We start from the raw sequence: 55,096 nt of genomic DNA, 5'->3' as shown, positions 1-55,096 counted from the left end.
GCGGGGCGGCAAGGGTAAGCTGAAGTTCAAGCTGGACCACAGCTTCTCCAACCTGCCGGACGACGACGGCGATCCGGACGTGCTGGGTCCGGCGCGCGTGCGGCCTAAGGAGCCCGAGCTCGACGAGGAAGAACTGCCGTCGATGAGCGCCCGCGAGCTGAACCGCCGCCGTGGCGTCCACGTGGAACCGCGCCAGGGCGACCTGGAGCTGGGCCTGGACGACGATCCGCCGACCCTGCTGACTCCCGTCGAGGACGAGGAGGACGGCAAGAAGCGCGGCAAGGGCAAGAAGGACAAGGGCGACGGCGAGGAGAAGGGCAAGAAGTCGCTGCAGCCGGTCGAGGAAGTGCTGGTCATCAACGTGGTGTCGCGCAGCGAGGAAGGTTTCAGCGGCCCGGCGCTGCTGCAGAACATCCTGGAGAGCGGCCTGCGCTTCGGCGAGATGGACATCTTCCACCGCCACGAGAGCATGGCCGGCAACGGCGAGGTGCTGTTCTCCATGGCCAACGGCGTCAAGCCGGGCACTTTCGACCTGGACGACATCGACCATTTCCGGACTCGCGCGGTGAGCTTCTTCCTCGGTCTACCGGGGCCGCGCCACCCGAAACAGGCTTTCGACGTGATGGTCGCCGCCGCCCGCAAGCTCGCCCACGAGCTGAACGGCGAGCTGAAGGACGACCAGCGCAGCGTGCTGACCGCGCAGACCATCGAGCATTACCGCCAGCGCATCGTCGAGTTCGAGCGCAACCGCCTGCTCAACCAGAAGCGCTGACCTGCCGTCAGCCTGGCGAGCCCCAAGCTGCAAGCCACGCGCTTGGCCTGGGGCTTCGTTTTTTCTTGCCGCTCGCCGCTTGAAGCTTGAGGCCCGACCCGATGACCACCTCCGCCCGACAGGCCGCTGAACGCATCGCCGCCCTGCGCAGCGAGATCGACGCCCACAACTATCGCTACTACGTGCTCGACGAACCGACCATTCCGGATGCCGAGTACGACCGCCTGTTCAACGAGCTCAAGGCCCTGGAGGCCGAACACCCCGAACTGATCACCCCCGAGTCGCCCACCCAGCGGGTCGGCGGCGCGGCGCTCAGCGCCTTCGGCGAGGTGCGTCACGAGGTGCCCATGCTCAGCCTCGGCAACGCCTTCGCCGAGGAGGATCTGCGCGAGTTCGATCGCCGGGTCCGCGAGGGGCTGGCCGACCAGCTGCCGGCCGGCGATCTGTTCGGCGGCGGTGCCGAGGTGGAGTACAGCTGCGAGCCCAAGCTCGACGGCCTGGCGGTCAGCCTGCTTTACGAGAACGGCGTGCTGGTGCGTGGCGCCACCCGCGGCGACGGCAGCACGGGCGAAGACATCAGCGCCAACGTGCGCACCGTGCGCAACATCCCCCTGAAGCTGCAGGGCAGCGGCTGGCCGGCGCGTCTCGAGGTGCGCGGCGAGGTGTTCATGTCCAAGGCCGGCTTCGAGCAGATGAACGCCCGCCAGCTGGAAAGCGGCGGCAAGACCTTCGCCAATCCGCGCAACGCCGCGGCCGGAAGCCTGCGCCAGCTGGATCCCAGGGTCACCGCCAGCCGCCCGCTGGAGTTCTGCGCCTACGGCATCGGCCTGGTGGAGGGCGAGTTGCCCGGCACCCACTACGACATCCTCCAGGCCCTCAAGGGCTGGGGCCTGCCGATCAGCCGCGAGCTGAAGCTGGCCAGGGGGGTCGAGGAATGCCTGGCCTACTACCGGAACATCGGCGAGCGCCGCCAGTCCCTGGCCTACGAGATCGACGGGGTGGTATTCAAGGTCAACAGCCTGGCCTGGCAGCGCGAGCTGGGCTTCCGCGCCCGCGAGCCGCGCTGGGCGATCGCCCACAAGTTCCCGGCCAGCGAGGAGCTCACCGAGCTGCTGGACGTGGAATTCCAGGTCGGCCGCACCGGCGCGGTGACCCCGGTGGCACGCCTCCGGCCGGTGCAGGTGGCCGGCGTCACCGTGTCCAACGCCACCCTGCACAACATGGACGAGGTGGCCCGTCTCGGTCTGATGATCGGTGATACGGTGATCGTCCGTCGCGCCGGCGACGTAATCCCCCAGGTGATGGCGGTGGTCCTCGAGCGCCGTCCCGCTGACGCGCGACCGGTGCGGATTCCCGAGCACTGCCCGGTGTGCGGCTCGCAAGTGGAGCGCACCCAGCTGGTGCGGCGCAGCAAGAGCGGCCGCGCGAACGTCAGCGAGGGCGCGGTGTACCGTTGCGTCGGCCGGCTGTCCTGCGCCGCTCAGCTCAAGCAGTCGATCATCCACTTCGTTTCGCGGCGCGCCATGGACATCGAAGGTCTCGGCGACAAGATCGTCGAACAGCTGGTGGACAGTGGCCTGGTCAGCTCGCCGGCCGACCTCTACAGCCTGAGCTACGAGCAGGTGGTGGCCCTCGAGGGCTTCGCCGACCTGTCCACCCGCAACCTGCTGGCCTCCATCGAGGCCAGCCGCACGCCGAGTCTGGCGCGCTTCATCTACGCCCTGGGGATTCCCGACGTCGGCGAGGAGACCGCCAAGGTGCTGGCCCGCTCGCTGGGCTCCCTGGCGCGCATCCAGCAGGCGCTGCCGGAGGTGCTCACCTATCTGCCGGACATCGGCGCCGAGGTGGCCTACGAGATCCGTAACTTCTTCGACGATGGGCACAACCGCTCGGTGATCGCCCGCCTGCTCGAGCACATCCGCCTGCAGGACGAGGGCGAGGTACACGCCGAGTTCGCCGCCAGCGTCAGCCTTGGCGACTTCCTCGCCCGCCTGGAGATCCCCTTCATCGCCGCCACCGGTGCGCAGAAGCTGGCCGACAAGGCCGGCAGCCTGGAGGGGGTAATCGCCCTCAGCCAGGACTGGCTGGAACTCAGTCAGCTCAAGGGCCTCAACGAGAAGGCCCGGCAGTCGCTGCGCGAGTTCTTCGCCGCGCCGGCCAACGTCGCCCGCGCCCGGGCCATCGAGCGTCAGCTGCTGGACTTCGGCATGCACTGGAGTTGCGAGAAGCGGGTGGTGGAGGGGCTGCCGCTGGCCGGGCAGACCTGGGTACTGACCGGTACCCTGGAGGCCATGAGCCGCGACCAGGCCAAGGCCAGGCTGGAAGGCCTGGGCGCCAAGGTGGCCGGCTCGGTCTCGGCGAAGACCGCCTGCGTGGTTGCCGGGCCGGGGGCCGGCTCGAAGCTGGCCAAGGCTGGCGAGCTGGGCATCCGGATACTGGACGAAGAGCAATTCCTGGCGCTGCTGGCCGAGCACGGCCTGGGCGTTTGATGACCCTGGAGCGTCGGGCTGTCCGGCGTTCCCTCAACCTATCTGCAAGGGGAGTGGCCATATGGCTTTGAGCAAGGAACAACTGGTGCGCGACATCGCCGAATCCCTCGACCTGACCCAGACGGCGGTGCGCGGCGTGTTCGAACAGCTGGCGCAGATCGCCCAGGACTGCCTGGAGAACGACGGTGAACTGACCTTGCCGGGCATCGGCAAGCTGAAGGTGGTCGAGCGTGCCGCGCGCACCGGGCGCAACCCGCAGACCGGCCAGCCGATCCAGATCGCCGCGAAGAAGAGCGTGCGCCTGGTGCCGGCCAAGGCGCTGGTCGACGGCCTGAACTGAAGCCATGGAGCGCACGAGACGGCAGCGCCTGCTCGGCGTGCTGGCCCTGGTGTTGCTGTTCGCCGCCTACCTGGCGTGGAGCGAGCGGCCGCAGATCGTCCTGCACTATGCGCAGCAGGGCAGCGCCGTGGTGCGCTACAGCTTCCTGGAGAATGACGAGGAGCGCCTCGCCGGCGAGATCCAGCCCGGCGAGGTACTCCAGTTCCCTCTACGGCTGTGGCGCGGCGACGACTACCGGGTGGCCTTCCGCTTCAACCAGGGCAATGAGCGCTACACCAGCTTCAGCACCCGGCCCGGCTACGCCAGCCTGGACCTCTACCTGGCTCCGGATCTGAGCGTCAGCACCCAGCCGCTGCCGCCTGGGCTGGTCGAGGAGCGCTGACGGCCAAGGCCATTCGCTGCAGCTAAGTGCTTGAAGAGGTTGTAAGTTGCGGCGAGGCCGGTACAATGACGCGGCCCGTTACGACGGGTATCGTCATGGTGGCTCCATCGGTCCCCCCGCAACGATCAGCCGTGAACCCGGTCAGGCCCGGAAGGGAGCAGCCGTAGCGGTGACATCGTGTGCCGGGGTGTGGCTGGTGGGGCCACCTCCATTTTCGGGCCACGCTTTTTCCCTTTCCTCCTGCGCCCCATCTCCTGGGCGGCCCGGTCGGTCGCGGCCGATTGACCTTGCGCCAAAACCTCGTCAGCCCCTAGGATTAGCCCACTTCAGCTTCCCATCCGCGACGGTTTTTCAATGAGTTATCAGGTTCTTGCCCGCAAATGGCGCCCGCGCACCTTCCGCGAGATGGTTGGGCAGACCCACGTGCTCAAGGCCCTGATCAACGCCCTCGACAGCCAGCGCCTGCACCACGCCTACCTGTTCACCGGCACCCGCGGGGTGGGCAAGACCACCATCGCGCGGATCATCGCCAAGTGCCTGAACTGCGAGACCGGCATCAGCTCCACCCCGTGCGGGAAGTGCTCGGTGTGCCGGGAAATCGACGAGGGCCGTTTCGTCGACCTGATTGAGGTGGACGCCGCGAGTCGCACCAAGGTGGAGGACACCCGCGAACTGCTGGAGAACGTGCAGTACGCGCCGACCCGGGGCCGCTACAAGGTCTACCTGATCGACGAAGTGCACATGCTATCCACGCACTCGTTCAACGCCTTGCTGAAGACGCTGGAAGAGCCGCCGCCGCACGTCAAGTTCCTGCTCGCCACCACCGACCCGCAGAAGCTGCCGGTCACCATTCTTTCCCGCTGCCTGCAGTTCGCCCTGAAGAACATGCCACCGGAGCGGGTGGTGGAGCACCTCAGCCATGTGCTGACCGCCGAGAACATCCCCTTCGAGGAAGACGCCCTGTGGCTGCTCGGCCGCGCCGCTGATGGCTCGATGCGCGACGCCATGAGCCTCACCGACCAGGCCATCGCCTTCGGCGAGGGCAAGGTGCTGGCCGCCGACGTGCGCGCCATGCTCGGCACCCTCGACCATGGCCAGGTCTACGGCGTGCTGCATGCGCTGCTCGAAGGCGACGCCCGCGCCCTGCTGGACGCGGTGCGTCAGCTGGCCGAGCAGGGCCCAGACTGGAACGGCCTGCTCGCCGAACTGCTCAACGTGCTGCACCGCGTGGCGGTGGCCCAGGTGCTGCCCGAGGCGGTGGACAACGGCCAGGGCGACCGCGACAAGGTGCTGGCTCTGGCCCAGGCGCTGCCGGCCGAGGACGTGCAGTTCTACTACCAGATGGGCCTGATCGGCCGTCGCGACCTGCCGCTGGCGCCGGATCCGCGTAGCGGTTTCGAGATGGTCCTGCTGCGCATGCTGGCGTTCCGTCCCGGAGATGCTGGCAACGCGCCGCGATCGCCTTTAAAGGATCCGGGAATCGGCAGGGCCACGGCTGATTCCGACGCAACCCCAGTGGCCGGCGCCGCTCTGGCGGCGCCGGTCGTTGCTGCTTCCGGCGATGTCGCTCCTTCGGCCCCCGTGACCCCTCCCGCGCCGCCCGCCGCCGTTGCGTCGCTCGCCGAGTCGTCGGCGCAGCCGCCAGTCGGGGTGCCCGTGGCTGAACCAGTCGAGTCGCCAGCGGCCGTTGAAGCACCGTCAGTGGAAGCTCCGGCAGCTGTTGAAGCGACGGTGGACCTGCCCTGGGAAGAGCCCAGGGCCCCGCTCGCCGAGACCACGCCGCCGCCCGAGATGCCGGCCGCTCCCGTCGAGTCGGCGCCGGTCTCCGCGCCGCCGCCCGTGGCCGCGGCGCCTGTCGAACCGGCCGTCGAGCCTGCGGCGTCCGCCAGCGCTGCCGCTGTCCCGGCCGCCGACGAGGACGACGATGAGCCGCCGCCCGGCGATTACGATTACTACGAGGTCGACCCCGAGGCCTACGACTACGACTTCGCCGCCGCCGAGCAGGCTCCGGCCGAGCCCGAGCCGCTGCCCGACGTGCCGCCGGCCACCGGCCTGGCCGCGGAGTGGCTGGACTTGTTCCCGCGCCTGGGCATCAGCGGCCTGACCGCCAGCATCGCCGCCAACTGCACCCTGGTGGCGGTGGACGGCGATACCTGGAAGATGCACCTGGACCCGGCCCAGGGCGCGCTGTTCAACGCCACCCAGCAGCGGCGGCTCAACGAGGCTCTCAACCAGTACCACGGACGTCCGCTGAAGCTGGAGATCGAGCTGCGCCGCCCCGAGCAGGAAACCCCGGCCCAGGCCGCCGCGCGCAAGCGGGCCGAACGCCAGAAGTGCGCCGAGGCGTCGATCCATAACGACCCCCTGGTGCAGCAGATGATCCAGCAGTTCTCCGCGGTGATCCGCGAGGGCAGCATCGAACCCGTCGACACTCCCGTCACTCCCTGACAATCCGAGGTGAATCCCATGATCAAAGGTGGCATGGCTGGTCTGATGAAACAGGCCCAGCAAATGCAGGAAAAGATGCAGAAGATGCAGGAAGAGCTGGCCAATGCCGAGGTCACCGGCCAGTCCGGCGCCGGTCTGGTGAGCGTGGTGATGAACGGCCGCCACGACGTCAAGCGCGTCAGCCTGGATGACAGCCTGATGCAGGAGGACAAGGAGATCCTCGAGGACCTGATCGCCGCCGCGGTCAACGACGCCGTGCGCAAGATCGAGCAGAACAACCAGGAGAAGATGGCCAGCATGACCGCCGGCCTGCAGCTGCCGCCCGGCTTCAAGCTGCCGTTCTGAGGTCCCGCCCGCTTCGCGAAAACCGCCGCAGGGGCGGGCCTGACCTGCCCCCATCGCTGCTAGCCGCTGCCCTGCGAGAAGTCCCCGATGAGCTTCAGTCCGCTGATCCGCCAACTGATCGACGCCCTGCGCATCCTGCCCGGCGTAGGGCAGAAGACCGCCCAACGCACCGCGTTGCACCTGCTCGAGCGCGACCGCAGCGGGGCGCTGCGTCTGGCCCAGGCGCTGACCCAGGCCATGGAGGGAGTCGGCTACTGTCAGCGCTGCCGGACCCTGAGCGAGGAGGAGGTCTGCGCGCTGTGCCGCGACGAGCGCCGCGACGACAGCCTGCTCTGCGTGGTGGAGGGGCCGATGGACGTCTACGCGGTGGAGCAGACCGGCTACCGCGGCCGCTACTTCGTGCTCAAGGGCCACCTCTCGCCGCTGGACGGCTTGGGCCCGGAGTCCATCGGCGTGCCGGAGTTGCTCAAGCGCATCGACGAGGGCCGCTTCAGCGAGGTGATCCTCGCCACCAATCCTACCGTCGAGGGCGAGGCCACCGCCCACTACATCGCCCAGTTGCTGGCCAACAAGGGCCTGGTCACCTCGCGCATCGCCCACGGCATGCCGCTGGGTGGCGAGCTGGAGCTGGTGGACGGTGGCACCCTGGCCCATGCCCTGGCCGGCCGCAGGCCGATCAGCCTGTAAGCGTCGGGAAATCCTTCCTCGATCCCGCCGCCGGCGCCTAGAGCTTGCCGAGCAGGACCAGGATCAGCACCACGATCAGCACCGTGCTGATCAGCCCCGAGGGGGCGAAGCCCCAGCCACGGGCGTGAGGGAAGATCGGCAGGACCCCGATCAGCAGGAGGATCAGGATGACGAGGACGATGGTGCCTAGACTCATGGCGGGAACTCCGGTGGGTGATTCGGGCGGGGCCCGTCTGCCGGGACTGCCTGGGGCAGGCTCGGTCGCGCCGGGCGGGGAGATGCCGTTTCCTTAAGTACAGCACCAAGCGCCCGGGCGTGCCGCCGGGAATGAAGCGCGGGGCGCTGCCCGGCGGCATCCGCCGGCTGCATGTCGCGCCGGCCTGCGGCACGGTGAGGGTCGTGGGAGGGCGGCCAGCGGTTTTTTCACGGTCATTCAGACGGCTGATAGTGGGCAGTGCGTCGCATGGGCTTGGCTACACTGCGTCCATCTTCCCGAATGACAACAAGGCAGTGCCATGCAGAACCGCATCATGATCACTGGGGCCGGTTCCGGCCTCGGCCGCGAAATCGCCCTGCGCTGGGCCCGCGAGGGCAGCCGCCTGGCCCTAGCCGACATCAACGAGGCCGGCCTTCGGGAAACCCTGGAGCTGGTCCGTGCGGTGGGCGGTGACGGCTTCACACAGCGTTGCGACGTGCGCGACTACAGCCAGCTGGTGGCCCTGGCGGAAAGCTGCGAGGCGCGTTTCGGCGGCATAGACATCATCGTCAACAACGCCGGGGTGGCTTCCGGCGGCTTCTTCGAGGACCTTTCCCTGGAGGACTGGGACTGGCAGTTGTCGATCAACCTGATGGGTGTGGTCAAGGGCTGCAAGGCCTTCCTGCCGCTGCTCGAACGCAGCAAGGGGCGGATCATCAACATCGCCTCCATGGCGGCACTGATGCAGGGCCCGGCGATGAGCAACTACAACGTCGCCAAGGCCGGCGTGTTGGCCCTCTCGGAAAGCCTGCTGGTCGAGCTCGGGCAGCGCGGGATTGCCGTGCACGTGGTCTGCCCGTCGTTCTTTCAGACCAACCTGCTGGACTCCTACCGCGGCCCCAACCCGGAGATGAAGGAGCAGATCGGCAAGCTGCTGGCCGGCTCGCCGATCAGCGCAGCGGACATCGCCGAATACATCTACCAGGCAGTGGCCAGAGGCGAATTCCTCATCCTGCCCCACGAGCTGGGCCGCGCGGCCTGGCAGCTCAAGCGCCAGAACCCCCAGGCGATCTACGCGGAGATGGCGCGCATGGCCGAGAAGATGCGCGCCAAGAGCGGGCGATAGGCGGCGTGAGGGGTTGCCCGGCGCGACGCCGGCGGGGTAGGGTGGGCCGGCTCCGACCGTACCGCGCTGGCAACTGACCTCAGGAGTCGCTGTGAAAGCCTTGCCCCGCCTTGCCTTGCTGGCCGCTCTGCTGCTGGCGGCCGTCAACCTGCGTCCCGGCATTACCTCCCTTGCCCCGCTGATCGAGCGGATCGCCGAGGAGCTGGCCCTGAGCCGCGGCCTGATCAGCCTGACCACCGCCCTACCGGTGCTCTGCATGGGGCTGCTGGCGCCCCTGGCGCCGCGCCTGGCGGTGCGCTTCGGTCTGGAGCGCACGGTGCTCGGCTGTCTGCTGCTGATCGCCCTGGCCCTGATGCTGCGCGCCTTCGGCCATTCCAGCGGTCTGCTGATCGGCAGCGCGGCGCTGGTCGGCATGGGCATCGCAGTGGCCGGGCCGCTGCTTTCCGGGTTCATCAAGCGCCACTTCGTCGGCCAGGTCGGCCAGATCATCGGCTGGTACTCCCTGGGGATGACCATCGGCGGCACCGTGGGAGCGGTGCTCACTCTGCCGGTCACCCAGTTGCTGGGGGGCGACTGGGCCTTCGGCCTGGCCTTTTGGACACTGCCGGCGCTGCTTGCCGCGCTGCTCTGGCTGCGCGTGCCCAACGTCCGCGAGAGCGCCCACGAGGCCGCCACCGGCGGGCTGCCCTGGCGGGTGACGCGGGCCTGGCTGGTCACCGGCTTCTTCGCCCTGCAGGCCGGGCTGTTCTACGCCCTGGCCACCTGGTTGGTGGCGCGCTACCACGAGGCGGGGCTCAGCGTGCTGCGCAGCAACACCTTGTTCAGCCTGTTCATGATGGTCGGTCTGGTCAGCGCCTTCGTGCTGCCCTGGCTGACTCAGCGCTTCGGCAACCGCTACCTGCTGCTGATGGGTTGCAGTCTGTCCTCGGCTCTCTGTCTGGGAATGATCACCTTCGCGCCGGGTTTCCTCCCCGAGCTCTGGGCGCTGCTGCTCGGCCTCAGCCTGACCGGGTCCTTCGCGCTGTCCATGTCGCTGCCGCTCTTCGAGACGGACACGCCCCTGGAGGTGAGCCGCTGGACGGCGATGATGCTGTTCGTCGGCTACTGCCTGAGCAGCCTCACCCCGGTGCTCGCCGGCCTCGGTCGCGACCTGGCCGGCAGCTACCGGCTGCCCTTCCTGGTACTGACCCTGCTGGCTCTGCTGATGAGTTTCCTGGCCTGGCGGCTGAAGGCGTCGCCGCGTTCCGCCGCACCGCAAGCGCCCGCCGGGGCGTGACATTTCGTCACCGTCGGCAGGAAGATCCGCCTGCGCAAATGTTGCGATTTATTGCCGAAAAGGCCCGGAATCCGGCTCCTTCCGGGCTTGGTGGCGCGGCGGGGGGGACGATCCATCTACAATTCGGGAAGATGAACCCCCGCCGAATCTGGCATAATCGCGCACCCTTTTGATTGCTGCGACAACCTCATGTTCGACCTCATCCTCGGGCTCGATGCCTGGGTGCTGGCGAGTCTCGTTCTGGCGCTCGCTTTCGTGCTCTTCTTCGAGTTCATCAACGGCTTCCATGACACTGCCAACGCGGTAGCCACGGTCATCTACACCAAGGCCATGTCCGCCTACACGGCGGTGATCCTGTCCGGGATCTTCAACTTCCTCGGTGTACTGCTCGGCGGTGTCGGGGTGGCCTACGCCATCGTCCATCTGCTGCCGGTCGAACTGCTGATCAACGTCAACACCGGGCATGGCCTGGCCATGGTGTTCTCGCTGCTGGCTGCGGCCATCGCCTGGAACCTGGGCACCTGGTACCTGGGCATTCCGGCCTCCAGTTCGCACACCTTGATCGGTTCGATCCTCGGCGTCGGCCTGGGTAACGCGCTGATCACCGACGTGCCGCTGGCCGACGGGGTCAACTGGCAGAAGGCCATCGACATCGCTATCTCCCTGGTGGTCTCGCCGCTGGCCGGCTTCCTGGTCGCCGCGCTGCTGCTGCTGGGCCTGAAGTGGTGGCTGCCGACCTCGAAGATGCACAACACTCCGGAGACCCGCAAGGAGATCAAGGGCAAGAAGCACCCGCCGTTCTGGAACCGCCTGGTGCTGGTGCTCTCGGCCATGGCGGTGAGCTTCGTGCACGGTTCCAACGACGGCCAGAAGGGCATCGGCATGATCATGCTGGTGCTGATCGGCATCGTTCCCGGACTCTTCGTGCTGGACCTGAACAGCACCACCTACCAGATCGAGCGGACCCGAGACGCCACGCTGCATCTCAGCCAGTTCTACCAGCGCAACAGCGCCACCCTCAGCGAGTACCTGGCCCTCGGCAAGGCCCACGAGGGGGAGATGCCGGCGCTGTTCCGCTGCGATCCCAAGCAGACCGAGGTCACCATCGAGGCCCTGCTTGAAGACCTCAAGGGCATCACCGACTACAACATGCTGGACCCCGAGAAGCGCATCGAAGTGCGGCGCTATCTGCTGTGCCTGGACGACACCGCGAAGAAGGTCGGCAAGCTGAGCGAACTGCCGTCCCGCGAGCGTGCTGACCTCGACAAGCTGCGCAAGGACCTCACCGGCACCACCGAGTACGCGCCCTTCTGGGTGATCTTAGCGGTCGCCCTGTCCCTCGGCATCGGCACCATGGTCGGCTGGAAGCGCGTGGTGCTCACCGTTGGCGAGAAGATCGGCAAGCAGGGCATGACCTATGCCCAGGGCATGTCTGCGCAGATCACCGCGACCTGCGCGATCGGCATGGCCAACCTGTTCAGCCTGCCGGTGTCCACCACCCACGTCCTTTCCTCGGGCGTCGCCGGTACCATGGTCGCCAACAAGAGCGGTCTGCAGGGTGGCACCATCCGCAACATCCTGATGGCCTGGCTGCTCACTCTGCCGGTGTCTATGGGCCTGGCCGCCGGGCTGTTCTGGATTGCCACGCGCTTCGTGGGCTGAGGCGCGACCCGGGGCACGGAGTTGTCGGGCAGTCCACGACCCGTGTCCCGTCCACGGAGTAAGCTTGCGGCTGGAAGTTGGCAGGGAGTGAATCCGTGGAATCCGAATCCTTCGTCTATGGCTGCATCCGCGACTGGCCTTCGGCCGATCCCGAGCAGCGCCGCCAGCGTCGCGACAGCAACCGCCGCGCGCTGGATGCGCTACCGCGCGGAGAGGCTTGGCCCTTCCTCGGTCGTGAGATGTTCTCTTTCTGCGAGGTGCCCGGCCAGGGCATGTACCAGACCCAGCTGATCCACTTCGGCGCCAGCTACCAGGCGGTGGAGTACGAGTGGAAGCTGTGGGTCGAGCAGTTCGAGGCGCTGCTGCGGCGCCTCTACTGGGCCAGCGCGGTGGTCCACCTGGAGACCGAGTTGAACGGCAACCACACTTTCCGCTGGGAGTCGGAGAAGGGCTTCCATTCCCCCCACGACAGCCTGCGCGTGCGCTGCGCCTGGGAGCGTGAAGGTAGCCTGCACGGATGACCCCGAGCCGATGATCAACTACCTGTGGTTCTTCCTCGCCGCGCTCTTCGAGATTGGCGGCTGCTATGCCTTCTGGATGTGGCTGCGCCTGGGCCGCAGCGTCTGGTGGCTGGCCCCCGCGCTGCTCAGTCTGGCGCTGTTCGCGGCGCTGCTGACCCGTGTCGAGGCCAGCTACGCGGGGCGCGCCTACGCGGCCTACGGCGGCATCTACATCGTTTCGTCGCTGCTCTGGCTGGCCTGCATCGAGCGAACCCGGCCGCTGGCCAGCGACTGGCTGGGCGCCGCGCTCTGCGTGCTGGGCGCGAGCATAGTGCTGTTCGGCCCGCGCTTCTCGCAGCCTTGAGCGTGGCAGCCGCGCGTTCCGCGGCGTGCAGCCTTCAGTCCTCCAGCCACTCCTTCGGCACCTCGCGCTTCAGGGCCAGTTGGCACTGGCTGCTGGCTGCGTCGTAGACGATCACCGCCTCGCCCTTTTCCAATGCCCGGCGGACCCGTTCGACGCGGGTGGCCAGCGGCGTCTCGTCGCCGTTGTCGGTGCCGTCGCGGGTGACGAAGTCTTCGATCAGGCGGGTCAGGGTATCGGGTTCCAGCAGGTGGTGGGGGATCAGCATGGCGATGGTCTCCGGGACGGCGCGCGGATACTAGCAGGTCCGCAGTGGTGCTGCGCCTCAGCTCTCCAGGGGCTGCCTGGCTAGGTGCTGGTCCAGGGTGGCGTAGAGCAGCTCGCCGTCCAGCGGCTTGCCGAGGAAGTCGTCCATGCCGGCCTCCATGCCCTGCTGGCGGTGCTCGTCGAAGATGTGCGCGGTCAGGGCGATGATCGGTACCGGCGATAGCTGACGTTCCCGCTCCAGCTGGCGGATCTGCCGGGTGGCCTCGAAGCCGTCCATCTCCGGCATTTCGCAGTCCATGAGGATCAGCCGGATGGCCTCAGGGGTGCGCCGGTACTCTTCCAGGGCGGCGCGGCCGTTGTTGACCAGGCGCACCTGGTAGCCGCGCTTCTTGAGGAAGCCCTGGACCACCATCTGGTTCACCAGGTTGTCCTCGGCGACCAGGATGCAGGGCGCTTCGACACCTTCGCCGAGGCTGTCCGGTTGGGCCGGACGCGGCGTCCGGCGGCGCTCTACGTAGAGCTCCATGAGGGTTTCCCGTAAGGGGCGTAGGCTGAGGGGCAGGGTCAGGCCCTGCGCGCGTAGGCTGCGCTGAGCGGGCAGGCTCATGCCCTGATCCGGCGGACACAATAGCAGAATCCGCTGGTCGAGCTGCAGGCGCGGCAGCAGGGTGTCCAGCCAGTGCTCGGCGCTGCCCGGCCAGGGCGCCATCAGCACCAGCAGCGGCGGGCTGGGGAAGTCGTCGAAGCACTCCAGCAGGCGCTCGGGATTCTGGCAGCGCGCGGTGCGCATCCCCCAGCGGGCCAGCAGGCGTTCCAGGGCATCGAGGCCGAGGCCGTCCAGGGAGCAGAGCAGGGCGCTCTGGCCGCGCAGCAGACGTACCAGCTCGTCCTCCTCGGCCTCCCGGGCATCCAGGGGGATGTCGAAGGTGAAGCGGGTACCCTGGCCCAGGGTGCTGTGTACCTCGATGCAGCCCTTCATCATTTCCACCAGCTCCTTGCTGATCGCCAGGCCGAGGCCGCTGCCGCCGTAGCGCCGGGTGGTGCTGGAGTCGCCCTGGGCGAAGGACTCGAAGAGGTGCAGCTGTGCCTCGCGGGGAATGCCGATGCCGCTGTCGCTGACGGAGAACACCAGGCGTTCTGAATCGTCCAGGCTGGAGCGGCGGCAGACGTTGATCGCCACGTAGCCTTCCTGGGTGAACTTCAGGGCGTTGCTGAGCAGATTCATCAGCACCTGCTTGAGGCGTGTCGGGTCGCCGCGCAGGTGGCGCGGCACACCGGCCTCCAGGCTCAGGTAGAGGCGCAGGTTCTTGGCCAGGGCCTGGGCCGTGAACAGGCTGAGGGTGTCGGAGAGCAGCTCTTCGAGGTCGAAGTCGATGTGTTCCAGGTGCAGCTTGCCGGACTCGATGCGCGCGTAGTCGAGGATGTCGTTGATCACCGTCATCAGCGAGCTGCCGGAGCTGGAGATGGTGTCCACGTAGAAGCGCTGGGTGCGGTCCAGTGGGGTTTCCTTCAGGAGGTGCAGCATGCCCAGCACGCCGTTCAGCGGGGTGCGGATCTCGTGGCTCATCTTGGCCAGGAAGCGGCTCTTGGCCTTGTTCTCGCTGTCCGCCTGGGCGGCTGCCTGACGCGAGCGGAAGCCTTCCTCCTTGAGCAGATTGATGCGGTCGGCGAGTCCGATGGACAGGGTCATCAGCTCGATGGTCACGCCGATCTTCACCACCGCCGCGCCGTAGATGCCGAGCAGGCCGAGGCCCAGGGAGTCGCCGGTGATCTGCACGAAGGCGAACAACAGGATGCCCCAGGCCAGGATGTAGTAGATGCCGTAGCGCAGCCCCTGGCGCCACACGTAGAGGCCGCACAGCAGCAGGTACAGGGAGGTCAGGAGGGCCGCCAGGCTGGACAGCACGCCCCAGGAGCGCAGATCGAGTAGCAGGCCGCCGATCAGGCAGGCCGCCACCAGCAGCATCAGCACGCGCAGGCTCTGGTCGAGGTGCGCGGAGACCTGCTGGGTGTGCAGGAAGTGTCGGCTGAACTGCAGGGCGGCCAGGCAGTGCAGGTAGACGAACAGGTAGATGCCGTGGGCCTGCAGGCTCACCCAGTCGGGCAGCAAACGGAACAGCAGGCCGTCGAAGCTGATGGACATCAGGCCGACATTGAGGATGTACACCAGGTACCAGAAGTAGCTGCGCTCGCGCAGCGAGACGAACAGGAACAGGTTGTAGACGAACATGGCGAACAGCACCCCGTAGAAGGCGCCATTGAGGCCCATCAGCGGTTCCTGGGCTGCCGCGCTGGCGTCGTAGGTGCTGAAGTAGACCGGCAGGAACAGGGTGCTGGTGCTGTGCACGCGGATCAGCAGGGTGCTGACCCCGGGAGGCACCTCCAGGGGGAACCAGAAGTGGCGCACCTGCACCGGGCGTTGGGTGAAGGGGTAGCGATCGCCGGCGGTGAACAGCTGGCTGCGCCCGTCGGGACGGATCAGCTCGATGCGCAAGTCGTCGAGCAGCGGATAGTCGATCTCCAGGTAGCCGTGCAGCGGGTGGCCGTTGAGGTTGTTCAGGCGGGTGCGCAGCCACCAGATGGAGTCGTTCTTGCCCAGATTGGCGTGGACCCCGCTGACCGGCGTGAAGGCGCTATCCGGCAGGGCCAGCACTGCATCGCGGGAGCGGCTGCCGTCGGGGTCTTCCAGATAGCTGAGGTGCGGCCCCAGCGACAGGCGGACGTCATGGCTGTCCAGCCGTGCCAGGGGAGAGGCCCAGGAGGGCAGAGCGCAGCAGAGCAGCAGCAACACCAGGCAAAGTCGAGGCATCCCTGATCCTCTAGTGTTTCTGGTGGCCGTTCAGGGCAACTGTCGACGGCCTCTGTGACCATTGATGGCACTTTGCTCTTCTGCGCGCTTCTCTTCAAGTCTCCGGATCGCGTTGCCCGACCACGGCTTCCACCGGTGGGACGCGGGTCTCGCTTTCCATCTGCGCGTCGTGCTCCAGCTGGTGGCTGAAACTCTCCAGGGAGTCCTGGGTGACCTGGGCGTCGCTGGCGAACACCGGCGGGCTGAGCAGGTAGCCGGCGAGCAGGCGAGCGAGGGCGGCCAGGCTGTCGATGTGGGTGCGTTCGTAGCCGTGGGTGGCGTCGCAGCCGAAGGCCAGCAGCGCGGTGCGGATGTCGTGGCCGGCGGTGATCGCCGACTGGGCGTCGCTGTGGTAGTAGCGGAACAGGTCGCGCCGCACCGGGATATCCTGCTCGCGGGCCAGCTTCAGCAGGTGCCGGGACAGGTGGTAGTCGTAGGGCCCGCCGGAGTCCTGCAGGGCCACGGTGACGCTGTGCTCGTTGGACTGCTGGCCGGCGGCCACCGGGGCGATGTCGATGCCGACGAACTCGCTGACGTCCCAGGGCAGGGTGGCCGCCGCGCCGGAGCCCACCTCCTCGGTGATGGTGAAGATCGGGTGGCAGTCGATCAGCGGCTCCTGGCCGGATTCCAGCAGGGCTTTGAGGGCGGTGAGCAGGGCGGCGACGCCGGCCTTGTCGTCCAGATGGCGGGCGCTGATGTGGCCGCTCTCGGTGAACTCCGGCAGCGGGTCGAAGGCCACGAAGTCGCCGACCGCGATGCCCAGTGCCTCGCAGTCGGCGTGGGTGGCGCAGTAGGCGTCGACGCGCAGCTCGACGTGGTCCCAACTCACCGGCAGGTCGTCCACCCGGGTGTTGAAGGCGTGCCCGGAGGCCAGCAGCGGCAGCACGCTACCCCGGAGAAGGCCGTTGTCGGTGAACAGGCTGACCCGGCTGCCCTCGGCGAAGCGGCTCGACCAGCAGCCCACCGGCGCCAGTCCGAGGCGGCCGTTGTCCTTCAGTTCGCGGACGATGGCGCCGATGGTGTCGAGGTGCGCCGACACCGCGCGGTCCGGGCTGGACTGGCGGCCGGCCAGGGTGGCGCGGATGTTGCCCCGGCGGGTCAGCTCGAATGGCACGCCCAGTTCCTCGAGCCGCTCGGCGACGTAGCGCACGATGGTGTCGGTGAAGCCGGTAGGGCTGGGGATGGCGAGCAGTTCGAGCAGCACGCGCTTGAGGTAGTCGAGGTCGGGTTCGGGGCTTTTGGGCATATGGGCTCCTCGGGGGGCGACGGCTCGTGCCCTCACCCCCGGCCCCTCGCCCGTGAGCGGGAGAGGGGAGACGGCACTCCCTCTGTCTCTGGGAAAGGTCCGGGGAGAGGGCGGCGCTCAGCCGACTCCCTTGCTCAGCGGGAACAGCAGATCGATGAAGCGCTCGGCGGTCGGCTGCGGCTCGTGATTGGCCAGGCCGGCGCGTTCGTTGGCCTCGATGAACACGTAGTCGGGCTGGTCGGCGGCCTTCACCAGCAGGTCGACGCCGACCACCGGGATGTCCAGGGCCCGCGCCGCGGTGATCGCCGCCTCGGCCAGGGCGGGATGGAGGAGGGCCGTGACGTCCTCCAGGCTGCCGCCGGTGTGCAGGTTGGCGGTACGCCGCACGGCCAGGCGCTCGCCGGCCGGCAGCACGCTGTCGTAGCCGTAGCCGGCGGCGTGCAGGGTGCGCCGGGTCTCGGCATCCAGCGGGATGCGGCTTTCCCCGCCGGTGGCGGCCTGCCGGCGGCGACTCAGGGCCTTGATCAGCTGGGCGACGCTGTGCCGGCCGTCGCCGACGATTTCCGGCGGGCGGCGCAGGGCCGCGGCCACCACCTCGAAGCCGATCACCAGGATGCGCAGGTCACTACCGTCGTGGCAGCTCTCCAGCAGTACCCGGCGGTCGAAGCGGCGGGCCTGCTCGATGGCGGCCTGCAGCTCCTCCTCGCCGCGCAGGTCGACGGCCACCCCCTGGCCCTGCTCGCCGTTTACCGGCTTGACCACCACCCGGCGGTGCTCGGCGAGGAACGCGGCGTTCTCCGCCGGGGTGCCGGCCAGGCGCTGGGCTGGCAGGCAGAGGCCGGCGCGCGCGAGGGTGCGGTGGGTGAGCTGCTTGTCCTGGCAGAGGGTCAGGCTTACCGCGCTGGTCAGGTCCGACAGCGACTCCCGGCAACGCAGCCGGCGGCCGCCGTGGCTGAGGGTGAAGATGCCGCCTTCGGCGTCGTCGACCTGCACCTCAATGCCGCGCCGGCGTGCCTCGTCGACGATGATCCGGGCGTAGGGATTGAGCTCCGTCGCCGGGTCCGGGCCGAGATATAGCGGTTCGTTGAACACATTCTTGCGCTTGACCGCGAAGGTCGGCAGCTCGCGGAAGCCGAGCTTGGCGTACAGCGCCTTGGCCTGGCGGTTGTCGTGCATCACCGAGAGGTCCAGGCAGGCCAGGCCGCGGCCCATGAAGTGCTCGATCAGGTGGCGCACCAGGCTCTCGCCCACCCCCGGGCGGGTGCACTGCGGGTCCACTGCCAGGCACCACAGGCTACTGCCTGCCTCCGGGTCGTTGAACGCCTTACGGTGGTCGATGCCCATGACGCTGCCGATCACCGCGTTGCTGTCCTCGTCCTCGGCCAGCCAGTAGACCGGTCCGCCCAGGTGGTGCGGGGTGAGCAGTGCGGGTTGGACCGGCAGCATGCCGCGGCTCTGGTACAGGCAGTTGATCGCCTCCCAGTCGCTGTCCTGATGCGTGCGGCGGATGCGGAAGCCACGGAAGGTGCGGGTCGCCGGGCGGTAGTCGCTGAACCACAGGCGCAGGGTGTCGGAGGGATCGAGGAACAGCTGCTGCGGCGCGTAGGACAGCACCTTTTGCGGCGCGGCCACGTAGAGGGCGATGTCGCGTTCGCCGGGCCGCTCCCTGAGTAGTTCGTCGGCCAGGCTGCGCGAGTCGGGGAAGGTGTGGCCGACCAGCAGGCGGCCCCAGCCGCAGTGTAGGGCCACCGGCTCCTCGGGGTGCGCGCGACCGTCCTCGGCGAAGCGCGCCAGCAGGCGATCGTAGGACGGCGTCTGAATGCGCTGCAGGCGCTGGCTGATCTGGGAATGGGTACGCATCAGTGGATTCCTTGTTCGCTGAGCCACAGGTTGAGGGCAGCGAGCTGCCAGAGCTTGGAACCGCGCAGTGGGGTGAGCTGGCTCTCGGGGTCGCTGAGCAGCCGGTCGAGCATGCGTGGCTCGAACAGGCCGCGGTCCTGGCTGGGGTCGAGGAGCAGGTCGCGCACCCAGTCGAGGGTGGCACCCTGCAGGTGCTTGAGTCCGGGCACCGGGAAGTAGCCCTTGGGGCGGTCGATCACCTCGTGGGGGATGACCTTGCGCGCTGCCTCCTTGAGCACGTACTTGCCGCCGTCGGGGAGCTTGAAGCGCGCCGGGATGCGCGCCGAAAGCTCCACCAGGCGGTAGTCGAGGAACGGAGTGCGGGCTTCCAGCCCCCAGGCCATGGTCATGTTGTCGACGCGCTTCACCGGGTCGTCGACCAGCATCACCGTGCTGTCCAGGCGCAGTGCCTTATCCACCGCGGCGCTGGCGCCGGGGCGGGCGAAGTGCTCGCGGACGAAGGCGCCGGCATGGTCGTCGGTGAGCCAGGCCGGCTGCACGCAGGCGGCGTACTCGTCGTGATCACGGTCGAAAAAGGCCGTGCGGTAGGCGGCGACAGGGTCCTCGGCGCCGTCCACCTGCGGGTACCAGTGGTAGCCGGCGAACAGCTCGTCGGCGCCCTGGCCGCTCTGCACCACCTTGCAGTGCTTCGAGACTTCCCGCGAGAGCAGGTAGAAGGCGATGCAGTCGTGGCTGACCATCGGCTCGCTCATGGCCCGGAAGGCCGCCGGCAACTGCTTGATGATCTCGCTCTCGGCGATGCGCAACTGGTGGTGGCGGGTGGCGTAGTGGTTGGCGATCAGGTCCGAGTAGACGAACTCGTCGCCGCGCTCGCCGCCGGCGTCCGCGAAGCCGATGGAGAAGGTGGACAGCTGCGCGACGCCCGCCTCGCGGAGCAGCCCGACCAGCAGGCTGGAATCCACCCCACCGGAGAGCAGTACGCCGACCTCCACCGCCGCGCGCTGGCGGATTGCTACTGCCGAGCGCAGGGTTTGCAGGGTCAGCTCGCGCCAGTCGGCCAGTTCGAATGCCCGCTCCTCCTCGCGCGGGCCGTAGGTCGGCGCCCACCAGCAGTGCTGCTCGCGGCGGCCCTGGGCGTCGACGCGCAGCCAGGTGGCCGGCGGCAGTTTCTCCACGCTGGCGAGGATGGTGCGCGGCGCCGGCACCACGGCGTGGAAGTTGAGATAGAAGTTCAGCGCCACGGGATCGAGGCGGGTATCTAGGTCGCCGCCGGCGAGCAGTGCCGGCAGACTCGAGGCGAAGCGCAGGCGGCGCTCGTCGGCGGCCAGGTACAGCGGCTTCACGCCCAGGCGGTCGCGGGCGACGAACAGGCTCTGGCGATCGCGCTCCCAGATGGCGAAGGCGAACATGCCGTTCAGGCGCGGCAGCAGGTCGGCGCCCCAGGCGTGGTAGCCCTTGAGCAGCACTTCGGTGTCGCCGTCGGAATGGAAGCGATAGCCGAGCCGTTCCAGCTCGAGGCGCAGTTCGGGGTAGTTGTAGAGGGCGCCGTTGAAGGTCAGGGCCAGGCCCAGATCGTTATCGGTCATCGGCTGAGCCGAGGCGTCGGACAGCTCCATGATCCTCAGGCGGCGATGGCCGAGGGCGATCGGGCCCTGGCTGTGGAAGCCCCAGGCGTTCGGACCGCGGGGGGCCATGTGGTGGGTGATTCTTTCAAGGGTGGCCAGGTCGGCCGGTCGTTGGTCGAAGCGTAGTTCTCCAGCTATTCCGCACATTGTTCCTTACCGGTTTTGCCGTTGGGGATACCGCTTGCTTATGCAGGCAGTAAGGGTCCGACCGGCATCTTCCTGAATCGTTTAGATCGATTCGTTATATGCGGAACTTTTCGTGACCGCGGTATCCGGCGCTTCAGACCTGGCCGCAGGCCCGGTTGGCCGGCACGGCGATGTCCATCAGCTCGGGGGGCAGCAGCTTCAGGCTGGCCATCAGCTCGACGTAGGCCTCGACGTCCGCCACCTGTAGGCGCGGGTTGTGGGCGGCTTCCTCGGCAATGCTGGAACGGGTCCAGCCCTTGTAGTCATGGCCCGGCCACACCTCGGTGTCGCCGGGCAGCGCCAACAGGCGCTGCAGGCTGGCCCACTGGGCGCGGGCGTCGCCGTTCTGGAAGTCGGTGCGGCCGGTGCCACGGATCAGCAGGGTGTCGCCGGAGAACAGCTTCGCCGGCTCCCGGGCGTCGCCTGGCAGCAGGAAGCAGTAGGAGTCGTCGGTGTGTCCCGGTGTGTGCCAGGCGACCAGTTCCCGCCCGCCGAAGGCCAGGCGCTGGCCTTCGACGAAGGTGAAGCTGGCGCAGGCGCTGCCGCTCTGCGCGCCGATGCCGGTTCGGCAGCCGGTGGCGTCGCGCAGGTCGCCGAGGGCGGTGATGTGGTCGGCGTGGGTATGGGTATCCAGCGCCAGCAGCAGGCGCAGGTCCAGTTCGCGGAGCAGGCGCAGGTAATCGTCCTGCTTGTCCTTGACCGGGTCGATCAGCAGCGCCTCGCCCCGGTCGGCGAGCAGGTAGGTGTAGGTCGAGCTGGTGCTATCGAAGAGTTGGCGGAACAGCATTTCGAATCCCTCCTAGAACAGTTTTTGTCCGGCCAGCGTTAGGCTGGCGGCCACCAGCAGCAGGGCGAAGATGCGTTGCAGCAGCGGGCCGCCGAGGCGTAGCGCCAACTGGTTGCCGAGCAGTACGCCGAGCGCGCCGCCGGCCGCCAGGCTGCCGAGCAGCAGCGGTGACGGGTGGGCATGGGTCAGGTAGAGCAGGAAGCCGCCGCCGGAGACCAGGGCGATCACCGCCATCGAGGTGGCCGCCGCCGCGAGTATCGACAGCGGGGTGAACCACAGCAGCGCCGGCACGATCAGGAAACCGCCGCCGACACCCATCAGTCCCGACAGTACGCCGACCCCCAGGCCGATGGCGAGCAGTGGCAGGCTGCGCAGCGGTCCGTTGCCGGAGCGCGGCAGCTCGGCGCTGCGCCACAGGCGCCATGCCGACCACAGCACCAGGACGCAGAACGCCACCAGCAGCGCGGCTTCGGGGACGAAGCGCCCCAGCCACTGGCCGAAGGCGTTGCCGGGCAGGCCGGCGAGGCTGAGCAACAGCACCGGCAGCCAGGCCACTTGACCCTGGCGGGCACGCGGCATGGCGCCGATCAGGGCGGTGAGGGCCACCGCGCCGAGGCTGACGCCGATGGCATCGCGCAGCGGCAGATGCAGGCTGAGCAGCAGCGGCAGGGCGACCAGCGAACCGCCGGCGCCGGTGAGGCCGAGCAGTAGGCCGAGCAGTGCGCCGATGCCGAGGGATTCGAGGAACATCAGCGGTTCCAGGGCATGCGCGCCAGCAACAGAGCCAGGCCGCAGGTGCCGCTGAGCCCGGCGAAGGTCAGCCCGGCGCCGACGAAGGCGGAGAGGCCGTACCAGCCCGGGTGCAGCCAGGTGCCGAGGATTACCCCGAGCAACACCAGGCTGCCGGCAGCGATCTGTACCTGGCGCTGCAATCCGATCACGCCGCCACCGCTGCCTTCGCCCGGCAAACCGCAAGCCAGGCAGGCTTCGGTGCCGCCTTCGATCACCTGCACTCCCGGCAACAGGCCGTGTAGGCGTTCGGCGGCCTGGCGGGCGCGCTGGCCCCGCTGACAGACCAGGTACAGCTCGTCGCCGGCTTGCAGGCCCTCGGCGCGGAGCTGGGCGACCAGGCGTGCCGGATCGAGGCGGTCCAGGGGCACGTTGCGGGCACCGGCGACATGCCCGGCACGGAATTCCGCCGGGCTGCGCACGTCGATCAGGAAGCGCACGCGGCCTTCCTGGCGGGCAGTGGCGAAACGCGAGGCGTCGATCAGGCGGATGTCGTCGCTCATCTTTAGGTACTCCCCAGGAGTATCAGGTGTATTTGGTGAAGATGGCGCGCACGCGGGCCAGGGTCTCGGCATCGTCGCGCGCGGGGTCGAGCACGGTTTCCTCGAGCAGGCACGCGAGCATCTCCTGGTAGGCCTTGTCCAGGGCCTTACGCGCGGCGGCGAACTGCTGGGCGATGGCCTCGCATTCCTCGCCGCGGCGGATCATCGCCTGGATGCCGCGGATCTGGCCCTCGACGCGGGCCAGGCGCTTGAGCATGGCGTCCTGCTGCTGGGTGTTGGGGGTAGTCATCTCAGGGCTCCAGGGGGCGGCGCAGGGTGAAGGCGCCGCGCAGTTCGCCGGCGGCGAAGCCGCGGGCCTGATCCTGCGGGTAGTGACGGTCGAGCAGCCTCACCAGCTCGGGTTTGATCGCGCTGCCGTGGCAGGCCAGGCAGGGCTCGCCGGTGGCGATGGCACGCATGTAGCGGAATTCGCCGTCCACCACTTCGGCACGGCTCAGGCTGGCGACAGACTCGCCGGCCTGGCTGCGGCGCTGAAAATCTTCCAGCACGGCCTGCTCCCAGGCATCCGGGCGGTTGTCCGGGTTGCGCAGGCGCAGGGCGGTTCGCCCCACTTTCCAGGGGGCGACGCTGTGCTGCTGGGCGATGCCGGGGGCCAGCTGGCGGCAGGCTTCGACGGCCTGTATCGGACCGCCTGCGGCGACCGCGGTCTGCACGCTGGCCAGCAGCTGTTGCTGGAACGGCGGGATCAGGGCTTCGGCCTCGCCGCGCAGCTGTGCCAGGTCGGCGGCCTGGGCGAGCAGCGGGGCACAGCAGAGCAGGGTGGTGAACAGGCGCATCGGCATACTCCCTATCAATATACTGGGTGGAGTATATGTTGGATGCCAAAAAAGGCAACCGTCGTTCGTCGCGTCAGCCTGCGGTCATTGGCCGCGGATCAGCTTGCGCAGCAGGAAACGGTTGGGGTGGCAGGCCTCGGCCACCTCGCGCGGCAGGGGCAGCGGTTCGTCGTCCAGCCAGGCGGCCAGCAGCTCGGCGGCCAGTGGCGCAGTGATCAGCCCGCGGGAGCCGTGGGCGGTATTGACGTACAGGCCGTCCAGCCAGGGGCAGGGGGTGTCCGGCACCTGGCGGGCGTCCCGGGCGAGCACCGCGTAGGCGGCGGCAAAGGCCTCGGCATCGGCGAGCGGGCCGACGATGGGCAGGTAGTCCGGACTGGTGCAGCGGAAGGCGGCGCGGCCCTCCAGGTGTTCGGGGACGAGCTGCTCGGCGCCCACGCGGCGAGCCAGGTCGGCGGAGATCTCCTCCAACAGGGTCAGGTTGCTGACGTGTTCGGCGACGGTGGGGATCGGTTCGCTGCCGACGAAGTCGAAGCTGGCGCCGAGGGTGTGCTCGTCGTTGCGCGGTGGCGCGACGTAGCCCTCGGCACAGACCACGGTGCGCAGGGCCCGGGACTCTGCGCTGGCCGGCAGGCGGGTGATCTGCCCGCGGATGCGCTTGAGCGGCAGGCCGGCGGCCTGCGGGAAGCGGCCGACCTCGGCGGCGCCGGCCAGGACCGCCACCGGCGCCTCGGCGAGCAGGCGCTCGCCGTCCAGGGCCTGCCAGCGGTCACCGTCGCGACGTAGTTCCACTGCTTCCTGATGGGGTAGCAGGCGGATGTTCGGGTGTGTCGCCAGCAGCCGGCACAGCGCCGGCGGATGCAGCCAGCCGGCTTCGGGGAAGAACAGCCCGCCGGCCGGCAGGCCGATGCCGGCCAGGGTCTCGGCCTCCTCGCGGCTCACCGCGCGCAGCAGATCGACGGGGAAGGCTGCGGCCAGCCGGGCCTGGCGTGCCGCCTCCTTGGCGTCGAAGGCCAGCTGCAGCACGCCGCAGGCGTCCCAGTCCTGGCCGCGCTGCAGGCGCTCGACGATCCGGCGGGTGTAGCCGAAGCCGCTGACCACCAGCCGCGACAGTTGGGTGCCGTGGGCGGACAGCTTGAGGTAGAGCACCCCCTGGGGGTTGCCGGAGCCTTCCTCGGCGAGCCCAGCGTGGCGTTCCAGCAGGCTCACCTGCCAGCCGCGGGCGGCCAGGCTGGCGGCGGTGGCGCAGCCGGCCAGCCCGCCACCAATCACCAGGGCCTCACGGCGCGCCGCAGGCCATGTCGGACGGGCGAACCAGGGCTTGCCGGCCGGCGCCGGGCTACCCGTGAAGCGCCCGCGCATCACCTCGCGCTTCCTGCCCGTGCCGGGAATGCGCTGCATGTCGAAGCCGGCGGCGATCAGCCCCCGGCGCACGAAGCCGGCGCTGGTGAAGGTGCCCAGGGTGGTGCCGGGGACCGAGAGACGAGCCAGCTCGGCGAACAGCTCGGCGTTCCACATCTGCGGGTTCTTGGCCGGGGCGAAGCCGTCGAGGAACCAGGCGTCGATGTGCCCGTCCAGCTGGCGCAGGCAGTCCCGGGCATCGCCGATCAGCAGGGTCAGCACCACCCGGCCGCCGTCCAGCAGCAGGCGCTGGAAGCCCGGATGGATGGCCCGGTACTGATCCAGCAGGCGCGCGGAGTAGGGGGCCAGGTGCGGCCAGAGGGCGAGGGCACGCTCGAGGTCGGCACGGGTCAGCGGGTACTTCTCGACGCTGACGAAGTGCAGACGGGCGCTGGCCGGCGCCGTGCGCTCGAACAGCTCCCAGGCGCAGAGGAAGTTCATCCCGGTACCGAAGCCGGTCTCGCCGATCACCAGGCGGCCGCCCTCGGGCAGTGCGGCGAAGCGTTCGGCCAGGTGGTTGCCGGCGAGGAACACGTGGCGGGTCTCCTCCAGACCGTCGGCGCGGGAGAAGTAGACGTCGTCGAACTGCCGGGAATGGGGTAGCCCCTGCTCGTCCCAGTCGATGCGGGCGTGGCTGAAGGTGTCGGGTGTCTCGGACATGGCGGGCCTCATGGACGGGAGGCGCATTCTAGCCGATCCGCCCCATGCCGGAGCCGAGCGGTTCAGAGACGACTTCGCTAGGCTAGGGGGATCCAGTCAGGGGGAGTTCCATGTTCGAGTCAGCAGAGATCGGCCATAGCGTCGACAAGGAAACCTACGAGCAGGCGGTCGCCACGCTGCGCGAGGCGCTGCTCGCCGCCCAGTTCGAACTCCGGGAACAGGCGCGCTTCCCGGTGATCCTGATGATCAACGGCATCGAGGGGGCCGGCAAGGGTGAGACGGTCAAACTGCTCAACGAGTGGATGGATCCGCGGCAGATCCAGGTGGAGGGCTTTCTGCTGCCCACCGACGAGGAGCTGGCGCGACCGCCGCAGTGGCGCTACTGGCGGCGCCTGCCGCCGAAGGGCAAGATCGGCATCTTCTTCGGCAACTGGTACAGCGAGCTGCTGGTCGCCCGGGCCCAGGGGCGGATCAAGAAGGACCGCCTGGAGCAGGCGATGGAGGAGATCGTCCGCGTCGAGCGGATGCTCAGCGACGAGGGCGCGCTGATCCTCAAGTTCTGGTTCCACCTGTCCAAGAAGCAGCTGAAGAGGCGCCTCCGAGAACTGGCCGACGACCCCCGGCAGAGCTGGCAGATCAGCGTGCTGGACTGGGCCCAGGCCAAGGTCTACGACAAGATCGTGGAGACCGCCGAGCTGGTCCTGCGGCGCACCAGCCAGGATTTCGCGCCCTGGTACGTGATCGCCGGGGCGGACCCGCGCTACCGCAGCCTGAGTGTCGGGCGCATCCTCCTCGACAGCCTGCAGGTGGCGCTCAAGAACCGTCGGCACCACAGGGTCAATCCGCATTGCGCGCCGCTGGTTTCCAGTATCGACCAGCGCGGCCTGCTGGACAGCCTGGACCTGTCCCTGAGCCTGGGCAAGGACGAGTACCGGGAGCAGCTGCTGGCCGAGCAGATCCGCCTGAACGGCCTGATTCGCGACAAGCGCTTCCGCCGCCACGCGCTGGTGCTGGTCTTCGAGGGCAACGACGCGGCCGGCAAGGGGGGCGCCATCCGTCGCGTCACCGAGGCCCTGGACCCGCGTCAGTACCGCATCGTGCCGATCGCCGCGCCCACCGAGGAGGAGCGCGCCCAGCCCTACCTGTGGCGCTTCTGGCGGCACGTGCCGGCCAGGCGCGGGATCACCATCTTCGACCGCTCCTGGTACGGCCGGGTGTTGGTGGAGCGGGTCGAGGGCTTTTGCTCGGAAGCCGACTGGATGCGCGCCTACGGCGAGATCAATGACTTCGAGGAACACCTGCAGCGGCACGGCGTGATCGTCGTGAAGTTCTGGCTGGCGATCGACAAGGACACCCAGTACCAGCGCTTCAAGGAGCGCGAGAGCATGCCCTTCAAACGCTACAAGATCACCGACGAGGACTGGCGCAACCGCGAGAAGTGGGACCTCTACGTGGATGCGGTGGAGGACATGGTGGACCGTACCAGCACCGCGCTGGCGCCCTGGACCCTGGTGGAGGCCAACGACAAGCGCCATGCGCGGGTCAAGGTGCTGCGCACCATCAATGAGGCCCTGGAGAAGGCCCTGGCGCGGGATTGAAGCGTTCCGCAAACGACGAAACCGCGCTGGGCGCGGTTTCTCATGCCCGCTCAGGGGCTCAGAAGTTGCGGCTTTCCAGCAGGCCCTGGGCCTGGCGCTGGCGGAGGATATAGCGCTGGATCTCCCGCTCCGCGTCCAAGCGGGTGAAATAGGGACCTTCCAGGGTGCCTTCACGGGTGGAGAAGAAATGCTGGCCGTTCACCGTGCTGATCCGGCCGCTACGGTAGTAGGTGCCGGGACCGAGGTCGGTCTCGCGCTGTACGTACATGGCAATACCTCGTCTACGAAACGGGCGATATTGGAATTGTGGCGGGACTCTAGCGGGCTGCCATGGGTGTCGACAAGTGGTCGCAGTTATCCGCGTGATCGGCACAATTGCCAGGGCATTCGCATAAATTTGGCGCCGACTTCGTGATGCGGCAGGACGAGCGATACAGTTGCGGTCGATCAGCCTTCCGAGCTGTTACTGTGCCGCTGGGAGCAGGCTGTCTAGAATGAGTCCTTTTCCGGCTCTGCCGGCCCTGCCTGTCTGGACGTCTGCCATGCACATCTCCTCCGGCCGTTGGCTCTACGGCCTGTTCCTCGCCCTGGTCACCGCCGTGCTCTGGGGCATCCTGCCCATCAAGCTCAAGGAGGTCCTGCGGGTCATGGACCCGGTGACCGTGACCTGGTATCGCCTGTTGGTTTCCGGCGCCCTGCTGTTCCTCTACCTGGCCGCCAGTCGTCGCCTGCCCAGCTTCGCCGCCCTCGGCCGCAACGGCCGTTGGCTGCTGGGACTGGCCATCGCCGGGTTGACCGGCAATTACGTGCTCTACCTGTTCGGCCTGGATATGCTCAGCCCGGGCACTACCCAACTGGTCATTCAGGTGGCGCCGGTGCTGTTCCTGATCAGCAGCCTGTTCGTGTTCCGCGAGCGTTTCAGCCTCGGCCAGGGCCTCGGCTTGCTGGTGATGTTGGGCGGCTTCGGACTGTTCTTCAACCAGCGCCTGGACGAGCTGTTCAGCTCCATGACCCGCTATACGACCGGGGTGCTGGTGGTGCTCGGAGCGGCCTTCGTCTGGACCTTCTACGGCCTGGCGCAGAAGCAACTGCTCACCGTCTGGCACTCGGTGCAGATCATGATGGTGATCTATCTGGGCTGCGCCCTGCTGCTCACCCCCTGGGCCCAGCCGCGCCAAGTGCTGGAGCTGAGCCCGCTGCAGGGCTGGCTACTGCTCGCCTGCTGCCTGAACACCCTGGTCGCCTACGGCGCCTTCGCCGAGGCCCTGGCTCACTGGGAGGCGTCGCGGGTCAGCGCGACCCTGGCCATCACCCCGCTGGTGACCTTCGTCGCGGTGGCCGGCGCCGCGGTGCTATGGCCCGAACACGTCGAACCGGAGACGCTCAACCTGCTTGCTTATCTGGGCGCGCTGCTGGTGGTGCTGGGCTCGGCGACCATCGCCCTGGCGCCCTCGCTGCTGCGCAGCTATCGGGCGCGTCGGGCGAGGCCGGGGTTGCAGAGCCTCTGACGGGGGGATTCAGACGCGGCTGCCGAGCTGCTCGGCGCGCCGCAGCCAGTCCTGGCGCTGGGCCTCGGAGGAGGGGCGCACCGGGGCGAACTCCGCCAGCCGGCGGGTCTTGATTCCGCAGAAGCCGAGGATGGTGCGCACCATCTGGCGGTGTGCCGGGGCGCCGTAGATCCAGCGGAAGTACCAGCGCGGCGTGTCCAGGGTGACCAGCAGGTCGGCGGTGCGCCCGCTGAGCAGCTTGTCCCACGACTGGCTGCGGCGCTGGTCGCGGTAGCGGAAGGCGAAGCCGGGCAGGAACACCCTCTCTAAGAAGCCCTTGAGCAGCGCCGGCAGGCCACCCCACCACACCGGGTAGACGAATACCAGGTGCTCGGCCCAGTGGATCTGCCGCTGTGCTTCGAGCAGGTCGGGTTCGAGGGTCTGGTTGTGGTCGTAGCCGCCGTGCAGCACCGGGTCGAAGCGCAGCTCGCCGAGCTTCAGCTGGCGCACCACGTGGCCTTCGCGGCGCGCACCCAGGGCATAGGCTTCGGCGAGGGCGTGGCAGAGGCTGTCGCTCTTCGGCGTGCCGAGCACCAGAAGGATGCGCTTGCCATCGCCTTCCAGGGGGGTGGCGCCATGCTTCGTCACCTCAGCCATGCTGTCCGCTCCCCAGCATGTTCTCCGGGCGCACCCAAGCGTCGAACTGCGCCTCGTCCAGGTAGCCCAGAGCCAGAGCGGCCTCGCGCAGAGTGATGCCCTCGGCGTAGGCCTTCTTGGCGATCTCCGCGGCCTTGTCGTAGCCGATATGCGGGTTCAGCGCGGTGACCAGCATCAGGCCGCGCTCCAAGTGTTCGGCCATCTTCCGTGCGTCCGGCTCCAGGCCGGCGACGCAGTGCTGCTGGAAGTTGCGGCAGCCGTCGGCGAGCAGGCGGATGGACTGCAGCAAGTTGTGGACGATCACCGGTTTGAAGACGTTCAGCTGCAGGTGGCCCTGGCTGGCGGCGAAGCCGATGCAGGCGTCGTTGCCGAGCACCTGGCAGGCGATCATCGATAGCGCCTCGCACTGGGTGGGGTTGACCTTGCCGGGCATGATCGAGCTACCCGGCTCGTTGGCCGGCAGCTTGACCTCGGCGAAGCCGGCGCGCGGTCCGGAACCGAGCAGGCGCAGGTCGTTGGCGAGCTTCATCAGCGCCACGGCGAGGGTCTTCAGCGCGCCGGACAGCGCCACCAGTGGCTCGTGCCCGGCCAGAGCGGCGAACTTGTTGGGCGCGCTGCTCAGCGGCAGGCCGGAAAGCGCGGCCAGCTCAGCGGCCATCGCCTCGGCGAAGCCCTTCGGAGCGTTCAGCCCGGTGCCCACCGCGGTGCCGCCCTGGGCTAGCTCGTACATGGCCGGCAGCGCTGCGCGGATGGCCCGCTCGGCATGGTCGAGCTGGGCGACGAAGGCCGACAGTTCCTGGCCGAAGGTGATCGGCGTGGCGTCCATCAGGTGGGTACGACCGGTCTTCACCAGCTGCGTGTGGCGAGCGGCCTGCTCGGCAAGACCGCCGGACAGCTCGGCGATGGCCGGCAGCAGGTCGTGCTGCACGGCGCGCACCGTGGCGATGTGCATGGCGGTGGGGAAGCTGTCGTTGGAGCTCTGCGAGCGGTTGACGTGGTCGTTGGGGTGTACCGGGCTTTTGCCTCCGCGCCCCTTGCCGGCCAGTTCGTTGGCGCGCCCGGCGATCACCTCGTTGACGTTCATGTTGGTCTGGGTGCCGCTACCGGTCTGCCAGACCCGCAGTGGGAACTGGTCGTCGTGTTGGCCGGCGATCACCTCGTCGGCGGCTTGTTCGATCAGCCGGGCGATGTCCGCCGGCAGGTCGCCGTTGCGGCTGTTGACCCGGGCGGCGGCCTTTTTGATCAGCGCCAGCGCGTGGATCACGGCGATCGGCATGCGTTCCTCGCCGATGGCGAAGTTGATCAGGGAACGCTGGGTTTGGGCCCCCCAGTACACCTCCTCGGCGACTTCGATGGGGCCAATGCTGTCGGTTTCGATACGGCTCATGATGATTTCTCCTGACGGTCTTCCGGCAGTTTAGGCTGCCTGACCCGGTCCGGGTTCCGCATGCCCGGGAGGGGGGATCACCAGAGCGCGTTGCTGCTGCCCAGCCAGCCGAGGGCGCTGCGCACCGGCACCCGCTCACCGGCGGGACTGCGCAGGAGTCCCTCGAAATGGCCGAACCACTGGCCGGTGGTGACGTGGAAGGGGCTGAAGGAGGGTTGGGTGTGGTGGTATTGGCGGGGGGTGAAGATCAGCTCGACGCGCTGGTCGTCGGTACTCAGCCGCCAGGGCGCCAGGGACTCGGAGCGCAGCGGATCGATGTGTACCGGGCAGTCCAGGGGCAGCAGGCTGCCGCCGAACCACAGAGCATTCTCGGAGAAGCCGGCGTCTTCCGCCCAGCCGGAGCCGAAGTTGCCGGCGATGCCTCCTGGTGCGGCGAAGGTGGCGCGCGTCCAGTGACTGCGCAGCGGCCAGACACCACGGCCGAAGTCCAGCGAGGCGAAACTCTGTCCGCCGTGGCACTGGTACTGGCGCTCGCCCAGCTGCAGACTGCCGCTGGCTGGCAGCCCCAACTGCCGCGAGGCGGCGTGGAAACCCTTGCGGCCGAAGGGGGCCACCAGGTTGGCCGACTCCAGGTGGGCCGGGCGCTGGATGTCCAAGGCCAGGGCCAGCGGCTGGCTGCCGAGGTCCGGAGCGATGGCGGTCAGGCGCAGGCGCCTGGGCTGGGCGTCGGCGCGCAGCTGCAGGTTAGGGTGGTCGAACGCGTGGCTTTCCTGGGGCGTGTCGGGCAGCGTGCAGCCCTGGCCGAAGGCGCGGAACTGGGAGCGGGAAAACACCTCGCCGCTGTCCATGTCCAGGAAGTGCACGGCGCCATAGCCGACGTAGTCCAGGTCGGCGATGGTCAGCGAGAGCATCCACTGGGGGCTGGTGACGCACCAGTGGTTCCAGCGTTTGCGGCGGCCGAGGTGACCGCGCAGGGCGCAGTGCACGCGCGGGCGCGTCGACCAGCCGACGGCTGCCGGCAGCAGGTTGCCGCGGGCGTCGCACAGCGGCTGGATGGGTGGGGGCAGACTGGTCATCGGACACATCCATGTGTTCGTGGGATTCGGGCGGCCCATGCAACTCGCCGCCCGCCCCATGGTCGATTCAGTGAGTGGGCAGGTCACGTCCCGCAAGCATGCCGACCCGATCGAAGGATGGGCAAGTGCTGGTCATTTGGCAATCCGTGTTTCATGGCGCCAAGCATCCGTCATCTGCGCGGCTTGAGTGCCGTCTGGGGCGGGCGCAGAATGGCCTCCCGCCGTTCATTTCCCCAACCGCAAGGATTTCTCCCATGACTCCCATTCGCGCCCTTTGCACTGCCGTTCTCCTCGTGGGAATGAGCGGCCAGGTTCTGGCTGACGCGGCCAGCCACGCCGCCAATGCCGAACGTTTCCTCAAGCTGGCCAATGCCGACCGGCTGACCGTGCCGGTCTACGCCCAGGTCCAGCAGATGTTCGCCCAGCGCTTCGCCCAGGCCCAGGCGCCGGAAAGCAAGCGGGCGGTGCTGGAGAGCTACCAGGCCAAGGCCAACGCGGCCCTCGACCGCGCAGTGGGCTGGGAGAAGATCAAGCCGGATCTGATCAAGCTGTACACTGTCAGCTTCACCGAGCAGGAGCTGCGGGACCTGGTGGCCTTCTACGAGTCGCCGTTGGGCAAGAAGGTGATCGCCAAGATGCCCGAGCTGACCGCCCGCTCCGCCCAACTGACCCAGGAAAAGCTGGAGAGCGCGGTGCCGGAGGTCAACAAGCTGCTCTCCGACATGAGCGCCGAGCTGGACCCGCAGGCGGCCAAGAAGAAGTAGTAGCGAGTGGAAGACTGCATGAGCATGCGTGACCGTATCCGGGCGGCGCTGGCCGCCCTCGAGCCCGAATACCTCGAAGTCCTCGACGAAAGCCATATGCACAGCCGCGGGCTGGAGACCCATTTCAAGGCGGTGGTGGTCAGCCCGGCGTTCGCCGGCCTGAACCTGGTCCGCCGCCACCAGAAGGTCTATGCCACCCTCGGCGAGCTGATGGGACAGTTCCATGCCCTGGCCCTGCACACCTACACTCCCGAGGAATGGGAGGAACAGGGCGCGGCGCCGGACTCGCCGACCTGCCGCGGCGGCAGCAAGCACGGCTAGCCCGTTTCCCTCGAGGAGTGAGGCGCGTCCCTCTCCCGGCTGCGGTTTTTCCGAGCGGTGAGGGCAGCCCGCCCGACGGGACAGACCGCTCCTGCCATCAACGATTGGCAGGAGCGGTCTCTGGGGGCGGGAGCTCTCAGCTCATCACCATTTCACTCTGATGCCGAAGGTCCCCTTGTAGGCGTAGCTGTCGCCGAAGTGGTCGAGGCTGGTGTTGGCGAGGGCTTCCGCGAACAGGGTGTACTTGCCGTCATTCCAGCTGTAGGAACCACCGAGACCTACGTCTGCTCGCCTTGGTAGCTGTGGTCGCCAAGCAGACTGAGGGTGTCGTTCGAAGCGCCGGCGACATCGATCGCCTTGGTGCATTTGTTCGTTGCTGGTGTAGTTGCCGGTAATGCTCAGGGGCCGGCGATCCAGTCATCGAGGGGCACGAAGCTCGAATCGTTTAGGGCTCCAGAGTTGAGTGGCTGCCGGTGCCGTTCCCGCCTACGCGGAAGATGTTGCCGCTATTGACTTCAGGTTGACGTCTTTGGCTAGTCCGCTGGCGGAGCTGGTCGAGTCAGTTCTGTTAAACTGCGTCCTTCGCAATGTGTCTCGCCCCGTCCCGGGCGAGCTTCGGAAGCCAGTCCCTCCATGACCCAGAACATAGTGGTGGCAGCGCTGTACAAGTTCGTCACCCTGACGGACCACGTCGCCCTGCGGGAACCCCTGCTGCAAACCATGCTCGCCAATGGCATCAAGGGCACCCTGCTGCTCGCCGAGGAGGGCATCAACGGCACCGTCTCCGGTACCCGCGAGGGCATCGACTCGCTGCTCGCCTGGCTGAAGAGCGACCCGCGCCTGGCCGACCTCGAGCACAAGGAGTCCTACTGCGACGCGCAGCCCTTCTACCGCACCAAGGTCAAGCTGAAAAAGGAGATCGTCACTCTGGGGGTGCCCGGCGTCGATCCCAACCGCCGCGTCGGCACCTACGTCGAGCCGAAGGACTGGAACGCGCTGATTGCCGATCCCGAGGTGCTGCTGATCGACACCCGCAACGACTATGAGGTGGCCATCGGCACCTTCGAGGGCGCCATCGATCCGGAGACCCGGTCGTTCCGTCAGTTTCCCGAGTTCGTCAGAGCCCGCTTCGACCCGGCCCGGCACAAGAAGGTGGCCATGTTCTGCACCGGCGGCATCCGTTGCGAGAAGGCTTCCAGTTTCATGCTCGAGGCCGGCTTCGAGCAGGTCTTCCACCTCAAGGGCGGCATCCTCAAGTACCTGGAGGAGGTGCCCGAAGAACAGAGTAAGTGGCACGGCGAGTGCTTCGTATTCGACAACCGTGTCACCGTGCGCCACGATCTTTCCAGGGGCGATTACGACCTGTGCCATGCCTGTCGCAATCCGATCTCGGCCGAGGATCGCCAGTCCGCGTCCTACGTGCCCGGCATCAGCTGCCCGCACTGCTGGGACTCCCTGCCGGAAAGGACACGAGAGAGCGCCCGCGAGCGGCAGAAGCAGATCGAACTGGCCAGGGCGCGCAATCTGCCCCTGCCCATCGGCCGTGATCCGCGCCAGCCGCTGGCCTGAGCCGCGGCCCCAGACCAGGAGTGAAGCCCGTGGCCCAAGCCCGCCTGCTGTACGTGATGGATCCAATGTGTTCCTGGTGCTGGGGCTTCGCGCCGGTGGTCGAGGCCCTCGCCGAGCAGGCGCGGGCCGCCGGGGTGGCGCTGCATCTGGTGGCCGGTGGCCTGCGTACCGGGGGCGGGGCGGCGCTGGATCCCGCCACTCGGCGCTACATCCTCGAGCACTGGCAGGAGGTGCAGCGCACCACCGGCCAGCCGTTCAGCTTCGAGGGGGCCATGCCGGGCGGCTTCGTCTACGACACCGAGCCGGCCTGCCGGGCCCTGGTCACCGCGCGCAGCTTGGCGGCGGAGTTGGCCTGGCCGCTGGTCAAGCGCATCCAGCACGCCTTCTACGCCGAGGGTCGTGATGTCGGCCAGCCGGGCGTACTGGCCGAACTGGCGGAGGCCGTCGGCCTGCCGCGGCGGACCTTCGTCGAGGTCTTCGACAGCCAGGAGATGCGTGCCTCCACCGCGGCCGACTTCATTTGGGTGCAGGACCTCGGCACCGCCGGCTTTCCCACCCTGCTGGCCGAGCGTAACGGCCAGCTGGCGCTGCTGACCAACGGCTACCAGCCGTTGGAGGAGCTGGCGCCGCTGCTGGCCCGCTGGCTGGAGCGCGGTGCCCATGCCTGACCGGCTGAGCTGGGCGGAAATCCACCGTCTGGCGCTGCGCCACCGCAAGGCCCTGGTGCTGGCCAACCTGATCGCGGTGCTGGCCACCCTGTGCAGCGTACCCATCCCTCTGCTGCTGCCGCTGCTGGTCGACGAGGTGCTGCTCGGCCAGGGCGACGCGGCCCTCAAGGTGATGGACCTGTTCCTGCCGACTGGCTGGCAGGGGCCGGTCGGCTACATCGGCCTGATGTTGCTGCTCACCCTGAGCCTGCGTGGCGCCGCGTTGGCTTTCAACGTGCTGCAGGCGCGGCTGTTCGCGCGGCTTTCCAAGGACGTGGTGTACCGTTTGCGGATCCGTCTGATCGAGCGCCTCAAACGTATCTCCCTGGGCGAGTACGAGAGTCTCGGTGGCGGCACGGTGACCACCCACCTGGTCACCGACCTGGACACCATCGACAGGTTCGTCGGCGAGACCCTCAGCAAATTCCTGGTCGCCGCGCTGACTCTGGCCGGCACCGCTGCCATCCTGCTGTGGATGCACTGGCAGCTGGCGCTGCTGATCTTGCTGTTCAACCCGCTGGTGATCTTCGCCACTGTTCAGCTGGGCAAGCGCGTCAAGCATCTGAAGAAGTTGGAGAACGACAGCACTGCGCGCTTCACCCAGGCGCTCACCGAGACCCTGGAGGCGATCCAGGAGGTGCGCGCCGGCAACCGCCAGGGCTACTTCCTCGGCCGCCTCGGCCTGCGCGCTCGCGAGGTGCGCGACTACGCGGTGGCCTCACAATGGAAAAGCGACGCCGCGGCGCGGGCCAGCGGCTTGCTGTTCCAGTTCGGCATCGACGTGTTCCGCGCTGCGGCCATGCTCACCGTGCTGTTCTCCGACCTGTCCATCGGCCAGATGCTGGCGGTGTTCAGCTACCTGTGGTTCATGATCGGCCCGGTGGAACAGTTGCTCGGTCTGCAGTACGCCTTCTACGCCGCCGGCGGCGCCCTGAAGCGCATCAACGAGCTCCTGGCGCGGGCCGACGAACAGCAGCACGAGGGGACCGTGGATCCGTTCCGCGGCCGCGAGACGGTGGGTATCGAGGTGCGCGGGCTGACCTTCGCCTACCGCGACGAGCCCGTGTTAAACGGTCTCGACCTGTCCATTGCGCCGGGCGAGAAGGTGGCCATCGTCGGCGCCAGCGGCGGCGGCAAGAGTACCCTGGTGCAACTGCTGCTCGGCCTCTACACGCCGCAGGCCGGGAGCATCCGCTTCGGCGGCAGCAGCCTGGAGGAGATCGGCCTGGAGCGGGTGCGCGACAACGTGGCGGTGGTCCTCCAGCATCCGGCGCTGTTCAACGACAGCGTGCGTGCCAACCTGACCCTCGGCCGCGAGCGCAGCGATGCGGACTGCTGGCGGGCCCTGGAGATCGCTCAGTTGGCGGATACCGTGCGTGCCCTGCCGCAGGGGCTGGACAGCGTGGTGGGGCGTTCCGGGGTGCGTCTGTCGGGTGGGCAGCGCCAGCGTCTGGCGATCGCCCGGATGATCCTCGCCGAGCCCAAGGTGGTGATCCTCGACGAGGCCACCTCGGCTCTCGACGCGGCTACCGAATATGCCCTGCACCAGGCTCTGAGGCGCTTCCTCAACGGCCGCACCACGCTGATCATCGCCCACCGCCTGAGCGCGGTGAAGCAGGCCGACCGGGTCCTGGTGTTCGATGGTGGGCACATCGCCGAGGACGGCGACCACCAGCAGTTGATCGCCGAAGGCGGCCTGTACGCCCAGTTGTACGGCCACCTGCAGCACTGACGGCGGTCAGTCGTAGTCGTCGATCCAGCCGCCCATTTCCTTCCAGCGGTTGACGATGCCGCAGAACAGTTCGGCGGTCTTCTCGGTGTCGTAACGCGCCGAGTGCGCCTCCTTGCCGTCGAAGTCGATGCCGGCCGCCTGGCAGGCCTTGGCCAGCACCGTCTGCCCGTAGGCAAGGCCCGCCAGGGTGGCGGTGTCGAAGCTGGAGAAGGGGTGGAAGGGGTTGCGCTTGATGCCGCAGCGAGCCACCGCGGCATTCAGGAAGCCGAGGTCGAAGCTGCTGTTGTGGCCGACCAGGATCGCGCGCTTGCAGCCGTTGGCTTTGATCGACTTGCGCACGCTGCGGAAGATCTCGTTCAGCGCATGCTCCTCGCTGACCGCCATGCGCAGCGGGTGGTCCAGCTTGATGCCGGTGAACTCCAGCGCCGCCTGCTCGATGTTGGCGCCCTCGAAGGGCTCGACCCGGAAGAAGGAGGTGTGCTCCGGGAAGAGGAAGCCGTTCTCGTCCATGCCGATGGTGGTCGCGGCGATCTCCAGCAGGGCGTCGGTGGCGCAGTTGAAGCCGCCGGTCTCGACGTCCACCACCACCGGCAGGTAGCCGCGGAAGCGCGCCGCCATGGGGTGGCGTGGGCCGGGCGGCAGGCTGCCGTCGAGTACCTCGTCGAAATCTTCGCTCACTGGGCGTCCTCCAGCAGCCGCCAGCGCAGCCGTTCGCCGGCGCGCAGGGGAATGACCTCGTGTTCGCCGAACGGCAGGCTGGCTGGGGCCTGCCATTCCTCGCGGACCAGGGTGATGGTTTCCCGGTTGCGCGGCAGGCCGTAGAAGTCCGGGCCGTGGTGGCTGGCGAAGGCCTCGAGGCGGTCCAGCGCGCCACGCTGCTCGAAGGCCTCGGCGTACAGCTCGATGGCCGCGTAGGCGGTGTAGCAGCCGGCGCAGCCGCAGGCGGCCTCCTTGGCGTGACGGGCGTGGGGGGCTGAGTCGGTGCCAAGGAAGAACTTCGGGCTGCCGCTGGTGGCGGCGTCCAGCAAGGCCTCCTGGTGGACGTTACGCTTGAGGATCGGCAGGCAGTAGAAGTGCGGGCGGATGCCGCCGACCAGCATGTGATTGCGGTTGTACAACAGGTGGTGGGCGGTGATGGTGGCGGCGACGTTGGCCGGCGCCTCGCGGACGAATTGCGCGGCATCGGCGGTGGTGATGTGCTCGAAGACCACCTTGAGGGTCGGGAAGCGCGTCACCAAGCGGCTCATGTGTTCGTCGATGAACGCCTTCTCGCGGTCGAACACGTCGATCTCGCTACGGGTCACCTCGCCATGCACCAAGAGCGGCAGGCCGACCTCGGCCATGGTCTCCAGTACCGGGAAGATGTTGTCGATGCTGGTCACTCCGGAGGCGGAGTTGGTGGTGGCCCCGGCGGGATAGAGCTTGGCGGCGTGGACGAAGCCGCTGTTCTTGGCGGCACGGATGTCCTCGGGGCTGGTGTTGTCGGTGAGGTAGAGCACCATCAGCGGCTCGAAGCGGCTGCCGGCCGGGCGGGCGGCGAGGATACGCTGGCGGTAGGCGTCGGCCTCCTCGGCGTTGCGCACCGGGGGCACCAGGTTGGGCATGACGATGGCGCGGCCGAAGGTGCGCGCAGCATCGGCGACGGTCTGCGTTAGGGTAGCGCCATCGCGGAGGTGGATGTGCCAGTCATCGGGGCGCAGCAGGGTCAGGCGATCGGACATGGGGGGCTTCCAGGCGGGCGAAACGTGGCGGAATGGTACCTGAAAAAGGCGCCGGTCGGCTTCAGGGCGCATCCGGGGACGGCCGTCAGCCCGTGGAACAGTGTGCCAGAAGATGTCGCGGCGGACGGTCTTCAAGTTTTCCCGGCGCCGACCGATACCTCGGAAGACGCCGTCCTTGCTTTGGAGTTTGCCGTGCGCCAGCGCTATCTCGCCCTGTTCAGCCTGTTGGCCTGCCTGCCGGCGCAGGCCATCACCTTCCAGACCCGTCTGGAGAAGGCGGAGTGGCAGGTGACGGGCGACCAGTTCGAGTGCCGGCTGGCGCAGCCCATCGCCAACTTCGGCAGCGGCGAGTTCGTGCGCCGCGCCGGCGAGCAGCCGACCTTCCGCCTGCGCGCCAGCGAGCGCTGGTTGGGCACCGGCTCGGCCACCCTGCTGGCCGCCGCGGCACCCTGGCAGCCCGGGCATGGCGACATCAACCTTGGCTCGGTGGCCGTGGTGGCCGGGGAGATTCCCTTCCACAGCTCCCAGGCGCAAGCGGTCCGGCTGCTCGGCGGCCTGCTGGAGGGACGCAGCCCGGTGGTTCGCCACCACACACCGCAGGGTGGCGAGCCGCTGGAGGTGCGCCTCTTGCCGGTGCACTTCGAGCAGGCCTACCAGGAATACCTGGCCTGCACCGCCAAGCTGCTGCCGGTGAACTTCGACCAGGTGAAGCAGGTGCAGATCGGCTTCCCCGGCGGCGGCACCGAACTGGACGAGCGTGCCCGCGCCAAGCTGGAGCTCATCCTCGACTACATGCGCGCCGATCCCAGCGTCAACCGCATCGAACTGGACGGGCATTCCGACAACAGCGGCAGTCGCCTGCTCAATCGCGAGCTGTCGCGCCGCCGCGCGCTGGCGGTGCAGGCCTACTTCGAGTCCAGGGGCTTCCCGGCGGAGCACATCCAGGTGCGCTTCCACGGCGAGCAGTACCCGCTGGTGAACAACAGCTCGGCGGCCAACCGGGCGAAGAACCGCCGGGTCACCGTGCAGCTGCTGCGCGTCCCGGAGAGCGAGGCGAACGAATCGGAGGCTGCCGGCAGACCGGAGGCCGCGGCGGACAAGACGGCCGCTCCGGCTTCCTGAGACCAGGTCGCGGTGCTGCAAGAAAGTGTCGCCTCGTCGTCACAAGCTGTCGCGCCCCTGTAAATAAGCTGTCCGCCCCGCTAGAATCAACGGTTTTCGTGATACCCCTCCTGGAGCTGATGGCATGTCGGACATTAAGAAGGTAGTTCTGGCCTATTCCGGTGGCCTGGACACCTCGGTCATTCTCAAGTGGCTGCAAGAAACCTATCAATGCGAGGTGGTGACCTTCACCGCTGACCTGGGCCAGGGCGAGGAGGTCGAGCCGGCCCGCGCCAAGGCGCAGGCCATGGGCGTCAAGGAAATCTACATCGACGACCTGCGCGAGGAGTTCGTTCGCGACTTCGTGTTCCCGATGTTCCGCGCCAACACTATCTACGAAGGCGAATACCTGCTGGGCACCTCCATCGCCCGTCCGCTGATCGCCAAGCGTCTGATCGAGATCGCCAACGAGACTGGCGCCGACGCCATCTCCCACGGCGCCACCGGCAAGGGCAACGACCAGGTGCGTTTCGAGCTGGGCGCCTATGCGCTGAAGCCCGGCGTCAAGGTGATCGCCCCCTGGCGCGAATGGGACCTGACCTCCCGCGAGACCCTGATGGCCTATGCCAAGAAGGCCAACATCCCGGTCGACTTCACCAAGGCCGGCAAGAAGTCCCCGTACTCCATGGACGCCAACCTGCTGCACATCTCCTACGAGGGCGGCGTGCTGGAGGACACCTGGACCGAGCACGAGGAAGACATGTGGCGCTGGACCGTCTCCCCGGAGAAGGCTCCCGACGTGCCCACCTACATCGAGCTGACCTACCGCCAGGGCGACATCGTCGCCATCGACGGCGTCGAGCTGACCCCGGCCCAGGTGCTGACCAAGCTCAACGAGATCGGCGGCGCCAACGGCATCGGTCGTCTGGACATCGTCGAGAACCGCTACGTCGGCATGAAGTCCCGCGGCTGCTACGAAACCCCCGGCGGCACCATCATGCTCAAGGCTCATCGCGCCATCGAGTCCATCACCCTGGACCGCGAAGTGGCCCACCTGAAGGACGAGCTGATGCCGCGCTACGCCAGCCTGATCTACAACGGCTACTGGTGGAGTCCGGAGCGCAAGATGTTGCAGACCATGATCGACGCCTCCCAGGAAAACGTGAACGGCGTGGTGCGCCTGAAGCTCTACAAGGGCAACGTCATCGTGGTCGGCCGCAAGTCCGACGACAGCCTGTTCGACAGCCGCATCTCCACCTTCGAGGACGATGCCGGCGCCTACAACCAGGCCGATGCCGCCGGCTTCATCAAGCTCAACGCCCTGCGCATGCGCATCGCCGCCAACAAGGGGCGCAAGCTGATCTGATAAGCTTGCCAGCCTGAGCCAGACGAACCCCGGCCGCGTGCCGGGGTTCGTGTTTTGAAGCCCGGAATAGGGCCTGAGAGAGGAGTACCAACCCCATGAGACTGCTGCACACCATGCTGCGTGTCGGAGACCTGGAAAAATCCATCGCCTTCTACACCGAAGTGCTCGGGATGACGCTGCTGCGTCGCAAGGACTACCCGGAAGGCCAGTTCACCCTGGCATTCGTCGGCTACGGCGACGAAGCGCACAACAGCGTGATCGAGCTGACCTACAACTGGGGCGTCGACAAATACGACCTGGGCAACGGTTACGGCCACATCGCTCTGGAAGTGGAGGACGTCTACAAGGCCTGCGAGGATATCCGTGCCCGTGGCGGCAAGATCACCCGCGAGCCCGGCCCGATGAAGCACGGCTCGAGCATCCTCGCCTTCGTCGAGGACCCGGACGGCTACAAGATCGAGCTGCTCTCCCCCGAGCGCAAGGACTGATGCCGGCGCGCCCGGAAGCTCCTTCCGGGCACCGCTGCCGCGACGAGGGACTAGGGAGGGCGTCGGCGGGCGGCGGGAGAAACGAAAAATCCGATGCCGGCATTGGCATCGGATTTTCGGCAAGGCCTCCCCGAGCCGCGTGGGGAAGCAGGGCCAGGCGGGCCTGGCGATGCGGAGCGCAGATCAGGCCTGTTCGGCGTTCATCTCCGCGTCATGGGCGATCAGAGCGAGCAGGGCGTTCTGCTGGCGGCGGGACAGCTGACGGAAGCGCTGCAGCAGTTCCCGTTCGTGCAGGGTTAGCTCGGGACGGTCATTGGCCAGGCTGAGATCGTCGTCCAGGGCGCCTTCCTGCAGCATGCTCTGTTCGAGGCGGGCGATGATCTCCGAGTTCATGCTGCGGTGATGGCTGCGCGCAATGTCGGCGATGCGCTCCCGCATGCCTTCAGGTAAGCGGACCACGAATTTGTCAGCCGTGCGGCTGGAGTAGGTTGCCTGTTTCATAGGGCGCATACATTACCAATGTGTTGAGAAATCGATGATGGCACCGAGCCGTCAGGGTTGCCATGTTCGACAAGCTTCCGTGCTGAACGGTTCCACCAATATCGCAATTTGTGTCGAGACCGTTCGGACTTTTGGCGCCAAACTCATGTCGCTGAATTGTGGGCAAGGAGGAGGCCTTTTGCCAGCATTAATTCTCCGAAATGAGTGGCGTTGGGCAAAAGTCAGGTCAAATCCGGCCAGAGGCGTATTGTGACCAATCTACCGCCAGCGATGCCTGGCCGCTAGATCTACCTCATGGGACCGTCTGGGGCCGGTAAGGATAGCCTGATTGGCGCTGCGCGGGAGATTTTATCTGCCCGCGGCTGCCGCATTGCCCGCCGGGTGATCACCCGCAGCAGCACGCGGGGCGAAGAGGGCGCTCAGTGCGTCAGCGCCACCCGCTTCGTGCAGCTGGAGCGCGCCGGGGCCTTCGCCATGAGCTGGCGGGCCCACGGCATGGCCTATGGCATTCCCACGCAGATCAACGACTGGCTGGCACGTGCTGGTCAACGGCTCGCACAGCTATTGGCCGGAGGCGCTGCGTCGCTATCCGCGGGCCCAGGGCGTGCTGCTCTCGGTCGACCGGGAGGAGCTGCGTCGGCGCTTGCTGGCACGGGGCCGCGAGACGCCGGCGGAGATCGAGGTGCGGCTGGCGCGCAACGATCTCTTCCCCGACGGCCTGGGCCATGTGGCGAGTCTGGACAACAGTGGCAGCCTCGCCCGGACGCTGGAGCATCTCTGCCAACTGATTGGCCCCCGGATGGCATGACAAATTCCTCCGCGCCCGTTAACATGCCGCCCCGTTGCCCAAGTATCCGGCGACGCCGAAAATGTCCCAGTAGCTCAATCGGATAGAGCATCCCCCTCCTAAGGGGAAGGTTGGAGGTTCGATTCCTCTCTGGGACGCCATCCTTCCCGGCCATCCCCCGGAATCCCCGTATCCGTTCCTCCTGTTCCTGCCGATCCGGCTTTGCCCGCCGGGGCCGTGTCTGTGCAGGTACAAAAAAGGTTCATCGCGCCTTTTCGGGGAAGGCACGATGAACCATAAAAAAATCCGATGCCCGGGAGGCATCGGATTTTTCGTTGGCTTCCGCGTTCGCGTGAAGCCGGATGGGGGACGCTACGCGGCCTTAGAGGTCGAAGTCGTATTCGGCCAACTGCTTGTTGAGACGGCGCTCTTCCAGCAAGTTGTCGATCAGGCGACGTTTGGTCAGATTGGTCTTGGCGACCTCCACGACCGGCGCTTCGGCGGCGTCCTCTGCGTCATCGGCGGTGAAGTCGTCTTCGAGATCGATATCGTCTTTACCACTCATGATTCGTACTCCAGACAGGCTACCAGGGCCATTTGCGCACCTTATATAGACAATTCCGGAGTGGGTAAAAAAGATTTTTTCAATCAGGAATTTAGAGAATCTTAAAGACAGTCAATCGTCGGAAGTCTTGTGCTTGTACTCGCAGAGGTCCTCGATCCGGCAGCTGCCGCAGCGCGGTTTGCGCGCCTGGCAAACGTAGCGACCGTGCAGGATCAGCCAGTGGTGGGCGTCCAGCAGATACTCCTTCGGCACGAACTTCAGCAGCTTCTTCTCCACTTCCAGGACGTTCTTCCCGGGAGCGATGCCGGTACGGTTGCTGACCCGGAAGATGTGGGTGTCCACCGCCATGGTCGGCTGGCGGAACGCGGTGTTGAGCACCACGTTGGCAGTCTTGCGGCCCACGCCGGGCAGTGCTTCCAGGTCCTCGCGGTTATCCGGCACCTGGCCGCCGTGCTTCTCGATGAGGATCCGGCAGGTCTCGATGATGTTCTTCGCCTTGCTGTTGTACAGGCCGATGGTCTTGATGTACTCGGACAGCCCTTCGACGCCCAGGGCGTAGATGGCCTCCGGCGTGTTGGCCACCGGGAAGAGCCTGGCGGTGGCCTTGTTGACGCCCACGTCGGTGGCTTGGGCGGAGAGGATGACCGCGATCAGCAGCTCGAAGGGCGTGGCATAGACCAGCTCGGTGGTCGGCTCGGGGTTGTCCTCTTTCAGGCGGCGGAAGATTTCCTGGCGTTTGGCGGCATTCATGCGGGAACTGTGGTCCTTGGGAAGCGAGTATCGGCTCGTCGGTGAGCGGCTTATTCGATCACCCCGGTGACCCGCACCCGGCGTTCGGCCACTGGCGTGGACACCGTCGGCTGGGCGCTGCGGGCGGCGAGCCGGGCGTCGATCTGGTTCTTCAGGGCGATCAGCAGGCCCAGGACCAGGAAGGCGCCCGGCGGCAGGATGGCCAGCAAGAGGCCATGGTCCTGGGGGAATAGCTCGAGCTGCCAGGCGGCTGCGGCGGGGCCGAACAGCAGCTGCATGTTGGCGAACAGCGTGCCGGTGCCGAGCAGTTCGCGCAGGGCGCCGAGGGCCACCAGCACCAGGGCGAAGCCGCTGCCCATCATCAGTCCGTCGAAGCTGGCGTGCAGCACGCCGTGCTTGGCGGCAAAGGCCTCGGCGCGGCCGAGGATCACGCAGTTGGTGGTGATCAGCGGGATGAAGATGCCGAGGATCTGGTATAGCTCGTAGGTCCAGGCGTGCATCAGCAGCTCGATGCAGGTGGTCAGTCCGGCGATCAGCATCACGAAGACCGGCAGGCGCACGCTGTCCGGCACGCTGCGGCGGATCAGCGACACCGCGGCGTTGGAGCAGGTCAGCACCAGTATGGTGGCCAGGCCCAGGCCTAAGGCGTTGACCACCGAGTTGCTGGTGCCGAGCAGCGGGCAGAGGCCGAGCAGTTGCACCAGGCCGGGGTTGTTCTTCCACAGCCCGTTGGTGGCGATCTCGCGGAAACTAGCCATCGGTGTCTTTCCTCGTTACCAGCAGCTCGTCGCGGTGCTTGTCGAAGTACTGCAGGGCGCGGTGCACCGCGTGGGTCACTGCGCGCGGGGTGATGGTGGCACCGGCGAACTGGTCGAACTGGCCGCCGTCCTTGCGCACCGTCCAACCGGCGTCGTCCGGGTCGCCTAGGGCGCGACCTTCGAAGCCTCGGATCCAGGGATCCCTGGCCAGTTCGATCTTGTCGCCGAGGCCCGGCGTCTCACTGTGCTTGACCACACGCACCCCGGCCAGACGGCCGTCGGCCTGTACGGCGACCAGCAGCTCGATGGCGCCGCTGTAGCCGTCCGGGGCGGTGGCCTGGAGGATTACCGCGCTGGGCTCGCCGTGCAGGGTGGCGACGTAGGCCGGCGCCGGCTTCGGCTTGCCGAGCAGTTCCGGATCGAAGGCCGGCACCGTGCTGTCGAGCAACTGGTTGTCGTAGCTGCCGGCCGGGAGTATCTCGCCGAGAGCGCGGGACTTGGCCTCGCGGCCGGCCTGCTCGATGCGCTCGGCGGTGGCCAGGTGGACAGCGGCGACCAGGCCCACGATGACCACGGCGAACAGCCCGAGGATCAGGCTGTTCTTCAGCATGGAACGGGTGATCTCGTTGCTCGGCACCTTCATTCCCCAATCCTGAAGCCGCGCTCGGCCTTGCGGTGGCCGTAGGTCCGCGGACGGGTGTAGTAGTCGATGGTCGGCGCGGCCAGGTTCATCAGCAGCACGGCGAAGGCCACGCCGTCCGGATAGCCGCCCCAGGTCCGGATGATGTAGACCAGGATGCCCACCCCGGCGCCGAAGATCAGCCGTCCGAGGCGGCTGGTGGCGCCGCTGACCGGGTCGGTGACGATGAAGAAGGCACCGAGCATGGTGGCGCCGCTGAACAGGTGGAACAGCGGCGAGCCATTGGAATCCGAGCCGCTGCCGCCCCAGAACAGCAGGCTCATCAGACCCAGGGCAGCGAGCATGCCGAGGGGCGCGTGCCAGGTGAACAGGCGCCGCTGGAGCAGGTAGCAGCCGCCAGCGAGGAAGGCCAGGTTGACCCACTCCTGGCCGTTGCCGCCGAAGCGGCCGAAGGCCGGGCTGCTGGCGCGCAGCTCGTCGAAGGTCAGGCTGTGGTTGTGCTGTAGCACGTCCAGGGCGGTGGCGTGGCTCCAGCCGTCGGGTAGCATGGCGATACCGAGGATGCGCTGCAGGGCTTCCCAGGGGCCGACGAACTCCGGCAGCGGCCAGCTAGTCATGGCTCCGGGGAAGGAAATCAGTACCACCACATAGCCGATCATCGCCGGGTTGAAGGGGTTCTGCCCGAGGCCGCCGTAGAGGTGCTTGCCGAACAGCATGGCGAAGCCGGTGGCGATCAGGGTCAGCCACCAAGGGGCGTAGGGTGGCAGGGCCAGAGCCAGTAGCACGGCGCTGACCAGGGCGCTGCCATCGCTCAGGAAGAAGCGCAGCGGGCGTTTGCGGGCGGCCAGCACCGCGGCCTCGCAGCTCAGGGCCACGATACTGGCCCAGAGCAGGTTGAGCAGGGGGCCGCAGCCGTACAGCCAGGTCAGGGTCAGCACCCCGGGCAGGGTGGCGAGCAGCACCTGCAGCATGACGCGCTGGGTGCGGTTGCTCCCGGTCGTGTGTGGCGAGGTGATGCGGGGCAGGGCCATGGGTTCTCCGGTATTCGTCCTTCCGGGCCCGGCGGCGGCCGGGCCATGCTTGCCGTGTGCGGCTGGGGTTCAGGGGCGTTCGGTCATTCGCGCTGGTGCTCTTCCAGACGGCGCTGCGCCTCGGTCAGCCGCGCGCGGGCGGCGTCCAGGGCCGCTGCGTCGGCCTGAGGGTCGCGCTCCAGCTTGCGCAGTTCGGCGCGGGCGAAGGCCAGCTCGGTCTTCAGGGCACGGGTGGGGGCGTCCACCGGACGCTTGTCGACCCGCACCAGCTGCGGCGCCGGCTTGTCAGAGGCGTCCTCGGCGGCATGCAGGGCCTGTTCGGCGGCGGCCAGGGCGGCGCGCAGGCGCTCCAGCTCCTCGGCCGGGGCGCCGGCCTGCTCGGCCTTCTTGAGTTCGGCGCGGCGGCTGGCCAGCTCGATCTTGGCGCGCTTCAGGGCGTTCAGCCCCTCGCTGGGCGGCGGCGCGCTCTCCAGCAGCGGCTGCAGGCTGGCCAGTTCGTCGTGCATGGCCTGCAGCTCGGTCTGTTGCTCGGCGCTGGGCGTCGTGCCGGCGGCCTCTTCCAGCTTCTTCAGCTGCGCGCGCAGCAGGGCGGCGCGGATCTTGGCCTTCTTGCGTTCTTCCTCGCCGGCCTGGGCAGGAGCCGGAGCGGGCGGTGCCTCGGTGCTCTGGGCGGCCTCGAAGGCGCGCTGGGCTTCCTCGGCGGCGGCGCGCAGCTCCGCCACCTGTGCCTCCAGCTCCGGCGTGGCGTGCAGGGCCAGCTGCTTCTCGGCCTTCTTCAGGGCCACCTGGGCCAGGCTGGCGGCGATCTTCAGGCGCTTCTGCTCTTCGCTGAGGCTGGGTTTCTGCGCCTGGACCCGGGCCAACGGCTCGGCCGCAGGGCTGGCGGAGGCCTGGGCGCGGGCCCGTTCGGCTCGCTCCAGGCGCGCCTTGCGTTCGGCCTCGCGGCGCTGCTCTTCGCGACGCAGGCGCTCCTGGCGTTGTTCGAAGCGTAGCCGGGCGTGTTCGGCCTTCAGCTGCTTCTGCTCCAGCTCGCGGATCTCCGCCTTGGCGGCGCGGTAGTACTGGACCAGCGGGATGTGCGACGGACAGACGTAGGCGCAGGCGCCGCACTCGATGCAGTCGAACAGATGGTGGGCGCGCAACTGCTCGTGCTCCTGGCCGAGGGCGAAGAAGTGCAACTGCTGCGGCAGCAGGCCGACCGGGCAGACCTCGGCACACTCGCCGCAGCGGATGCACGGCAGGGCCGGCGGCGGTGGCGGCAATTCCTCGGCGGTGGCGGCCAGCAGGCAGTTGCCGGTCTTGATCAGCGGCACTTCCAGGGAGGGTAGGGTGAAGCCCATCATCGGCCCGCCGAGGATCAGCCGGTGCAGGCGCTCGGGGTGCAGGCCGGCGAACGCCAGCAGCTCGCCTACCGGGGTGCCGATCCGTGCCTCGACGTTCATTGGTCGTTCCAGGGCCGCGCCGGTGAGGGTGACGATGCGCGTGATCAGCGGCTCGCCGTGGACGATGGCGCGGTACACCGCCACCACGGTGCCGACGTTCTGGCAGAGGATGCCGATGTCCGCCGGCAGTCCGCCGCTGGGCACCTCGCAGCCGGTGAGGATCTGGATCAGTTGCTTTTCGCCGCCAGAGGGGTACTTGGTGGGGATCGCGCAGAGCTGCCAGGGACGCTCGCCGAGGGCCGCGCGCACCGCGGCGATGGCCTCCGGCTTGTCGTCCTCGATGCCGATCAACACCCGCTCGGGCTCGAGCAGGTGGGTGAGGATCTCGATGCCGCCGACCAACTGGTCGGCGCGCTCGCGCATCAGCATGTCGTCGGCGCTGATGTAAGGCTCGCACTCGGCGCCGTTGATCACCAGGGTGTGGATCTTGTCCGCCGGCCGGGCGCTGAGCTTGACCTCGCAGGGAAAACCGGCGCCGCCCAGCCCGGCGATTCCCGCGGCGCGGATGCGCGCCAGCAGCTCGGCGGGTGGCAGGGCACGGAAGTCGGCGCAGGGTTCCAGCGGGCACCATTCGTCTCGGCCGTCGCTGTCGATCACGATGGCCGGTGCCGGCAGGCCGGAGACGTGCGGGTAGGGCGCCGGGCCGACCAGGCTGACTGTCCCCGAGGTGGGCGCGTGCACCGGGGCGCTGATGAAACTGGTGGCGGCGCCGATCCTCTGCCCCTTGAGGACTCGCTCGCCGACCTGCACCAGGGGATCGGCCGGCGCGCCGACGTGCTGTTCGAGGGGCACGATCAGCCGCCCGGGCAGCGGCGGATACTGGATCGGCAGGACGGTGGACTGGCGCTTGTTGGCCGGCGGATGGATGCCGCCGGGGATGTCCCAGAGCTTGAAGGTGGTCATGCGGCCTGCTCCCGGTCACTGGCGATCAGCCGCTCGGGTTGCTGCCATTTCCAGGTGCGCGGCGCTACGGGGAGCGGGCGCATCTCGATGCAGTCAACCGGGCAGGGCTCGACGCACAGGTCGCAGCCGGTGCATTCGCTGGCGATCACCGTGTGCATCAGCCGCGCGGCGCCGACGATGGCGTCCACCGGGCAGGCCTGGATGCACTTGGTGCAGCCGATGCATTCGGCCTCGCGAATGTAGGCGACCATCGGCGGCTTCTCGCCGCCCTCGGCGTCCAGCGGCTCCGGCTCCAGGTCGAGCAGGTCGGCCAGGGCCTGGATGGTCGCCTCGCCGCCGGGCGGGCACTTGTTGATCTTGTCGCCGGCGGCGATGGCCTCGGCGTAGGGCCTGCAGCCGGGATAGCCGCACTGCCCGCACTGGGTCTGCGGCAGCAGGGCGTTGATCTGTTCCGCGATGGGGTTGCCCTCGACCCGGAAGCGGATCGCCGCGTAGCCGAGCAGGGCGCCGCACGGCAGGCACAGGGCGAGCAGGGCGAGAACCGCGCAGAGCAGCAGGCTCATGGCTTGGCCAGCCCCGCGAAGCCCATGAACGCCAGGGACATCAGGCCGGCGGTGATCATCCCGATGGCTGCGCCCTGGAAGGGCTTGGGCACGTCGGCGATGGCGATGCGCTCGCGCAGCGCGGCGAACAGCACCAGCACCAGGGAGAAGCCGAGGCCGGCGGCGAAGCCCTGCAGGCTGGCGCCGAGGAAGCCCAGCTCGGCGTCGTTGGCGTTGAGCAGGGCGACGCCGAGGACGATGCAGTTGGTGGTGATCAGCGGCAGGAAGATGCCCAGTACCCGGTAGAGCAGAGGGCTGCTCTTGTGCACCACCATCTCGGTGAACTGCACCACCACGGCGATCACCAGGATGAAGGCGATGGTGCGCAGGAACTCCAGGCCCAGCGGGGCGAGCACGTAGTGCTGCACCAGGTAGCTGCAGATCGCCGCCAGGGTGAGCACGAAGGTGGTGGCCAGGGACAGGCCGATGGCGGTCTCGATCTTCCGCGACACACCCATGAACGGGCACAGGCCGAGGAACTGTACCAGGACGAAGTTGTTGACCAGGATCGAGCTGACCAGGATCAGGGCAAGTTCGGTCATGCTAGGCAGATTCCCCTCTGGAGAGCTGCACGAAGCGGCATGGGCGGATACCGGTGATCTGTGTTCGATAGCCGCGAGTGGGGCGGCGCGTCAATGCGTCCGGCAGCCGCAGGGCTGCCGGAGTCGCGGTCTGAACAGCTTAGGTCACGCGCTGGCCGGGCTTGGCGCCTTCGTCCGGGCTGAGCAGGTAGATCTCGCTGCCACCGGGGCCGGCGGCCAGCACCATGCCTTCGGAGATGCCGAACTTCATCTTGCGCGGCGCCAGGTTGGCCACGTAGAGGGTCAGGCGGCCCTCCAGCTGGCTGGGGTCCGGGTAGGCGCTCTTGATGCCGCTGAACACATTGCGCTTGGCGTCGCCGATGTCCAGGGTCAGGCGCAGCAGCTTGTCGGCACCCTCGACGAACTCGGCCTTCTCGATCCGCGCGATGCGTAGGTCCACCGCGGAGAAGGTGGCGAAGTCGATTTCCGGGGCCAGCGGGTCCTTGAGCAGTTCGCCATTGCCCTGCGGCGTGGCCGCTTCGCTGGCCAGGTCCTCCTTGGAAGCCTCGATCATGGCGTCGATCTTCGCCGGGTCGATGCGGGTCAGCAGCGGGGTGAAGGGATTCAGCTGGTGGTCGGCCAGCGGCGTGGCCAGGTCGGCCCAGGTCAGCGGGGCGACGTTGAGGAAGGACTCGGCGTCGCGGGCCAGGTTGGGCAGCACCGGCTTGAGGAGGATCACCAGCTGGCGGAACAGGTTGATGCCCAGGGCACAGATGGCCTGCACCTCGGCCTGCTTGCCATCCTGCTTGTTCAGCGCCCAGGGCGCCTTGTCGGCGATCCAGGCGTTGGCGCGGTCGGCCAGGGCCATGATCTCGCGCATGGCGCGAGAGAAGTCGCGGGCCTCGTAGGCTTCGGCGATGCTCGGCGCGGCGGCCTGGAAGGCCTGCCACAGTTCCGGCTCGGGGTCGGCGGCGACCAGTACGCCGTTGTTGCCCTTGTGGATGAAGCCGGCGCAGCGGCTGGCGATATTCACCACCTTGCCGACCAGGTCGGAGTTGACCTTCTGCACGAAGTCCTCGAGATTCAGGTCCAGGTCGTCGACGCCGCGGCCCAGCTTGGAGGCGTAGTAGTAGCGCAGGTATTCCGGGTTCAGGTGATCGAGATAGGTCCTGGCCTTGATAAAGGTGCCGCGGGACTTGGACATCTTCTGGCCGTTGACGGTCAGGTAACCGTGCACGTTGAGCGCGGTCGGCTTGCGGTAGCCGGCACCTTCCAGCATGGCCGGCCAGAACAGGGCGTGGAAGTTGACGATGTCTTTGCCAATGAAGTGGTAGAGCTCGGCCGTGGAGTCCTTGCCCCAGAAGGCGTCGAAGTCCAGCTCGGGACGCTTGCTGCAGAGGTTCTTGAAGCTGGCCATGTAGCCGATGGGCGCGTCCAGCCAGACGTAGAAGTACTTGCCCGGTTCGCCCGGGATCTCGAAGCCGAAGTAGGGCGCGTCACGGCTGATGTCCCACTCCTGCAGACCGCTGTCCAGCCATTCGGCGATCTTGTTGGCCACCGCCTCCTGCAGGCTGCCGCTGCGGGTCCATTGCTTGAGCATGACCTCGAAGTCCGGGAGCTTGAAGAAGAAGTGCTGGGATTCCTTGAGCACCGGGGTGGCACCGGAGATCGCCGACTTCGGGTTCTTCAGCTCGGTGGGGCTGTAGGTGGCGCCGCACTTCTCGCAGTTGTCGCCGTACTGGTCCTCGGCCGAGCATTTCGGACAGGTGCCCTTGATGAAGCGGTCGGCGAGGAACATGCCTTTCTCGGGGTCGAAGTACTGGGTCACCGCGCGGGTAGCGATGTGTCCCTTGTCGCGCAGGGCCAGGTAGATGGCGCTGGACAGCTCACGGTTCTCTTCCGAGTGGGTCGAATGGTAGTTGTCGAAGTCCACCAGGAAGTCGGCGAAGTCGGCCATGTGCTCGGCCCGCACGTTGTCGATCAGCTGTTCCGGGGTGATGCCTTCCTTTTCGGCGCGCAGCATGATCGCCGAGCCGTGGGCATCGTCGGCGCACACGTAGATGGCCTGGTTGCCGCGCAGCTTCTGGAAGCGCACCCACATATCGGTCTGGATGTACTCGAGCATGTGGCCGAGATGGATCGAACCGTTGGCGTAGGGTAGGGCGCTGGTGACGAGAATCTTGCGGGCTTCGGACATGATGGCTATGCAGTCGGAATTGCGGTGGGAAAGTGAGCAACTATAAGGGAAGCGGCGACCCCGCGGCTACCGGCGCGACGCGACCCGGCAGCGGTGGCGTGTCGCAGGGCCCGGGAAGGGGCCGGTGCTGCTATCATGCCCGCCTGTTTTGCTCGGTTTTCTGGAGTCCTCCCCATGAGCACCATCACCCGCGAAGCGGTGGAAGCCTGTCTGCGTCAGTTCACTGATCCTCATCTTGACCGGGACCCGGTGTCCGCCGGTTGCCTGCGCGAAGTCGACATCCAGGGCGGCAGGGTCCGTGTACGCCTGGAGCTGGGCTACGCCGCCGGGCTGTTCAAGAGCGGCTGGGCACAGATGCTGCAGATGGCCCTGGAGAACCTGGATGGGGTCGACGCGGCCAGCGTCGAAGTGGACTGCGTGATCGGCAGCCACAAGGCCCAGGCTCAGGTGCCGGCTCTGGCCAGCGTGAAGAACGTGATCGCCGTGGCTTCCGGCAAGGGCGGTGTGGGTAAGTCGACCACCGCGGCCAACCTGGCTCTGGCCCTGGCCCGCGAGGGCGCGCGGGTCGGCATCCTCGACGCGGACATCTACGGCCCTAGCCAGGGCATCATGTTCGGCCTGCCGGAAGGCACCCGGCCCCAGGTGCGCGAGCAGAAATGGTTCGTGCCGGTCGAGGCCCATGGCGTGCAGGTGATGTCCATGGCCTTCCTCACCGACGACAACACCCCGGTGGTGTGGCGTGGGCCCATGGTTTCCGGCGCCCTGCTGCAACTGATCACCCAGACCGCCTGGAACGACCTGGATTACCTGGTGGTGGACATGCCCCCGGGTACCGGCGACATCCAGCTGACCCTGGCGCAGAAGGTCCCGGTGGCCGGCGCGGTGATCGTCACCACGCCCCAGGACCTGGCCCTGCTGGACGCCAAGAAGGGGGTGGAGATGTTCCGCAAGGTGAACATCCCAGTGCTCGGCGTGGTGGAGAACATGGCGGTGCACGTCTGCTCCAACTGCGGCCATGTCGAGCACCTGTTCGGCGAGGGCGGCGGCGAGAAACTGGCGGCGCAGTACGGCGTCGACCTGCTGGCCTCGCTGCCGCTATCCATGGCCATCCGCATGCAGGCCGATGGTGGCAAGCCGACGGTGATCGCCGATCCGCAAAGCCAGATCGCCATGATTTACCAACAGATGGCTCGTACCGTGGGCGCGCGCATCGCTCTGAGCGAGCAGGCGGCCCCGGCGATGCCCAACATCATGGTCAGCGACGACTGAGCCGCCGCGCGTCCGGGGCGGGCCCGGACGCGCTCAGCCGAACAGCTTGCCTAACAGGCGCGAAGCGAAGCCGCGGTCCAGGTTCTTCTTCACCTGGGCGACGTAGTGCTTGTCTTCGTGCTTGATGTGGTTTATCAGCCAGAGGCCTACGTCGGTGCGCATGTCGCGGGCCACCTTGAGCGGGTCGGCGCCGCCGCTGAGCTTCGCCCAGTAGTCGTCGACCCGCCGGCGGAAGGCGTCGTGGACCCGGCGGTGGGCTTCGAACATCGGGTAGCCGGCCTGTTCCATCAGGGATTCCTCGAATACCAGGTGCGAGAGCACGTAGTCGATCAGGCCGCGGCACAGGGGCTCCACCTGGCTGCCGTCGCCCCGCTCGATGCAATGCTGAATGTCCGTGAAGTAGTCGAAGAGCCGCTTGTGCTGATCGTCGATGAGGTCGATGCCGGTCTCGAAGTCGCTCGACCATTCGATCTTGGGGGTCGTCATCCTCCCTCCTTGCTTATTGTTGTTCTGGTGGTGTCCATGTCATGCGCCATGCCGGAGCATGGCCGTGCGAGGCTAGGCAAAGACCCGGGCGCGGATGTTGATCTGGATCAGCAGACCGGCGCCGCTTGGAAGGAGCGCCGCAGGCCCGGTAAGATGCGTTCCCGTTTTCTCTAGAACCCAGTCAGGACAGGCCCGTATGACCATCAAATCGGACAAGTGGATTCGCCGCATGGCTCTGGAGCACGGCATGATCGAGCCTTTCGTCGAGCGCCAGGTGCGTGGCGCAGACCACGACCGGGTGATCTCCTACGGGGTGTCCAGCTACGGCTACGATGTGCGCTGCGCCGACGAGTTCAAGGTGTTCACCAACATCCACTCGGCCACCGTCGACCCGAAGAACTTCGACGAGAAGAGCTTCGTCGACATCAAGGGCCCGGTGTGCATCATCCCGCCGAACTCCTTCGCCCTGGCCCGTACCATCGAGTACTTCCGCATCCCCCGCGACGTGCTGACCATCTGTCTGGGCAAGAGCACCTACGCGCGCTGCGGGATAATCGTCAACGTCACTCCGTTGGAGCCGGAGTGGGAGGGCCACGTGACCCTGGAGTTCTCCAACACCACCAATCTGCCGGCGAAGATCTACGCCAACGAGGGCGTGGCGCAGATGCTGTTCCTGCAGTCCGACGAGGCCTGCGAGGTGTCCTACAAGGACCGCGGCGGCAAGTACCAGGGGCAGACAGGGGTGACGCTGCCCAAGGCGTGAGACGAGGAAACCGGGCCGCGGCCCGGTTTTTTCTGGTTCATCGCGCCTTTCCGGGGAAGGCGGCCTTGATCTTCAGGAAGAAATAGGCTGAATCCCGGAACCCGTAGGCCATACGCTTGATGACCTTAATGCGGTTGTTGACGCCCTCGAGAATGCTGGTGTTCAAGGGAAAGATGGCTGAGGCGAGGATGCCACGCAGGTACTTTCGCAGTCGCTTTGCAAAGGCGATCGCCGGCGCGATGCCGCTTTCGATCGCCAGGCGGTACCAGTCTTTCCATCTTCGGGCGCCGTCTCTGACCGATGGCGCAAACCAGATTT

54 protein-coding genes, 1 tRNA gene, 1 other RNA gene and 1 pseudogene (1 of these 57 cut by a window edge) are annotated in these 55,096 nt (G+C 67.6%); 27 read left to right on the top strand and 30 right to left on the bottom strand.

What is annotated here, in order from left to right; all coding sequences use genetic code 11:
• The 8 genes from zipA to recR form a co-directional block, all read left to right on the top strand.
• Positions 1-772, top strand: the 3' portion of a protein-coding gene (zipA, locus tag H165_RS0105395; RefSeq protein WP_017937886.1) for a cell division protein ZipA. 83 nt of this gene lie to the left of the window's left edge; the window shows 772 of its 855 coding nt (coding positions 84-855); its start codon lies off the left edge, out of view; the stop codon is at positions 770-772.
• A 101-nt stretch (positions 773-873) separates the two neighbouring features.
• Positions 874-3,261, top strand: coding sequence for an NAD-dependent DNA ligase LigA (ligA, locus tag H165_RS18395; protein WP_017937885.1), 2,388 nt, complete (start codon positions 874-876; stop codon positions 3,259-3,261).
• A 61-nt stretch (positions 3,262-3,322) separates the two neighbouring features.
• Complete coding sequence (locus H165_RS0105380) at positions 3,323-3,601, top strand: HU family DNA-binding protein (protein WP_017937884.1); 279 nt, start codon at positions 3,323-3,325, stop codon at positions 3,599-3,601.
• A 4-nt stretch (positions 3,602-3,605) separates the two neighbouring features.
• On the top strand, positions 3,606-3,983 hold the full coding sequence (locus H165_RS0105375; protein WP_017937883.1) for a hypothetical protein: 378 nt from the start codon (positions 3,606-3,608) through the stop codon (positions 3,981-3,983).
• Between the two features lie 105 nt (positions 3,984-4,088).
• Positions 4,089-4,185, top strand: an RNA gene (gene ffs / locus H165_RS19095) — signal recognition particle sRNA small type.
• 152 nt (positions 4,186-4,337) lie between these two features.
• Complete coding sequence (gene dnaX, locus H165_RS0105370; protein WP_017937882.1) at positions 4,338-6,431, top strand: DNA polymerase III subunit gamma/tau; 2,094 nt, start codon at positions 4,338-4,340, stop codon at positions 6,429-6,431.
• Between the two features lie 18 nt (positions 6,432-6,449).
• Positions 6,450-6,776, top strand: a complete 327-nt coding sequence (locus H165_RS0105365; RefSeq protein WP_017937881.1) for a YbaB/EbfC family nucleoid-associated protein — start codon at positions 6,450-6,452, stop codon at positions 6,774-6,776.
• Positions 6,777-6,863: 87 nt separating this feature from the next.
• On the top strand, positions 6,864-7,463 hold the full coding sequence (gene recR / locus H165_RS0105360; protein WP_017937880.1) for a recombination mediator RecR: 600 nt from the start codon (positions 6,864-6,866) through the stop codon (positions 7,461-7,463).
• Between the two features lie 37 nt (positions 7,464-7,500).
• Here recR and H165_RS19090 read toward each other — a convergent pair whose 3' ends face one another.
• Positions 7,501-7,659 carry a DUF3309 family protein gene (locus H165_RS19090; protein ID WP_017937879.1) on the bottom strand — a complete coding sequence of 53 codons (159 nt, stop codon included), beginning with the start codon at positions 7,657-7,659 and terminating at the stop codon, positions 7,501-7,503.
• Positions 7,660-7,978: 319 nt separating this feature from the next.
• Here H165_RS19090 and H165_RS0105350 point away from each other — a divergent pair, with 319 nt between their 5' ends.
• From H165_RS0105350 to H165_RS0105330, 5 genes are all read left to right on the top strand, one after another.
• Complete coding sequence (locus H165_RS0105350; RefSeq protein ID WP_017937878.1) at positions 7,979-8,785, top strand: SDR family oxidoreductase; 807 nt, start codon at positions 7,979-7,981, stop codon at positions 8,783-8,785.
• A 91-nt stretch (positions 8,786-8,876) separates the two neighbouring features.
• Positions 8,877-10,061, top strand: coding sequence for an MFS transporter (locus H165_RS0105345; protein WP_027897748.1), 1,185 nt, complete (start codon positions 8,877-8,879; stop codon positions 10,059-10,061).
• A 189-nt stretch (positions 10,062-10,250) separates the two neighbouring features.
• Positions 10,251-11,723 (top strand): inorganic phosphate transporter, encoded by a 1,473-nt coding sequence (locus H165_RS0105340; RefSeq protein WP_017937876.1) that lies wholly within the window; start codon positions 10,251-10,253, stop codon positions 11,721-11,723.
• Between the two features lie 95 nt (positions 11,724-11,818).
• On the top strand, positions 11,819-12,244 hold the full coding sequence (locus H165_RS0105335) for a hypothetical protein (RefSeq protein ID WP_017937875.1): 426 nt from the start codon (positions 11,819-11,821) through the stop codon (positions 12,242-12,244).
• Positions 12,245-12,254: 10 nt separating this feature from the next.
• A complete protein-coding gene (locus tag H165_RS0105330; RefSeq protein ID WP_017937874.1) occupies positions 12,255-12,587 on the top strand; it encodes a YnfA family protein in 333 nt (110 codons plus the stop codon).
• A 34-nt stretch (positions 12,588-12,621) separates the two neighbouring features.
• Here H165_RS0105330 and H165_RS0105325 read toward each other — a convergent pair whose 3' ends face one another.
• The 11 genes from H165_RS0105325 to mnmC form a co-directional block, all read right to left on the bottom strand.
• A complete protein-coding gene (locus H165_RS0105325) occupies positions 12,622-12,852 on the bottom strand; it encodes a YheU family protein (RefSeq protein WP_017937873.1) in 231 nt (76 codons plus the stop codon).
• A gap of 57 nt (positions 12,853-12,909) precedes the next feature.
• A complete protein-coding gene (locus H165_RS0105320) occupies positions 12,910-15,660 on the bottom strand; it encodes a hybrid sensor histidine kinase/response regulator (RefSeq protein ID WP_026146384.1) in 2,751 nt (916 codons plus the stop codon).
• A 94-nt stretch (positions 15,661-15,754) separates the two neighbouring features.
• Positions 15,755-16,945 (bottom strand): osmoprotectant NAGGN system M42 family peptidase, encoded by a 1,191-nt coding sequence (locus tag H165_RS0105315; RefSeq protein WP_017937871.1) that lies wholly within the window; start codon positions 16,943-16,945, stop codon positions 15,755-15,757.
• A 117-nt stretch (positions 16,946-17,062) separates the two neighbouring features.
• The gene (ngg, locus tag H165_RS0105310) at positions 17,063-18,805 is read right to left on the bottom strand and encodes an N-acetylglutaminylglutamine synthetase (protein ID WP_017937870.1); all 1,743 of its coding nucleotides are present in this window, start codon (positions 18,803-18,805) and stop codon (positions 17,063-17,065) included.
• The gene (locus H165_RS0105305) at positions 18,805-20,577 is read right to left on the bottom strand and encodes an N-acetylglutaminylglutamine amidotransferase (RefSeq protein ID WP_026146383.1); all 1,773 of its coding nucleotides are present in this window, start codon (positions 20,575-20,577) and stop codon (positions 18,805-18,807) included. The genes ngg and H165_RS0105305 overlap by 1 nt, the downstream gene beginning before the upstream one ends.
• A gap of 133 nt (positions 20,578-20,710) precedes the next feature.
• Positions 20,711-21,403, bottom strand: a complete 693-nt coding sequence (locus tag H165_RS0105300) for an MBL fold metallo-hydrolase (protein ID WP_017937868.1) — start codon at positions 21,401-21,403, stop codon at positions 20,711-20,713.
• A 12-nt stretch (positions 21,404-21,415) separates the two neighbouring features.
• Positions 21,416-22,153: a sulfite exporter TauE/SafE family protein gene (locus H165_RS0105295; protein WP_017937867.1), complete on the bottom strand. Its 738-nt coding sequence runs from the start codon at positions 22,151-22,153 to the stop codon at positions 21,416-21,418.
• On the bottom strand, positions 22,153-22,695 hold the full coding sequence (locus tag H165_RS0105290; protein WP_017937866.1) for a rhodanese-like domain-containing protein: 543 nt from the start codon (positions 22,693-22,695) through the stop codon (positions 22,153-22,155). Before H165_RS0105290 ends, H165_RS0105295 begins: the two co-directional genes overlap by 1 nt.
• A 22-nt stretch (positions 22,696-22,717) precedes the next feature.
• Positions 22,718-22,984 carry a metal-sensing transcriptional repressor gene (locus H165_RS0105285; RefSeq protein ID WP_017937865.1) on the bottom strand — a complete coding sequence of 89 codons (267 nt, stop codon included), beginning with the start codon at positions 22,982-22,984 and terminating at the stop codon, positions 22,718-22,720.
• Between the two features lies 1 nt (position 22,985).
• Complete coding sequence (locus H165_RS0105280) at positions 22,986-23,531, bottom strand: Tll0287-like domain-containing protein (protein ID WP_017937864.1); 546 nt, start codon at positions 23,529-23,531, stop codon at positions 22,986-22,988.
• An 84-nt stretch (positions 23,532-23,615) separates the two neighbouring features.
• A complete protein-coding gene (gene mnmC, locus H165_RS0105275; RefSeq protein WP_017937863.1) occupies positions 23,616-25,589 on the bottom strand; it encodes a bifunctional tRNA (5-methylaminomethyl-2-thiouridine)(34)-methyltransferase MnmC2/FAD-dependent 5-carboxymethylaminomethyl-2-thiouridine(34) oxidoreductase MnmC1 in 1,974 nt (657 codons plus the stop codon).
• 110 nt (positions 25,590-25,699) lie between these two features.
• Between mnmC and pap the strand changes: the two genes are divergently transcribed.
• Positions 25,700-27,187 carry a polyphosphate:AMP phosphotransferase gene (gene pap / locus H165_RS0105270; protein ID WP_017937862.1) on the top strand — a complete coding sequence of 496 codons (1,488 nt, stop codon included), beginning with the start codon at positions 25,700-25,702 and terminating at the stop codon, positions 27,185-27,187.
• A 58-nt stretch (positions 27,188-27,245) separates the two neighbouring features.
• Here pap and H165_RS0105265 read toward each other — a convergent pair whose 3' ends face one another.
• Complete coding sequence (locus tag H165_RS0105265; protein WP_017937861.1) at positions 27,246-27,455, bottom strand: DUF6316 family protein; 210 nt, start codon at positions 27,453-27,455, stop codon at positions 27,246-27,248.
• A 274-nt stretch (positions 27,456-27,729) separates the two neighbouring features.
• On the opposite strand from H165_RS0105265, the gene H165_RS0105260 reads away from it, so the two are divergent.
• Positions 27,730-28,695 carry a DMT family transporter gene (locus H165_RS0105260; RefSeq protein WP_017937860.1) on the top strand — a complete coding sequence of 322 codons (966 nt, stop codon included), beginning with the start codon at positions 27,730-27,732 and terminating at the stop codon, positions 28,693-28,695.
• A 9-nt stretch (positions 28,696-28,704) separates the two neighbouring features.
• On the opposite strand, the gene H165_RS0105255 is transcribed toward H165_RS0105260, so the two are convergent.
• From H165_RS0105255 to H165_RS0105245, 3 genes are all read right to left on the bottom strand, one after another.
• Entirely contained in the window at positions 28,705-29,331 is a 627-nt protein-coding gene (locus H165_RS0105255; RefSeq protein WP_017937859.1) for an NAD(P)H-dependent oxidoreductase, read from the bottom strand.
• Entirely contained in the window at positions 29,324-30,718 is a 1,395-nt protein-coding gene (locus tag H165_RS0105250) for a class II fumarate hydratase (protein WP_017937858.1), read from the bottom strand. Before H165_RS0105250 ends, H165_RS0105255 begins: the two co-directional genes overlap by 8 nt.
• A gap of 77 nt (positions 30,719-30,795) precedes the next feature.
• On the bottom strand, positions 30,796-31,794 hold the full coding sequence (locus H165_RS0105245) for a DUF2804 domain-containing protein (protein ID WP_017937857.1): 999 nt from the start codon (positions 31,792-31,794) through the stop codon (positions 30,796-30,798).
• 254 nt (positions 31,795-32,048) lie between these two features.
• On the opposite strand from H165_RS0105245, the gene H165_RS0105240 reads away from it, so the two are divergent.
• The 5 genes from H165_RS0105240 to H165_RS0105220 all read left to right on the top strand — a co-directional run bounded on the left by H165_RS0105240 (position 32,049) and on the right by H165_RS0105220 (position 36,887).
• Positions 32,049-32,558 (top strand): DUF2059 domain-containing protein, encoded by a 510-nt coding sequence (locus H165_RS0105240; protein ID WP_017937856.1) that lies wholly within the window; start codon positions 32,049-32,051, stop codon positions 32,556-32,558.
• Between the two features lie 18 nt (positions 32,559-32,576).
• Positions 32,577-32,879, top strand: coding sequence for a BolA family protein (locus H165_RS0105235; protein ID WP_017937855.1), 303 nt, complete (start codon positions 32,577-32,579; stop codon positions 32,877-32,879).
• A gap of 633 nt (positions 32,880-33,512) precedes the next feature.
• Positions 33,513-34,448, top strand: coding sequence for an oxygen-dependent tRNA uridine(34) hydroxylase TrhO (trhO, locus tag H165_RS0105230; protein WP_017937854.1), 936 nt, complete (start codon positions 33,513-33,515; stop codon positions 34,446-34,448).
• 56 nt (positions 34,449-34,504) lie between these two features.
• Positions 34,505-35,116, top strand: a complete 612-nt coding sequence (locus H165_RS0105225; protein WP_040640587.1) for a DsbA family protein — start codon at positions 34,505-34,507, stop codon at positions 35,114-35,116.
• Positions 35,109-36,887: an ABC transporter ATP-binding protein gene (locus tag H165_RS0105220; protein WP_017937852.1), complete on the top strand. Its 1,779-nt coding sequence runs from the start codon at positions 35,109-35,111 to the stop codon at positions 36,885-36,887. Before H165_RS0105225 ends, H165_RS0105220 begins: the two co-directional genes overlap by 8 nt.
• 6 nt (positions 36,888-36,893) lie before the next feature.
• Here H165_RS0105220 and rnt read toward each other — a convergent pair whose 3' ends face one another.
• Positions 36,894-37,565 carry a ribonuclease T gene (gene rnt / locus H165_RS0105215; RefSeq protein WP_017937851.1) on the bottom strand — a complete coding sequence of 224 codons (672 nt, stop codon included), beginning with the start codon at positions 37,563-37,565 and terminating at the stop codon, positions 36,894-36,896.
• Positions 37,562-38,608, bottom strand: a complete 1,047-nt coding sequence (pyrC, locus tag H165_RS0105210) for a dihydroorotase (RefSeq protein ID WP_017937850.1) — start codon at positions 38,606-38,608, stop codon at positions 37,562-37,564. Before pyrC ends, rnt begins: the two co-directional genes overlap by 4 nt.
• Before the next feature lie 192 nt (positions 38,609-38,800).
• Here pyrC and H165_RS0105205 point away from each other — a divergent pair, with 192 nt between their 5' ends.
• The 3 genes from H165_RS0105205 to gloA all read left to right on the top strand — a co-directional run bounded on the left by H165_RS0105205 (position 38,801) and on the right by gloA (position 41,563).
• Positions 38,801-39,730: a flagellar protein MotY gene (locus H165_RS0105205; RefSeq protein ID WP_017937849.1), complete on the top strand. Its 930-nt coding sequence runs from the start codon at positions 38,801-38,803 to the stop codon at positions 39,728-39,730.
• Positions 39,731-39,854: 124 nt separating this feature from the next.
• The gene (locus tag H165_RS0105200; protein ID WP_017937848.1) at positions 39,855-41,075 is read left to right on the top strand and encodes an argininosuccinate synthase; all 1,221 of its coding nucleotides are present in this window, start codon (positions 39,855-39,857) and stop codon (positions 41,073-41,075) included.
• A 95-nt stretch (positions 41,076-41,170) separates the two neighbouring features.
• Positions 41,171-41,563 (top strand): lactoylglutathione lyase, encoded by a 393-nt coding sequence (gene gloA, locus H165_RS0105195; protein WP_017937847.1) that lies wholly within the window; start codon positions 41,171-41,173, stop codon positions 41,561-41,563.
• 183 nt (positions 41,564-41,746) lie between these two features.
• Here the strand turns inward: gloA and H165_RS0105190 are convergent, their stop codons facing one another.
• On the bottom strand, positions 41,747-42,073 hold the full coding sequence (locus tag H165_RS0105190; RefSeq protein ID WP_026146379.1) for an Arc family DNA-binding protein: 327 nt from the start codon (positions 42,071-42,073) through the stop codon (positions 41,747-41,749).
• Positions 42,074-42,358: 285 nt separating this feature from the next.
• Here H165_RS0105190 and phnN point away from each other — a divergent pair.
• Positions 42,359-42,872, top strand: a pseudogene (phnN, locus tag H165_RS18385) (phosphonate metabolism protein/1,5-bisphosphokinase (PRPP-forming) PhnN).
• Positions 42,873-42,935: 63 nt separating this feature from the next.
• Positions 42,936-43,012 (top strand) — tRNA-Arg (locus H165_RS0105180).
• A 221-nt stretch (positions 43,013-43,233) separates the two neighbouring features.
• On the opposite strand, the gene H165_RS0105175 is transcribed toward H165_RS0105180, so the two are convergent.
• From H165_RS0105175 to metG, 9 genes are all read right to left on the bottom strand, one after another.
• On the bottom strand, positions 43,234-43,416 hold the full coding sequence (locus H165_RS0105175; protein ID WP_017937844.1) for a PA3496 family putative envelope integrity protein: 183 nt from the start codon (positions 43,414-43,416) through the stop codon (positions 43,234-43,236).
• A 111-nt stretch (positions 43,417-43,527) separates the two neighbouring features.
• Positions 43,528-44,166 carry an endonuclease III gene (nth, locus tag H165_RS0105170; protein WP_017937843.1) on the bottom strand — a complete coding sequence of 213 codons (639 nt, stop codon included), beginning with the start codon at positions 44,164-44,166 and terminating at the stop codon, positions 43,528-43,530.
• A gap of 50 nt (positions 44,167-44,216) precedes the next feature.
• Positions 44,217-44,924: an electron transport complex subunit E gene (locus H165_RS0105165; RefSeq protein WP_017937842.1), complete on the bottom strand. Its 708-nt coding sequence runs from the start codon at positions 44,922-44,924 to the stop codon at positions 44,217-44,219.
• Positions 44,917-45,567 (bottom strand): electron transport complex subunit RsxG, encoded by a 651-nt coding sequence (gene rsxG / locus H165_RS0105160; protein ID WP_017937841.1) that lies wholly within the window; start codon positions 45,565-45,567, stop codon positions 44,917-44,919. Before rsxG ends, H165_RS0105165 begins: the two co-directional genes overlap by 8 nt.
• A complete protein-coding gene (locus H165_RS0105155) occupies positions 45,564-46,595 on the bottom strand; it encodes an RnfABCDGE type electron transport complex subunit D (RefSeq protein WP_017937840.1) in 1,032 nt (343 codons plus the stop codon). Before H165_RS0105155 ends, rsxG begins: the two co-directional genes overlap by 4 nt.
• A gap of 83 nt (positions 46,596-46,678) precedes the next feature.
• Entirely contained in the window at positions 46,679-48,940 is a 2,262-nt protein-coding gene (gene rsxC / locus H165_RS0105150; RefSeq protein ID WP_017937839.1) for an electron transport complex subunit RsxC, read from the bottom strand.
• Positions 48,937-49,503, bottom strand: coding sequence for an electron transport complex subunit RsxB (gene rsxB / locus H165_RS0105145; RefSeq protein ID WP_017937838.1), 567 nt, complete (start codon positions 49,501-49,503; stop codon positions 48,937-48,939). The genes rsxC and rsxB overlap by 4 nt, the downstream gene beginning before the upstream one ends.
• Positions 49,500-50,084, bottom strand: coding sequence for an electron transport complex subunit RsxA (gene rsxA / locus H165_RS0105140; protein ID WP_017937837.1), 585 nt, complete (start codon positions 50,082-50,084; stop codon positions 49,500-49,502). The genes rsxB and rsxA overlap by 4 nt, the downstream gene beginning before the upstream one ends.
• Positions 50,085-50,223: 139 nt before the next feature.
• Positions 50,224-52,260, bottom strand: a complete 2,037-nt coding sequence (metG, locus tag H165_RS0105135) for a methionine--tRNA ligase (protein ID WP_017937836.1) — start codon at positions 52,258-52,260, stop codon at positions 50,224-50,226.
• A gap of 174 nt (positions 52,261-52,434) precedes the next feature.
• Here metG and apbC point away from each other — a divergent pair, with 174 nt between their 5' ends.
• Positions 52,435-53,529: an iron-sulfur cluster carrier protein ApbC gene (gene apbC / locus H165_RS0105130; protein WP_017937835.1), complete on the top strand. Its 1,095-nt coding sequence runs from the start codon at positions 52,435-52,437 to the stop codon at positions 53,527-53,529.
• A gap of 33 nt (positions 53,530-53,562) precedes the next feature.
• Here apbC and H165_RS0105125 read toward each other — a convergent pair whose 3' ends face one another.
• Positions 53,563-54,015, bottom strand: coding sequence for a bacteriohemerythrin (locus H165_RS0105125; protein ID WP_017937834.1), 453 nt, complete (start codon positions 54,013-54,015; stop codon positions 53,563-53,565).
• A gap of 196 nt (positions 54,016-54,211) precedes the next feature.
• On the opposite strand from H165_RS0105125, the gene dcd reads away from it, so the two are divergent.
• Positions 54,212-54,778, top strand: coding sequence for a dCTP deaminase (gene dcd, locus H165_RS0105120; RefSeq protein ID WP_017937833.1), 567 nt, complete (start codon positions 54,212-54,214; stop codon positions 54,776-54,778).
• A gap of 37 nt (positions 54,779-54,815) precedes the next feature.
• On the opposite strand, the gene H165_RS18380 is transcribed toward dcd, so the two are convergent.
• The coding region (locus H165_RS18380; protein WP_017937832.1) for a transposase at positions 54,816-55,096 on the bottom strand (281 nt) is incomplete at its 5' end.

This window comes from Pseudomonas thermotolerans DSM 14292, assembly GCF_000364625.1.
Lineage (GTDB): Bacteria > Pseudomonadota > Gammaproteobacteria > Pseudomonadales > Pseudomonadaceae > Aquipseudomonas > Aquipseudomonas thermotolerans.
The sequence above is the reverse complement of the archived record's forward strand: the minus strand, read 5'-3'. Positions and strand labels throughout refer to the sequence as shown.

Coding starts and splice junctions, on each gene's coding strand:
- H165_RS0105340 (WP_017937876.1), top strand. CDS start 10,251: ATGTTCGACCTCATCCTCGGGCTCGATGCCTGGGTGCTGGCGAGTCTC.
- mnmC (WP_017937863.1), bottom strand. CDS start 25,589: ATGTCCGAGACACCCGACACCTTCAGCCACGCCCGCATCGACTGGGAC.
- trhO (WP_017937854.1), top strand. CDS start 33,513: ATGACCCAGAACATAGTGGTGGCAGCGCTGTACAAGTTCGTCACCCTG.
- ngg (WP_017937870.1), bottom strand. CDS start 18,805: ATGCGTACCCATTCCCAGATCAGCCAGCGCCTGCAGCGCATTCAGACG.
- H165_RS0105285 (WP_017937865.1), bottom strand. CDS start 22,984: ATGACTACCCCCAACACCCAGCAGCAGGACGCCATGCTCAAGCGCCTG.
- H165_RS0105165 (WP_017937842.1), bottom strand. CDS start 44,924: ATGGCTAGTTTCCGCGAGATCGCCACCAACGGGCTGTGGAAGAACAAC.
- dnaX (WP_017937882.1), top strand. CDS start 4,338: ATGAGTTATCAGGTTCTTGCCCGCAAATGGCGCCCGCGCACCTTCCGC.
- H165_RS0105320 (WP_026146384.1), bottom strand. CDS start 15,660: ATGCCTCGACTTTGCCTGGTGTTGCTGCTGCTCTGCTGCGCTCTGCCC.
- H165_RS19090 (WP_017937879.1), bottom strand. CDS start 7,659: ATGAGTCTAGGCACCATCGTCCTCGTCATCCTGATCCTCCTGCTGATC.
- nth (WP_017937843.1), bottom strand. CDS start 44,166: ATGAATGCCGCCAAACGCCAGGAAATCTTCCGCCGCCTGAAAGAGGAC.
- H165_RS0105125 (WP_017937834.1), bottom strand. CDS start 54,015: ATGACGACCCCCAAGATCGAATGGTCGAGCGACTTCGAGACCGGCATC.
- H165_RS0105235 (WP_017937855.1), top strand. CDS start 32,577: ATGAGCATGCGTGACCGTATCCGGGCGGCGCTGGCCGCCCTCGAGCCC.
- H165_RS0105330 (WP_017937874.1), top strand. CDS start 12,255: ATGATCAACTACCTGTGGTTCTTCCTCGCCGCGCTCTTCGAGATTGGC.
- H165_RS0105155 (WP_017937840.1), bottom strand. CDS start 46,595: ATGGCCCTGCCCCGCATCACCTCGCCACACACGACCGGGAGCAACCGC.
- H165_RS0105305 (WP_026146383.1), bottom strand. CDS start 20,577: ATGTGCGGAATAGCTGGAGAACTACGCTTCGACCAACGACCGGCCGAC.
- rsxB (WP_017937838.1), bottom strand. CDS start 49,503: ATGAGCCTGCTGCTCTGCGCGGTTCTCGCCCTGCTCGCCCTGTGCCTG.
- H165_RS0105375 (WP_017937883.1), top strand. CDS start 3,606: ATGGAGCGCACGAGACGGCAGCGCCTGCTCGGCGTGCTGGCCCTGGTG.
- gloA (WP_017937847.1), top strand. CDS start 41,171: ATGAGACTGCTGCACACCATGCTGCGTGTCGGAGACCTGGAAAAATCC.
- metG (WP_017937836.1), bottom strand. CDS start 52,260: ATGTCCGAAGCCCGCAAGATTCTCGTCACCAGCGCCCTACCCTACGCC.
- H165_RS0105255 (WP_017937859.1), bottom strand. CDS start 29,331: ATGGCTGAGGTGACGAAGCATGGCGCCACCCCCCTGGAAGGCGATGGC.
- H165_RS0105240 (WP_017937856.1), top strand. CDS start 32,049: ATGACTCCCATTCGCGCCCTTTGCACTGCCGTTCTCCTCGTGGGAATG.
- H165_RS0105295 (WP_017937867.1), bottom strand. CDS start 22,153: ATGTTCCTCGAATCCCTCGGCATCGGCGCACTGCTCGGCCTACTGCTC.
- H165_RS0105190 (WP_026146379.1), bottom strand. CDS start 42,073: ATGCGCCCTATGAAACAGGCAACCTACTCCAGCCGCACGGCTGACAAA.
- H165_RS0105315 (WP_017937871.1), bottom strand. CDS start 16,945: ATGCCCAAAAGCCCCGAACCCGACCTCGACTACCTCAAGCGCGTGCTG.
- H165_RS0105265 (WP_017937861.1), bottom strand. CDS start 27,455: ATGTACGTACAGCGCGAGACCGACCTCGGTCCCGGCACCTACTACCGT.
- rsxC (WP_017937839.1), bottom strand. CDS start 48,940: ATGACCACCTTCAAGCTCTGGGACATCCCCGGCGGCATCCATCCGCCG.
- H165_RS0105350 (WP_017937878.1), top strand. CDS start 7,979: ATGCAGAACCGCATCATGATCACTGGGGCCGGTTCCGGCCTCGGCCGC.
- H165_RS0105250 (WP_017937858.1), bottom strand. CDS start 30,718: ATGAGCCGTATCGAAACCGACAGCATTGGCCCCATCGAAGTCGCCGAG.
- H165_RS0105380 (WP_017937884.1), top strand. CDS start 3,323: ATGGCTTTGAGCAAGGAACAACTGGTGCGCGACATCGCCGAATCCCTC.
- H165_RS0105175 (WP_017937844.1), bottom strand. CDS start 43,416: ATGAGTGGTAAAGACGATATCGATCTCGAAGACGACTTCACCGCCGAT.
- H165_RS0105365 (WP_017937881.1), top strand. CDS start 6,450: ATGATCAAAGGTGGCATGGCTGGTCTGATGAAACAGGCCCAGCAAATG.
- H165_RS0105325 (WP_017937873.1), bottom strand. CDS start 12,852: ATGCTGATCCCCCACCACCTGCTGGAACCCGATACCCTGACCCGCCTG.
- recR (WP_017937880.1), top strand. CDS start 6,864: ATGAGCTTCAGTCCGCTGATCCGCCAACTGATCGACGCCCTGCGCATC.
- dcd (WP_017937833.1), top strand. CDS start 54,212: ATGACCATCAAATCGGACAAGTGGATTCGCCGCATGGCTCTGGAGCAC.
- rsxG (WP_017937841.1), bottom strand. CDS start 45,567: ATGAAGGTGCCGAGCAACGAGATCACCCGTTCCATGCTGAAGAACAGC.
- H165_RS0105290 (WP_017937866.1), bottom strand. CDS start 22,695: ATGAGCGACGACATCCGCCTGATCGACGCCTCGCGTTTCGCCACTGCC.
- H165_RS0105245 (WP_017937857.1), bottom strand. CDS start 31,794: ATGACCAGTCTGCCCCCACCCATCCAGCCGCTGTGCGACGCCCGCGGC.
- apbC (WP_017937835.1), top strand. CDS start 52,435: ATGAGCACCATCACCCGCGAAGCGGTGGAAGCCTGTCTGCGTCAGTTC.
- H165_RS0105225 (WP_040640587.1), top strand. CDS start 34,505: ATGGATCCAATGTGTTCCTGGTGCTGGGGCTTCGCGCCGGTGGTCGAG.
- H165_RS0105200 (WP_017937848.1), top strand. CDS start 39,855: ATGTCGGACATTAAGAAGGTAGTTCTGGCCTATTCCGGTGGCCTGGAC.
- pyrC (WP_017937850.1), bottom strand. CDS start 38,608: ATGTCCGATCGCCTGACCCTGCTGCGCCCCGATGACTGGCACATCCAC.
- rsxA (WP_017937837.1), bottom strand. CDS start 50,084: ATGACCGAACTTGCCCTGATCCTGGTCAGCTCGATCCTGGTCAACAAC.
- ligA (WP_017937885.1), top strand. CDS start 874: ATGACCACCTCCGCCCGACAGGCCGCTGAACGCATCGCCGCCCTGCGC.
- H165_RS0105260 (WP_017937860.1), top strand. CDS start 27,730: ATGCACATCTCCTCCGGCCGTTGGCTCTACGGCCTGTTCCTCGCCCTG.
- H165_RS0105300 (WP_017937868.1), bottom strand. CDS start 21,403: ATGCTGTTCCGCCAACTCTTCGATAGCACCAGCTCGACCTACACCTAC.
- H165_RS0105220 (WP_017937852.1), top strand. CDS start 35,109: ATGCCTGACCGGCTGAGCTGGGCGGAAATCCACCGTCTGGCGCTGCGC.
- pap (WP_017937862.1), top strand. CDS start 25,700: ATGTTCGAGTCAGCAGAGATCGGCCATAGCGTCGACAAGGAAACCTAC.
- H165_RS0105280 (WP_017937864.1), bottom strand. CDS start 23,531: ATGCGCCTGTTCACCACCCTGCTCTGCTGTGCCCCGCTGCTCGCCCAG.